Annotated in this window: 57 protein-coding genes and 2 tRNA genes (1 of these 59 running past the window's edge); 12 read left to right on the plus strand and 47 right to left on the minus strand. The window is 31.3% G+C overall.

The genetic code is table 11. The annotated features are described in order from the left end of the window. Position 1: 1 nt before the first annotated feature. From L1276_RS21170 to idi, 7 genes are all read right to left on the minus strand, one after another. Positions 2–75: transfer RNA gene (locus L1276_RS21170), tRNA-Thr, on the minus strand. 103 nt (positions 76–178) lie between these two features. Then, positions 179–252 (minus strand) — tRNA-Thr (locus L1276_RS21175). 78 nt (positions 253–330) lie between these two features. Further along, the gene (locus L1276_RS21180) at positions 331–597 is read right to left on the minus strand and encodes a hypothetical protein (RefSeq protein ID WP_253791356.1); all 267 of its coding nucleotides are present in this window, start codon (positions 595–597) and stop codon (positions 331–333) included. 56 nt (positions 598–653) lie between these two features. Next, entirely contained in the window at positions 654–1622 is a 969-nt protein-coding gene (locus tag L1276_RS21185; protein WP_253791357.1) for a type I phosphomannose isomerase catalytic subunit, read from the minus strand. Between the two features lie 63 nt (positions 1623–1685). Next, entirely contained in the window at positions 1686–2144 is a 459-nt protein-coding gene (locus L1276_RS21190) for a peroxiredoxin (protein WP_253791358.1), read from the minus strand. Positions 2145–2147: 3 nt separating this feature from the next. After that, positions 2148–2558, minus strand: a complete 411-nt coding sequence (locus L1276_RS21195) for a 6-carboxytetrahydropterin synthase (RefSeq protein WP_253791360.1) — start codon at positions 2556–2558, stop codon at positions 2148–2150. A 21-nt stretch (positions 2559–2579) separates the two neighbouring features. Next, complete coding sequence (gene idi, locus L1276_RS21200) at positions 2580–3107, minus strand: isopentenyl-diphosphate Delta-isomerase (RefSeq protein WP_253791362.1); 528 nt, start codon at positions 3105–3107, stop codon at positions 2580–2582. Between the two features lie 294 nt (positions 3108–3401). Between idi and msrB the strand changes: the two genes are divergently transcribed. Both msrB and msrA read left to right on the plus strand, forming a co-directional pair. Beyond that, a complete protein-coding gene (gene msrB, locus L1276_RS21205) occupies positions 3402–3956 on the plus strand; it encodes a peptide-methionine (R)-S-oxide reductase MsrB (protein ID WP_253791364.1) in 555 nt (184 codons plus the stop codon). A gap of 6 nt (positions 3957–3962) precedes the next feature. Next, complete coding sequence (msrA, locus tag L1276_RS21210) at positions 3963–4568, plus strand: peptide-methionine (S)-S-oxide reductase MsrA (protein WP_253791366.1); 606 nt, start codon at positions 3963–3965, stop codon at positions 4566–4568. Between the two features lie 71 nt (positions 4569–4639). Here msrA and L1276_RS21215 read toward each other — a convergent pair whose 3' ends face one another. Then, positions 4640–5077: an META domain-containing protein gene (locus L1276_RS21215; protein ID WP_253791368.1), complete on the minus strand. Its 438-nt coding sequence runs from the start codon at positions 5075–5077 to the stop codon at positions 4640–4642. Positions 5078–5359: 282 nt separating this feature from the next. Here L1276_RS21215 and L1276_RS21220 point away from each other — a divergent pair, with 282 nt between their 5' ends. From L1276_RS21220 to L1276_RS21230, 3 genes are all read left to right on the plus strand, one after another. Further along, positions 5360–6763, plus strand: a complete 1404-nt coding sequence (locus tag L1276_RS21220; protein WP_253791370.1) for an aminopeptidase P N-terminal domain-containing protein — start codon at positions 5360–5362, stop codon at positions 6761–6763. A gap of 145 nt (positions 6764–6908) precedes the next feature. Next, positions 6909–9050, plus strand: coding sequence for an ATP-dependent helicase (locus tag L1276_RS21225; protein ID WP_253791372.1), 2142 nt, complete (start codon positions 6909–6911; stop codon positions 9048–9050). A gap of 75 nt (positions 9051–9125) precedes the next feature. Next, positions 9126–10085 (plus strand): quinone oxidoreductase, encoded by a 960-nt coding sequence (locus L1276_RS21230; protein ID WP_253791374.1) that lies wholly within the window; start codon positions 9126–9128, stop codon positions 10083–10085. A gap of 110 nt (positions 10086–10195) precedes the next feature. On the opposite strand, the gene L1276_RS21235 is transcribed toward L1276_RS21230, so the two are convergent. The 3 genes from L1276_RS21235 to L1276_RS21245 all read right to left on the minus strand — a co-directional run bounded on the left by L1276_RS21235 (position 10196) and on the right by L1276_RS21245 (position 13380). Next, on the minus strand, positions 10196–11284 hold the full coding sequence (locus L1276_RS21235; RefSeq protein ID WP_253791376.1) for a hypothetical protein: 1089 nt from the start codon (positions 11282–11284) through the stop codon (positions 10196–10198). Between the two features lie 74 nt (positions 11285–11358). Then, positions 11359–12918 carry an NAD(P)/FAD-dependent oxidoreductase gene (locus L1276_RS21240; protein ID WP_253791378.1) on the minus strand — a complete coding sequence of 520 codons (1560 nt, stop codon included), beginning with the start codon at positions 12916–12918 and terminating at the stop codon, positions 11359–11361. Positions 12919–12942: 24 nt separating this feature from the next. Next, positions 12943–13380 (minus strand): hypothetical protein, encoded by a 438-nt coding sequence (locus L1276_RS21245; RefSeq protein ID WP_253791380.1) that lies wholly within the window; start codon positions 13378–13380, stop codon positions 12943–12945. 156 nt (positions 13381–13536) lie between these two features. On the opposite strand from L1276_RS21245, the gene L1276_RS21250 reads away from it, so the two are divergent. Further along, entirely contained in the window at positions 13537–13776 is a 240-nt protein-coding gene (locus L1276_RS21250; RefSeq protein ID WP_253791382.1) for a hypothetical protein, read from the plus strand. 69 nt (positions 13777–13845) lie between these two features. Here the strand turns inward: L1276_RS21250 and recQ are convergent, their stop codons facing one another. After that, on the minus strand, positions 13846–16041 hold the full coding sequence (gene recQ / locus L1276_RS21255) for a DNA helicase RecQ (protein WP_253791384.1): 2196 nt from the start codon (positions 16039–16041) through the stop codon (positions 13846–13848). An 88-nt stretch (positions 16042–16129) separates the two neighbouring features. On the opposite strand from recQ, the gene L1276_RS21260 reads away from it, so the two are divergent. The 4 genes from L1276_RS21260 (at position 16130) to lptB (ending at position 19200) form a co-directional block, all read left to right on the plus strand. Further along, the gene (locus L1276_RS21260; RefSeq protein ID WP_253791386.1) at positions 16130–17095 is read left to right on the plus strand and encodes an SIS domain-containing protein; all 966 of its coding nucleotides are present in this window, start codon (positions 16130–16132) and stop codon (positions 17093–17095) included. After that, positions 17095–17910, plus strand: coding sequence for a twin-arginine translocase subunit TatC (gene tatC / locus L1276_RS21265; protein ID WP_253791388.1), 816 nt, complete (start codon positions 17095–17097; stop codon positions 17908–17910). The genes L1276_RS21260 and tatC overlap by 1 nt, the downstream gene beginning before the upstream one ends. Beyond that, complete coding sequence (locus L1276_RS21270) at positions 17903–18253, plus strand: carboxymuconolactone decarboxylase family protein (protein ID WP_253791389.1); 351 nt, start codon at positions 17903–17905, stop codon at positions 18251–18253. Before tatC ends, L1276_RS21270 begins: the two co-directional genes overlap by 8 nt. 206 nt (positions 18254–18459) lie before the next feature. Beyond that, positions 18460–19200, plus strand: coding sequence for an LPS export ABC transporter ATP-binding protein (lptB, locus tag L1276_RS21275; protein WP_253791392.1), 741 nt, complete (start codon positions 18460–18462; stop codon positions 19198–19200). A gap of 151 nt (positions 19201–19351) precedes the next feature. Here the strand turns inward: lptB and L1276_RS21280 are convergent, their stop codons facing one another. After that, a complete protein-coding gene (locus L1276_RS21280) occupies positions 19352–20191 on the minus strand; it encodes a glycoside hydrolase family 25 protein (RefSeq protein ID WP_253791394.1) in 840 nt (279 codons plus the stop codon). A 10-nt stretch (positions 20192–20201) separates the two neighbouring features. Further along, the gene (locus L1276_RS21285) at positions 20202–20918 is read right to left on the minus strand and encodes a phosphatidylcholine/phosphatidylserine synthase (protein WP_253791396.1); all 717 of its coding nucleotides are present in this window, start codon (positions 20916–20918) and stop codon (positions 20202–20204) included. A 325-nt stretch (positions 20919–21243) separates the two neighbouring features. Here L1276_RS21285 and L1276_RS21290 point away from each other — a divergent pair, with 325 nt between their 5' ends. Together L1276_RS21290 and L1276_RS21295 are read left to right on the plus strand one after the other, a co-directional pair. Beyond that, the gene (locus tag L1276_RS21290; RefSeq protein WP_253791722.1) at positions 21244–22227 is read left to right on the plus strand and encodes a PorV/PorQ family protein; all 984 of its coding nucleotides are present in this window, start codon (positions 21244–21246) and stop codon (positions 22225–22227) included. A gap of 39 nt (positions 22228–22266) precedes the next feature. Next, complete coding sequence (locus L1276_RS21295; protein WP_253791397.1) at positions 22267–23406, plus strand: DUF4105 domain-containing protein; 1140 nt, start codon at positions 22267–22269, stop codon at positions 23404–23406. 3 nt (positions 23407–23409) lie between these two features. Here L1276_RS21295 and L1276_RS21300 read toward each other — a convergent pair whose 3' ends face one another. The 33 genes from L1276_RS21300 to L1276_RS21460 form a co-directional block, all read right to left on the minus strand. After that, the gene (locus tag L1276_RS21300; RefSeq protein WP_253791399.1) at positions 23410–24804 is read right to left on the minus strand and encodes a sugar transferase; all 1395 of its coding nucleotides are present in this window, start codon (positions 24802–24804) and stop codon (positions 23410–23412) included. A 57-nt stretch (positions 24805–24861) separates the two neighbouring features. Beyond that, positions 24862–26208 (minus strand): O-antigen ligase, encoded by a 1347-nt coding sequence (locus L1276_RS21305; protein WP_253791401.1) that lies wholly within the window; start codon positions 26206–26208, stop codon positions 24862–24864. Positions 26209–26211: 3 nt separating this feature from the next. After that, positions 26212–27315 (minus strand): glycosyltransferase, encoded by a 1104-nt coding sequence (locus tag L1276_RS21310; protein ID WP_253791403.1) that lies wholly within the window; start codon positions 27313–27315, stop codon positions 26212–26214. Then, positions 27312–28430 (minus strand): glycosyltransferase, encoded by a 1119-nt coding sequence (locus tag L1276_RS21315; protein WP_253791405.1) that lies wholly within the window; start codon positions 28428–28430, stop codon positions 27312–27314. The genes L1276_RS21310 and L1276_RS21315 overlap by 4 nt, the downstream gene beginning before the upstream one ends. 2 nt (positions 28431–28432) lie before the next feature. Then, positions 28433–29413, minus strand: coding sequence for a glycosyltransferase (locus L1276_RS21320; RefSeq protein WP_253791407.1), 981 nt, complete (start codon positions 29411–29413; stop codon positions 28433–28435). 18 nt (positions 29414–29431) lie between these two features. Then, a complete protein-coding gene (locus tag L1276_RS21325; RefSeq protein WP_253791409.1) occupies positions 29432–30448 on the minus strand; it encodes an ATPase in 1017 nt (338 codons plus the stop codon). Then, on the minus strand, positions 30448–31605 hold the full coding sequence (locus tag L1276_RS21330) for a glycosyltransferase family 4 protein (RefSeq protein ID WP_253791411.1): 1158 nt from the start codon (positions 31603–31605) through the stop codon (positions 30448–30450). Before L1276_RS21330 ends, L1276_RS21325 begins: the two co-directional genes overlap by 1 nt. Then, positions 31587–32999, minus strand: coding sequence for a hypothetical protein (locus L1276_RS21335; RefSeq protein WP_253791413.1), 1413 nt, complete (start codon positions 32997–32999; stop codon positions 31587–31589). Before L1276_RS21335 ends, L1276_RS21330 begins: the two co-directional genes overlap by 19 nt. A 9-nt stretch (positions 33000–33008) precedes the next feature. Continuing rightward, positions 33009–33842: a GNAT family N-acetyltransferase gene (locus L1276_RS21340; RefSeq protein ID WP_253791415.1), complete on the minus strand. Its 834-nt coding sequence runs from the start codon at positions 33840–33842 to the stop codon at positions 33009–33011. Positions 33843–33847: 5 nt separating this feature from the next. Beyond that, the gene (locus tag L1276_RS21345) at positions 33848–34756 is read right to left on the minus strand and encodes a polysaccharide deacetylase family protein (RefSeq protein WP_253791417.1); all 909 of its coding nucleotides are present in this window, start codon (positions 34754–34756) and stop codon (positions 33848–33850) included. A 30-nt stretch (positions 34757–34786) separates the two neighbouring features. Further along, entirely contained in the window at positions 34787–35674 is an 888-nt protein-coding gene (locus tag L1276_RS21350) for a hypothetical protein (RefSeq protein ID WP_253791419.1), read from the minus strand. Further along, on the minus strand, positions 35674–37107 hold the full coding sequence (locus L1276_RS21355) for an MBOAT family protein (protein ID WP_253791421.1): 1434 nt from the start codon (positions 37105–37107) through the stop codon (positions 35674–35676). The genes L1276_RS21350 and L1276_RS21355 overlap by 1 nt, the downstream gene beginning before the upstream one ends. Positions 37108–37167: 60 nt before the next feature. Next, positions 37168–38304: a UDP-N-acetylglucosamine 2-epimerase gene (gene neuC, locus L1276_RS21360; RefSeq protein WP_253791423.1), complete on the minus strand. Its 1137-nt coding sequence runs from the start codon at positions 38302–38304 to the stop codon at positions 37168–37170. Further along, the gene (locus L1276_RS21365) at positions 38297–39337 is read right to left on the minus strand and encodes an N-acetylneuraminate synthase family protein (RefSeq protein ID WP_253791425.1); all 1041 of its coding nucleotides are present in this window, start codon (positions 39335–39337) and stop codon (positions 38297–38299) included. The genes neuC and L1276_RS21365 overlap by 8 nt, the downstream gene beginning before the upstream one ends. A 5-nt stretch (positions 39338–39342) precedes the next feature. Then, positions 39343–40437, minus strand: a complete 1095-nt coding sequence (locus L1276_RS21370; protein ID WP_253791427.1) for an acyltransferase — start codon at positions 40435–40437, stop codon at positions 39343–39345. Next, the gene (locus L1276_RS21375) at positions 40424–41095 is read right to left on the minus strand and encodes a cytidylyltransferase domain-containing protein (RefSeq protein WP_253791429.1); all 672 of its coding nucleotides are present in this window, start codon (positions 41093–41095) and stop codon (positions 40424–40426) included. Before L1276_RS21375 ends, L1276_RS21370 begins: the two co-directional genes overlap by 14 nt. Before the next feature lie 55 nt (positions 41096–41150). Then, the gene (locus L1276_RS21380; protein ID WP_253791431.1) at positions 41151–42251 is read right to left on the minus strand and encodes a glycosyltransferase family 4 protein; all 1101 of its coding nucleotides are present in this window, start codon (positions 42249–42251) and stop codon (positions 41151–41153) included. After that, positions 42244–43278 carry a glycosyltransferase family A protein gene (locus tag L1276_RS21385; protein ID WP_253791433.1) on the minus strand — a complete coding sequence of 345 codons (1035 nt, stop codon included), beginning with the start codon at positions 43276–43278 and terminating at the stop codon, positions 42244–42246. Before L1276_RS21385 ends, L1276_RS21380 begins: the two co-directional genes overlap by 8 nt. 1 nt (position 43279) lies before the next feature. Further along, entirely contained in the window at positions 43280–44170 is an 891-nt protein-coding gene (locus L1276_RS21390; protein ID WP_253791435.1) for a glycosyltransferase family A protein, read from the minus strand. Then, positions 44155–44946, minus strand: a complete 792-nt coding sequence (locus tag L1276_RS21395; protein ID WP_253791437.1) for a glycosyltransferase family 2 protein — start codon at positions 44944–44946, stop codon at positions 44155–44157. Before L1276_RS21395 ends, L1276_RS21390 begins: the two co-directional genes overlap by 16 nt. Further along, positions 44943–45782, minus strand: coding sequence for a DUF5672 family protein (locus tag L1276_RS21400; protein ID WP_253791439.1), 840 nt, complete (start codon positions 45780–45782; stop codon positions 44943–44945). The genes L1276_RS21395 and L1276_RS21400 overlap by 4 nt, the downstream gene beginning before the upstream one ends. After that, the gene (locus L1276_RS21405; RefSeq protein ID WP_253791441.1) at positions 45758–46687 is read right to left on the minus strand and encodes a nucleotide-diphospho-sugar transferase; all 930 of its coding nucleotides are present in this window, start codon (positions 46685–46687) and stop codon (positions 45758–45760) included. The genes L1276_RS21400 and L1276_RS21405 overlap by 25 nt, the downstream gene beginning before the upstream one ends. A 7-nt stretch (positions 46688–46694) precedes the next feature. Continuing rightward, a complete protein-coding gene (locus tag L1276_RS21410) occupies positions 46695–47588 on the minus strand; it encodes a glycosyltransferase family 2 protein (RefSeq protein ID WP_253791442.1) in 894 nt (297 codons plus the stop codon). Continuing rightward, a complete protein-coding gene (locus L1276_RS21415) occupies positions 47585–48436 on the minus strand; it encodes a glycosyltransferase family A protein (RefSeq protein WP_253791444.1) in 852 nt (283 codons plus the stop codon). The genes L1276_RS21410 and L1276_RS21415 overlap by 4 nt, the downstream gene beginning before the upstream one ends. Further along, the gene (locus L1276_RS21420) at positions 48433–49464 is read right to left on the minus strand and encodes a glycosyltransferase (RefSeq protein ID WP_256527427.1); all 1032 of its coding nucleotides are present in this window, start codon (positions 49462–49464) and stop codon (positions 48433–48435) included. The genes L1276_RS21415 and L1276_RS21420 overlap by 4 nt, the downstream gene beginning before the upstream one ends. Beyond that, positions 49464–50633: a hypothetical protein gene (locus tag L1276_RS21425; protein ID WP_253791448.1), complete on the minus strand. Its 1170-nt coding sequence runs from the start codon at positions 50631–50633 to the stop codon at positions 49464–49466. The genes L1276_RS21420 and L1276_RS21425 overlap by 1 nt, the downstream gene beginning before the upstream one ends. Beyond that, positions 50626–51753 (minus strand): dTDP-4-amino-4,6-dideoxygalactose transaminase, encoded by a 1128-nt coding sequence (gene rffA / locus L1276_RS21430; RefSeq protein WP_253791449.1) that lies wholly within the window; start codon positions 51751–51753, stop codon positions 50626–50628. Before rffA ends, L1276_RS21425 begins: the two co-directional genes overlap by 8 nt. Further along, positions 51753–52382 (minus strand): acetyltransferase, encoded by a 630-nt coding sequence (locus L1276_RS21435; protein WP_253791451.1) that lies wholly within the window; start codon positions 52380–52382, stop codon positions 51753–51755. The genes rffA and L1276_RS21435 overlap by 1 nt, the downstream gene beginning before the upstream one ends. A gap of 86 nt (positions 52383–52468) precedes the next feature. Beyond that, on the minus strand, positions 52469–53158 hold the full coding sequence (locus tag L1276_RS21440) for a WbqC family protein (RefSeq protein WP_253791454.1): 690 nt from the start codon (positions 53156–53158) through the stop codon (positions 52469–52471). A gap of 1 nt (position 53159) precedes the next feature. Further along, complete coding sequence (locus tag L1276_RS21445) at positions 53160–54434, minus strand: ABC transporter ATP-binding protein (RefSeq protein ID WP_253791456.1); 1275 nt, start codon at positions 54432–54434, stop codon at positions 53160–53162. Positions 54435–54486: 52 nt separating this feature from the next. Continuing rightward, on the minus strand, positions 54487–55353 hold the full coding sequence (locus tag L1276_RS21450) for an ABC transporter permease (RefSeq protein ID WP_253791458.1): 867 nt from the start codon (positions 55351–55353) through the stop codon (positions 54487–54489). A gap of 175 nt (positions 55354–55528) precedes the next feature. Beyond that, the gene (locus L1276_RS21455; protein ID WP_253791460.1) at positions 55529–57496 is read right to left on the minus strand and encodes a nucleoside-diphosphate sugar epimerase/dehydratase; all 1968 of its coding nucleotides are present in this window, start codon (positions 57494–57496) and stop codon (positions 55529–55531) included. A 157-nt stretch (positions 57497–57653) separates the two neighbouring features. Next, positions 57654–57671, minus strand: the 3' portion of a protein-coding gene (locus tag L1276_RS21460; protein ID WP_253791462.1) for a GDP-L-fucose synthase. The gene runs 918 nt beyond the window's last position; 18 of the gene's 936 nt are visible here — the last part of the coding sequence; its start codon lies beyond the right edge, outside the window; its stop codon occupies positions 57654–57656.

The following is a 57671-nucleotide window of genomic DNA, read 5'->3' on the forward strand; positions in this document are numbered from 1 at the left end:
GAGCCGGCGGAGGGACTCGAACCCACGACCTGCTGATTACAAATCAGCTGCTCTAGCCAACTGAGCTACGCTGGCGACTCATTACGGGTGCAAATGTAAAATGAATTTTTGAATTTCCAAAATAAATTTACTGCTTATTTTAATAAAAAACCACCACTAAAAGTGATGGTTTTTGTTGAGCCGGCGGAGGGACTCGAACCCACGACCTGCTGATTACAAATCAGCTGCTCTAGCCAACTGAGCTACGCTGGCGACTCATTACGGGTGCAAATATAAAGCGGATTTTCGTTTTTCCAAAATAAATTTGCACTTTTTTACACTTTTTTTTGCTTACAAAGCGTTGATTTTTTCAATCAATTGATTAGCAGTTTGTTCTAATTCAACATTGATTTGTTTGAAGTGTGATTTTTTATTTTCAACGTTTTTAGCGTTCACTTTTGTAATCAAAGTATCAAATGCAGCGATAGCTTCATCGATTAAAGCATTCGTTTCCGGAGTAGGATTTCCTGTTGTAGACATCTCAAACAAGTAAACTGCCTCAATAATATCTCCTAATACAAAATTGATGTCTTTCTTTAAATTTTTAACGTTTGCCATTTTATTTTAATTTTAATTTGCGTCTGCAAAAGTACATATTATCTTTAGATTACGTGCTATGAAATGTAAATTTCTAAAATTGAAGCTTTTCCATTCAAAACAAATGCATTTATCGCAGCCGGAAGCAAAACAGTATCACCTTTTATGTAAGTGTGTTTAAATCCGTCATATTCGATTTCAAAACTTCCTTCTATACACATATAGACGGTAAATGTTTCTGCAGATTTCGAAACTTCTACTTTATTTTCTAACGGAATAAAGTTTGTTGTAAAATAAGGACAATCCACAACAACATTTGAAGTATTTGCTTTTGAATCGTATTTCTTTTGTGTATCAACTTTATTATAGTTAATGGCATCAAGTGCTAAATCTACATGCAGTTCTCTTTTATTTCCCTGAGCATCTACACGATCAAAATCGTATAAACGATATGTAATATCTGATGTCTGCTGAATTTCGGCAACTACTAATCCTGCTCCAATTGCGTGAACCGTTCCGGTTTCTAAAAAGAAAACATCTCCTGCTTTTGCTTTTACATCATCTAAAATAGAAACTAAAGTATTATCATTTAAATGCTTTACGTATTCTTCTTTACTTGAATTTTCTTTAAAACCTACAATAATTCTAGAATCAGTATCAGCTTGCATTACATACCACATTTCAGTTTTACCAAATGAATTGTGACGTTCTTTTGCCAATTTATCATTTGGATGAACCTGAATCGAAAGATCCTCACGCGCATCTAAATATTTAAAAAGTAACGGAAATTGTTTTCCAAAGCGTTCGTAAACTCTTGTTCCAAGAATTTCGTTTGGTGTTTCATTAATCAAATCCATTAATGAATTTCCTTTTAATTCTCCGTTAGCAACGGTGCTCACATCTCCTTCTACAGTAGACAATTCCCAGCTTTCACCGGTAATTTTAGAAGTGATCGGTTTGTTTAATAATGTTTTTAATTTCTCGCCTCCCCAGATTCTTTCTTTCAGGATTGGTTCAAATTGCAAAGGGTACAAATTTGGTTTCATATTCTAATTTTAAGGGCTAATATCTATATTAATTAAACAACGATCTAATACTATTTTTTAAATCTACAATACTAATTCTTTTATTATCTCCAGCGCTTTCGGAATGTGTTTTGCAGCATTCATACTATCAAAAATATAAATAACTACTCCGTTTCTGTCGATAATAAAAGTTACTCTTCCCGGCAAAAGACCAAACAAATTATTTTTTACACCAAAAAGATGTCTTAATCGTTTGTCTTCATCAGAAAGCAAAATAAAAGGCAGCTGGTGTTTATCGGCAAATTTATGATGTGATTTTACACTATCGGCACTTATTCCAATTACCTCGGCTCCTAAATCTTTAAAATCTTCGTATTGATCCCTAAAACTGCAGGCTTCTGTAGTACAGCCAGGCGTATTATCTTTAGGGTAAAAATAAATCACTAAGGGCTTTCGTCCTAAAACACTTTGGCTTTCAAAAACTTCTCCGTGACTATCCTTGGCAGTAAAATTCGGAACTATATCTCCTATTTTCAATGACATTTATTATTCTCCTTTATAAGTTACAAAATTGCGGTCTGTTTCATAAAGCACGACTTCCAAATCAAAATCGGGCTGAATTCTTTTTCTAATTTTATTCCATATCACAACCGCGATATTTTCGGCAGTTGGATTCAAATCCTGAAATTCCGGAACGTCCAGATTCAGGTTTTTGTGATCAAACGGAATTTCTACTTCTTCCAGTATAATATCCGCTAATACTTTCACATCTAAAACAAAACCAGTTTCCGGGTCAATTTTTCCTGTAACACTTACTGTTAAACCATAATTATGACCATGAAAATTGGGATTATTACATTTTCCAAAAACAGCATTGTTTTTTTCAAATGACCAATCTTTTCTGTGCAGTCGATGTGCAGCATTAAAATGTGCTTTTCTTGATATGGTTACTCTCATTTAGGTTTTGGTTAGCTTTGGTTATAATTTGTGGTCTTCAAGATAATGATCAAATTCATCAAAAATTATCTTAAACCAAACCGTGTAAATTTCGGGCTGTTTTTCAATATCGGCTTTTACATCTTCAATGCTCATCCATTTCCAGTCTTCAACTTCTTCTGGATTTATATTAGGAGCATCATTATAATATCCAATCATAACGTGATCTAATTCATGCTCTGTTAAACCGTTATCAAAAGGCGCTTTATATATAAAATGAAACAACTCTTTCAACTCAGCTTTAAAACCCATTTCTTCAAACAATCGTCGGCTTCCCGCCTGAATGTTTGTTTCACCTTCTCGCTGATGACTGCAGCAAGTGTTTGTCCAGAGTAAAGGCGAATGGTATTTATGATGAGCACGCTGCTGTAACATGATTTCATTTTTACTATTCAAAATAAAAACCGAAAAGGCACGATGCAAAAGTGCTTTTTCGTGTGCTTCTAATTTTGGCATTAAGCCAATTTGTTCATCGTTTTGATTAACTAGTATTACGTTTTCTTCTGTCATAAGGCTTCTTAAGCAAACAAAAATACGAAAAAAGAAATGGCTTAAAAATGCTAATTAAAATTGTCAAAAAGCACAACAGTAAACGTGATTTCTATTTTTCTGATTTACAACACAATAAATTCTGCTAAAAATTAAAAGCTGTTAAAATTAAGACATAAAAACTACATTGCCCTATTTTACGTAACTAATAAAAAGTTAAAACACACTTAAAGAAATCTGAATAATTTGAATCGCCGTAATTTGAACCTAAATCTCGACGTATCTTTGAAATCCAGATAAATACACCCAAAATTTATGAAATCTAAAACTCTAATTTTCAGTCTTTGCTTTTTGGTTCCGCTTTTTATTTTACAAGCCTGCGGACAAAACACAAAAAAACAACCTGCAAAAACGGTTACTATGGAAAATAAAATAAACAAACCCGGAAATCCTTATTATTCTAATACCGACACTACGAAACTAAACGTAAGCAATGCCGAATGGAAAAAGGTTTTACCCGAAGATGTTTATGCCGTAATGCGTGAAGCGGATACAGAAAGACCTTTTACAGGAAAATATTGGAATACTGATGAAAAAGGAACGTATTACTGCGCTTCTTGCGGTAATCTGCTTTTTAAATCAACTGCAAAATTTGCGAGCAGCTGTGGATGGCCGAGTTTCTTTGAACAGGAAAACAAAAAAAGCATTGTTTTTAAAAATGATAATTCAATTGGAATGGAAAGAATTGAAACACTTTGCGGGCGTTGCGGCGGACATTTAGGCCACATATTTGACGATGGTCCGGAACCAACCGGAAAACGTTACTGCATGAATTCGATTGCTCTTGATTTTATTCCGGATAATAAATAATCTAAAATGAAAAATATACTTTTAATATGTCTTTTTGCGCTTTCGCTGAATGGGATTTCGCAAAATAAAAAAGCGAATCTGGAAACTATCACACTCGGTGGAGGATGTTACTGGTGCGTTGAAGCCGTTTATGAAAATCTGGACGGAGTAAAATCTGTTGTTTCTGGTTTTTCAGGAGGAAAAGGTGCTAATCCTTCTTATGAAGAAGTTTGTACAGGAACAACCGGTCATGCCGAAGTAGTTCAAATTACATACGACAAAAATGTAACTGATATTAACGAGATCTTTAAAGTCTTTTTTACCGTTCACGATCCTACAACTCTAAATCGTCAGGGCGCAGATGTTGGAACGCAGTACCGTTCTGTTATTTTCTACAAAAATGCCGAACAGAAAAAAGCAGCCGAAAGTATTATTGCCGAATTAAATAAAGCCAAAGTGTACAACAACCCAATTGTAACCAAAGTTGAACCTCTTAAAGCTTTTTATAAAGCCGAAGATTATCATCAAAACTATTATGCAAACAACAAAAATCAGCCGTATTGCAAAATGGTGATTCAGCCGAAAATAGAAAAATTTGAAAAAGTTTTTAAAGATAAACTCAAAAAGAAATAAGAAACAGAAGAGCATAAAAAAGGGGAAATGAATTAAATCATTTCCCCTTTTATTTTGGACATATTTTAAATTTATTGCTTAGTCACTTTTTTAAATCTCATTACCGGAATATCGCCCTGAATTAAGTTTAGTTTTCCGTCTTTATCAATAGAATAACTCGTAATTAGTTTAATTTGTTTTAAAAACTGCTGTTCTCCACCGCCGTCACAAAACATCATTGTAGCTGGTCCCGCTTCTCCAAAAGTTAATGTTTTGCCGCTTAAAGTATAAGGCGCACTATAACCGTTACAACCATTATTTCCATACACTCTTGTTTCTTTTTGATCAAAAGTAAGTTGTGGTTTTTTATTTGGATACAATCCTTCAAAAGCTATTCTTGGACCAGAAATATATTCTAATTCCCAAGTTGTATCAAATAAATCACCTGCACCTGCAGTGTCTTTTGATGCATTGCATGAAGCAATAAATAAAGTTAAAACCGAAACGATTGCAATTGTATATCTTTTCATAAATATATTTTTAAAGATTAGTATAATTTGTTTTTTGAAAGATTCCTTTCAATATTCATGCCCAGCTGTTAATTTTATAGATATTTTTAAATTTCTTTCTAAAAAAATATTCTCATTTTTTTTAACCCGATTCATTACATGTGGCATTTTTCCGACATCTAATTTACATCATTTTATTCAAACTAATACTAATCAGTAGTTTAAGTTTTTAATTAGGATTGTATTTTTTCGTAATTTGCATCAGATCAAAAAACCAAAATCATCAACAAAAAACCAAAAAAAATGAAGCAGTTTTTAGTATTATTTGTCTTTTTAGCAAGCATCTTTCAAATTCATTCGCAAGAAAACCTTCCAACAGATTACCTCACAAAAGAATTTCACAAAAGCCGCCGCGAAGCTTTTAAAAACTTAATGCCAGCAAATTCTATTGCAGTTTTTTTTTCTTATCCCGAAAGAGTTTTCTCAAAAGACATCAATTACAATTACCACGCAAACCCAGATATGTATTACCTAACCGGCTACAAAGAACCTGATGCTGTTTTACTACTTTTTAAAGAACCGCAGGGAACTGAAAAATATACAGAAGTTCTTTTTGTAAGAGAAAGAAATGTGCAAAAAGAAACCTGGACAGGAAGACGTTTAGGAACCGAAGGCGCAAAGTCTAAATTAGGTTTTACAACTGTTTACAACGGAAAAGACTTTAATAATTTTGAAATTGATTTTAAAAAGTTCGACAAAATAATTTACGATAATATCCCAACAGATATTGAAATCAGCAAAAACATTGATAACCTATATTCTTTATTACAATCTTTTAAAAGGAAAGCCGGAATTGTAAAAGAAAACGAAACTTCGACAGAGTTGTTTACCAACATTACCAATTCACTTCGCGAAATTAAAACTCCCGAAGAAATAGTGTTGATGCGTAAAACGGTAAAATTATCTTGTATTGCTCACAACGAAGTAATGAAAGCGGTTGGCCCTGATATGAGCGAAAACGAAGCCGACGGAATTCACGCGTATGTTCACAGACATTATGGTGCCGAGGGCGAAGGCTATCCGCCAATTGTGGGCGCTGGAGCAAATGGCTGTATTTTACATTACGGAGAAAATAACGCTGTAAAAATTGACAATCAATTGTTGTTAATGGATGTTGGATCAGAATATCACGGTTATTCTGCAGACGTTACCAGAACAGTTCCGGCAAACGGAAAATTTACCGAAGAACAAAAAGCCATCTATCAAATTGTTTATGACGCTCAGGAAGAAGTTTTTAAACTTTGTAAAGAAGGAACACCTATTCAGGATTTAAACCAAAGATCGAGAGAAGTTGTTGCTGCGGGATTAATTAAATTAGGAATTATTACAGATCCTAAAGATTCCCGAATTTATTATCCTCACGGCTGTTCTCATTTTCTTGGTTTAGATGTTCACGACAAAGGAAACTATATGGGAACTTTAAAAGAAAACATGATTCTAACGGTAGAACCAGGAATTTATATTCCAGCAGACAGTAAATGCGATAAAAAATGGTGGAATATCGGCGTTAGAATCGAAGATGATATTTTGATTAAAAAAAATTCCTATGAAAATCTTTCGTCAGATTCTCCTAGAAAATGGCAGGAAATCGAAGTATTGGCCAAACAAAAAAGTACTTTTAATGATATGAAATTCCCTAGGATATAAATTGGAGATTACCTTGATATTAAAACAAAGAAAAAACAAAATGCAGAAATAAAGTTGAAATTCTAAATTGGGCAACAAAGTCTAAAATACCAATTGGAAAAAGAGTTCGATTTTTTCAATCTATTGATTCAATAAAGAAAATATCATGAAAGTAGATTTAAGCGCGTTAAACGACAAACAAAAAGAGGCTGTTATAAGCGAAGAAAAACGTCTTTTAGTTCTTGCAGGCGCCGGCTCGGGTAAGACAAAAACGCTTTTACAAAAACTTATATACCTAATTGAAGAAAAAGATGTTAGTCCGTCTAATATTCTTGCGATTACTTTTACAAAAAATGCAACAAATGAAATGCTTGACAGGTTAATTATTTCAGCCGATCCAAAAGGAGAATATGAAAAGTTATTATATGACAAAACAGTAAGCAAAGAAGATAAAGACCAAGAACGCTACAATAGACAAAAAAAATACAAATGGATAGATAGTTTAACAGTTAAAACATTTCACTCTTTTTGTTACAGCATATTAAGAAACTACGGTGTTAATGAATTTGATAATAAGTTCAGAATTATTGGAGATGAAAAACGAGATGAAGAAGATGAACTCTCAAAACACGTTGCGCCTGAAACCGTTTTTGAAGTTGTACATAAATTACTAATAGAACAATGTGAAAACACAGGATATTTACTTCAACTTAAAAGATATATTCTGGATTACCTTGTAGATAAAATTCACATTAAAAAGAATGACCCAAACTTTCTGTCAAGAGACGGAAAATATTTCACAACTCTTGACGGCACAAGAGTACGTTCAAAATCTGAACAATTTATTGCCGATTGGTTTTACAGGCACAGTATTAAATATGAATATGAACCTTTTCTAAACATAAAAGACTTTGATTTTCACCCGGATTTTTATATTCCGGATGCAAATCTATATATAGAGCATATCAGCGATAAAAGTTACCCTACAAAAAACAAAGAAGAGCAATTTGAAAAAGGCAATTTACTACTTGTAAAAACTTTTGACAGCATGACTTTAGACTCAGCACTCTTTAATCATTGTCTTGATCAAATTGTAAAAAATCGGCTTCCTTCAAATTATCATAAAAATACAACTCTCAATTTCAAAGAAGAATTTAATGGTTATCATGAAAATGTAAAAGATTTTGTGTTGCAAATCATGCGAATAACCGATATGATTAAAGTTGAAAATATTGACATTAATTTGGTTTTAGAAAATGCTCTGAAAGACCAGCATGAAAGAGTTCGTCACTTTTACGAACTAGCAATTCCAATTGTAAAAAAGCACATCGCATACTGCACAGACAAATCATATTTAGACTTTAATGACTTAATTTCTACGAGCGCATCACTTTTTAAAAATTATGAAGACATTGCTAATAAATACAAAACTAAATACGATTACATTCTAGTTGATGAATTTCAGGATGTAAACAATTTACAGGTAGAATTGATTAAATTACTTTTAACAGATAATACACAATTATTCTGTGTAGGCGATGACTGGCAAAGCATATATGGTTTTAGAGGCTCAAATGTAAGTTACATAGTCGATTTTGAAAATCATTTTATAAATGGAAAAACAATCAAACTTAATCTAAATTACCGAAGTACGCAGAATATTGTCGGTGCCAGTAATGAAGTTATTAAACACAATAAATTTAAAGTAGACAAAGATGTCCAGGCCTCAAAAAAATCAGAACATAAAATAGTGGTTTATTCAGGTGGTTCCGAAGAAGAAAATATTCAATTTTGTCTTAACAAAGTAAGAGAAGTTTTGAAAGAGGGGGTCAGCAATGATGAAATACTTTTTTTATACAGAAGAAGTAAAATGTATTCTTCGTATTTCTACAAATTCAAAAATGAAGGTGTTAGAATTCAAGGAAAAACAATTCATGCTTCAAAGGGTCTAGAGGCAAAAGTTGTATTTATAATTGGACTTACAGAAGGCAATGGCGGTTTTCCAGACATATGGCTCGAAGACCGAATTTTTCAAATAATAAAGAAAGCAAATCATGATTTATTACTGGAAGAAGAAAGGAGATTATTTTATGTTGCAATTACAAGAGCCAAGGACAAATTATTTCTAATTACTGAAAAAGGCAATGAATCAAGTTTTTTAAAAGAAATTCCATCAGCATTTACCGTTAGAACAGCCGATGCAATTGGCCAAATAGTAGATAAGGTTATTATTTGCGAGATATGTTTCAGCCAATTAGAAAAACTACACATTTTTTGTCCATATTGCGGTAAAAAACAAACCAATTAACAGCCTTATTTATTAGTCCAAAAGAGACTTGTTTTTTGATTTTTCCCGAACTTTACATTCTTAAATCAATTAAAAATGAAAGCACTTACCTTCTCTACTTTTGGAGATTCAGATGTTTTAGAATATATCGAAATTCCAAATCCGCAATTAAAGGCCGATGAAATTTTAGTTGAGATGAAAGCCATCGGACTAAATTTTGCCGATGTTTACAGACGAAAAGGAAATTATCACCTAAAAGGAAATCCGCCTTTTATCGCAGGTTATGAAGGTGCCGGAATTGTTATTGATGCCAATAATCATCCTGAATATAAAGTTGGCGATCGTGTGGCTTTCGCCGATATTCCTTTTGCAAACGCCGAGTTAGTTTCCGTAAACATAAATCACGTTTTGCCATTACCTGAAAATATTTCGTCTGAAACCGCTGCTTCTGTTTTGCTTCAGGGTTTAACGGCACATTATCTTGCAACAGACAGTCATAAAACTCAAAAAGGAGAAACTGTTTTAATTCACGCCGTTGCCGGCGGAGTTGGGCAAATTCTAACACAAGTCAGTAAACTTTTAGGCGCCGCTGTTATTGGTTTAACCTCATCTCAAGAAAAAGCAAAAGTTGGTTTTGACCAAGGCGCAAATCATGTTTTTCTTTATAATGATGATTGGAAATCACAAATTTTTAAAGTCGCTCCTAATGGCGTTGATGTGGTTTATGACAGTATCGGAAGTACTTTAAAAGAAAGTTTCGAAGTCACAAAAGAATGCGGACAAGTCGTTTTCTTCGGAATGGCGGGTGGCGATCCGGCACCTGTAGATCCAAGAATGCTTATGGATGGTTCTAAAACTTTAACCGGAGGTGATTTATGGAGCTATTTAAATTCTAAAGAAGAACGAATAAAACGTGCCGCACAATTATTTAATTGGATTATCGAGGGAAAAATCAAACTTTCTGAACCAACATCATTTAAATTATCCGAAGGAAAAGTGGCACATGATTTCTTGGAAAGCAGAAAAAGTACTGGAAAAATTATTTTAGTTCCTTAATTGTAGTGATCAGTTTTCAGGCTCAGTTTTCAGCGCAATCTTCTCATCCCTTTGTCAAAGTTTAAACTTTGACAAAGGTTCTATAAAATAATTTGTTGCGATTAATAAAGCTACAATTGATTAATCTCAATCTTTATCAATTCAGACAATTCTAATATCCTCACAACATCATTTTTATTCGCCACAAAAAACAAATAATTATCTCCGTGCGTATCGTAAGTCATTAATTCAAGATTATGTTTTTCTAACGCCGATTGAATATAAGGAAACAAATCATGACTATAAGTTTCTTCCGGATATGCGAAATTAAGATCTTCACCAATCATTTCAGAAATAAAATATTCAGCATCTTCTGGATCAAATTTCCAGTCGCTGTTCCAGGCATCAATACTTTCAAAAAAATCAAAATGACCATCCACAATAGCGTGATATTCATTTGTGTTTTTTTGGTAGTTTTTAAAAAGCTTTTTTGACTGTTTTTTTAGTTCTTTTTCTTCAATATTTCCTCTCGAAACTAAGTTTATAAACTCTTCAAAAGTTTCGAGCTTAACTTCTTCGGCTTCTACTAAATTTTCTTGTGATGGAAGTTCAACCGTTTCCGGAATTTCAATATTTAAATATTGACAGATTCCTTGTAAAACTATTTTTAAGTCTTTAATTCCTATCGTTTGACTTTCATTTTTCGGATTGTTGAAATCTAAAAGTTCACTTTCCAGCAAACCTTTAGTATAATCAAAAAAGTGTGTTCCTGAATATAGAATTTTAAAATCGTTAGTCTCTAAACTATTAGTACAGCAAAAAAAGATAATAAAGTTTTTTATGGAACGCTTAAAGAACTTCTTTTCATCAGAAGTCGGTTCTGAATAAAATTGAATATGTATAAAATCATATTCCAGTCCCTGCTCTATTATTTCCTGAGTAAGCACTCCAATATCCATTTTTTTATAAAGCTCATTTAAAACTTCGTAGGAATTATTGAAACCTGCTTTTTTAATTTCGACCCTGCTTTCTTCATGATCTAATGAACCTGGAAAATAAAACAAATTAACTGACACATTTTCTTTTATGCCTTTTACTTTAAATTCAAGACTTGACTGCTGATTATATAAATAGGAATATATAGGATCAATTACATCAAAAGAAATTATTGATTTTGGATCGTTGTTTCTGTTAAAAAAATTGGAAAAAAAGTTTTTCATTGGGCTTATAATTATTTAAAATAAAGCAATAAATATATTACAAAATTTAATAAACCCAAAGTCCAGTCAACGAATTATTTCAAAGATTCAGCAATCATCAAAGCACATTTTTCACCGTCGATTGCTGCCGAAATAATTCCGCCTGCGTAACCTGCTCCTTCTCCGCAAGGATACAATCCTTTTATTTGCAAATGTTCTAAAGTCATCGAATCTCTAGGAATTCTGACTGGAGAAGAAGTTCTGCTTTCCGGTGCGTGCAAAATCGCTTCATTGGTTAAATAACCACGCATAGATTTTCCAAATTCTTTAAAACCTTCACGTAAAATCTGTGATAAAAATCCTGGAAAAACCTGCCCCATTTCAACCGAAGTGGTTCCTGGAACATAAGAAGTTTTTGGGATATCGGCAGAAACTTTATTTTGCGTAAAATCAATCATTCTTTGTGCCGGAACCTTTTGAGTTTCGCCGGCCAAATGCCATGCTTTCTGCTCAATACTTTTTTGAAATTCCATTCCGGCTAAAGCCCCAAATTTTGCAAAAGGTTTAAAATCTTCTAGTTTTAATTCAATTACAATTCCGGAATTTGCCGTTGCCTGATCACGTTTTGATGGCGACCATCCATTTGTAACCACCTCGCCCGGACTTGTAGCGCAAGGGGCAATAACGCCACCCGGACACATACAGAATGAGTACATTCCACGTCCGTTCACTTGTTTAACAATTGAATATGGTGCTGGCGGCAAATGTTCACCGCGATAATCACAACTGTATTGAATACTATCGATTAATTCCTGCGAATGTTCGGCACGAACTCCTAAAGCAAAAGGTTTTGCTTCTATTAGAATTTTCTTTTTATCCAGTAATTCAAAAATATCACGAGCCGAATGTCCAGTAGCTAAAATTAGTTTATTTGCCAGAATTTTATCTCCATTTTGAGTTACGATTCCTTCAACCTCATTATTCTTTACCAAAATATCTGTAACTCGGGTATCAAATACAACCTGACCACCAAATTCGATGATTTTATTTCGGATATCTTCAATAATTTTTGGGAGTTTATTGGTTCCGATATGCGGATGTGCTTCAACCAAAATATCTTCTGAAGCTCCAAAAGCTACTAAAAGCTCTAAAATTCGGGTTACATCACCGCGTTTTTTAGAACGTGTGTATAATTTTCCATCCGAATAGGTTCCGGCTCCCCCTTCTCCAAAACAATAATTCGAATCTTCGTTGACGATATGTTCTACATTTATTGCTTTTAAATCGCGTCGGCGTCCGCGAACGTCTTTTCCACGTTCGAGAACAATTGGTTTTAAGCCTAATTCAATTAATTGCAAAGCAGCAAAAAGTCCGGCCGGACCCGCGCCAACAACAATCACTTCTTGTGCCGAAGCAACATCTTTATATAAAGGAAGTTCAATTTTAGTTTCCTGAAAAGCTTCTCCTTTTAAATATATAATAACTTTTAAATTGATTTTAATCGCTTTTTGGCGCGCATCAATCGAACGTTTTAAAATTGTAATATGCTGAATTTCGTTTGGAGAAACTTTAATTTGTTTAGACAAATAATCTTTAAGCAACACTTCGTTTGCAGCAGTTTCTGGAGTTACCTGAAGTAAAAGTTCTCTTGGCATTTTGATTGAAAGGTAATAGTATTGTTAAAAGATTATTCTAATCACTAAAAGATATGCAACATATATTAGTATTAAAATTCCAATTGATTTGTAATGTAGTTTTAAATATCTAAACGAATTTTCTAATGCTTCTGAATCATCATCTCTAAAAGCCATTCTAACATTCGAAGAAAATTTATATAGATAATAGAGCGGAAAGAAACAGATCACGACCGTCACTAAAAGAATAGGAAGCAAAAGAGGAAATATGCTCATAATCATATAAAAACCAACTCCTCCACCTGTAGGAACATCATCCAATTTTGGAACATTTATATAGTCATAAAAAAAAGAAAAAATTCCATATACTATTATTGCCATTCCAATCAATGACATTACATAAACCCAATTTCCAGCTGTCTCTAAATGATCTTTCGCAGATTCACTCAACGACAATTCATTTGAATTTGAATTTTCCTCCATTCTTATTCTTTTTATAATTTTCAAAGATTTTTGATTGAATCAAAAATACGATGCAAAAATACTATTTTGAACTGAAATTAACTGTTTAATATTAAATCCATTTTCAAAATAGACTTTGTACCTTTGCCACTCTGAACCTTAGCAGCTATAAAAAAAATGTCTAGAAAAATAAAACTGATTTGGGATTTTCGCGGTCCGGCTTCTGCAAAAACAGCCGAACATCATGAGATTCATTTAAAAGAGTTTATCGCAATTGAAAAATTGCCTTTAAATATTACTGGATTCAAAATCATCAATGATATGCATGCAACCGCTTTTATGGTGGTTGCCGATGAAAATATGATTCAGGTAAGAGATGCTTTGAAACCGCATCGAGGGGAAGTTTATTCGGAGTAAGATGTGAAATGAAAAATGTGAGATGTTTGTATCAAAAATTACATTTCACATCTCACATTTAACTTACAACTAATTAGCTACTTCGCTAATAAACTTAATACGCATTAATCGCAATTCGTCAATATCATAATCGCCGTCGAATTCTTTTAAAGCATCTTCGATTTTATCTGATTCTGATTCCATGAAGTAATCGTGAATTTCTTCCTGCTGGTCATCATCAAGCATATCGTCAATCCAGTATTTGATATTTAATTTGGTTCCAGAATATACGATCTGCTCCATTTCTTTAATTAAAGCATCCATCGTTAAGCCTTTTGCAGATGCGATATCGTTTAATGAAAGTTTTCTATCAATGTTTTGGATAATGTATAATTTATTGGCAGAATTTACTCCGGTAGATTTAACAACTAAATCGTCTGGACGAATAATATCGTTATCTTCAACGTATCTACTTATTAAGGTAACAAACTCACCTCCATATTTTTTAGCTTTTCCTTCACCAACACCATGAATATTATATAGTTCTTGTAATGTTATTGGATATTTTAAAGCCATATCTTCAAGAGAAGGATCCTGAAAAACAACAAACGGAGGAACGCCTAATTTTTTAGCTACTTTTTTACGAAGTTCTCGCAGCATTCCCATTAAAACTTCATCGGCAGTTCCGGTTGATTTTGCTGAGGCTACTATTGCTTCGTCATCGGCTTCGCTGTATTCGTGATCTTCAGACATCATGAAAGAAACCGGGCTTTTAATATAATCTAAACCTTCCTGCGTAATTTTAATAACACCGTATGTTTCAATATCTTTTGATAAATATCCGGTTACCAATACCTGACGCAGTAAAGCCATCCAATATTTCTCATCATGATCTGAACCAGATCCAAAAAAGGTCTGCGTATCTGTTTTGTGTGCTTTAATAACGGCGTTGATTCGACCTATTAAAGTAAACACAATTTCTTTTGACTTGTAAATATGTTTGGTATCGCGAACGATTTCAAGCAGTTTAACAACCTGCTCTTTGGCTTCAATTTTATTTTTCGGATTACGAACATTGTCGTCCATATCTGCGCCTTCTCCAGTTTCGCTGTCAAATTCTTCTCCGAAATAATGAAGTAGAAATTTTCTGCGTGACATTGAGGTTTCGGCGTAAGCCACAACTTCCTGCAAAAGAGCAAATCCAATTTCCTGTTCGGCAACTGGTTTTCCAGACATGAATTTCTCCAGCTTTTCTACATCTTTATAGGAGTAATAAGCTAAACAATGTCCCTCTCCTCCATCACGACCGGCACGACCTGTTTCCTGATAGTAACTTTCGAGTGATTTTGGAATATCATGGTGAATTACAAAACGAACGTCTGGTTTATCAATTCCCATCCCGAAGGCTATAGTTGCTACAACCACATCTACATCTTCCATCAAAAACATATCCTGATGTTTGGCTCTTGTCTTGGCATCTAAACCAGCATGATAAGGAACAGCGCTGATTCCATTTACTTGTAAAACTTCGGCAATCGACTCTACTTTTTTACGGCTTAAGCAGTAAATAATTCCGGATTTGCCTTTATGCTGTTTGATAAATCGAATAATATCCGACTCTATATTTTTTGTTTTTGTACGTACTTCGTAATACAAATTGGGTCTGTTGAATGATGCTTTGAAAGTATTAGCATCAGACATATCCAGGTTTTTCAGAATATCTTCCTGAACTTTTGGAGTTGCAGTAGCCGTAAGTCCGATAATAGGAACTTTACCTAATTGTTTAATAATACTTCTTAGATTTCTATACTCCGGCCTAAAATCATGTCCCCATTCTGAGATACAGTGAGCTTCATCGATTGCAACGAAAGAAATTGGCACACTCTGTAAAAAAGCTACGTATTCTTCTTTTGTTAAAGATTCGGGAGCGACATATAAAAGTTTAGTTAATCCTGAACTAATGTCTTTTTTTACTTGGGCAATTTCTGTTTTGGTAAGCGAGGAATTCAACACATGTGCAATTCCGTTTTCTGATGAAAGGCTTCGAATTGCATCGACCTGATTTTTCATCAAAGCAATCAAAGGAGAAACAACAATGGCTGTTCCGTCCTGAATTAAAGCGGGTAATTGATAACAAAGAGACTTACCGCCGCCCGTAGGCATAATTACGAAAGTATTCGTTTTACCTAAAATACTCGTAATGACTTGCTCTTGCAAGCCTTTAAATTGGCTAAAGCCGAAATACTTCTTTAATTCCTTGTGTATTTCAATTTCGTTTGAATTCATTCTTTATTTAAATGGATATTTTTGTATAAATTTGCAACACATAAAGATACAACTTTCTTTTATACATACAAATTTTAAATATTCTGTTTTGATCTCAAAAGAAAATATACTGGCAATCGCCAAAAAAACCATACTATCTGAAAGTGAAGCAATTACAAAGTTAATTGATTTTCTGGACGAAAATTTCTTCGAAGCTGTCCAGCGTATTTATGAAACTAAAGGCAGATTGATCGTTACTGGAATTGGAAAAAGCGCAATTATTGCTCAAAAAATGGTCGCTACTTTTAACTCAACCGGAACGCCTTCTATGTTCCTGCACGCTGCAGAAGCAATTCACGGAGATTTAGGAATGATTCAAAATGACGACATCATTATCTGTATTTCAAAAAGCGGCAACAGCCCGGAAATTAAAGTTTTAGTTCCTTTATTAAAACGTTTCGGAAATACTTTAATTGCAATTACAGGAAACACTACTTCTTTTTTAGCTAAAGGTTCTGATTTTGTTTTAAATACAACCGTTGACACAGAAGCCTGCCCAATTAATTTAGCACCAACAAACAGTACAACGGCACAACTCGTAATGGGAGATGCTTTAGCGGTTTGTTTAATGGAAATGCGCGATTTTAAACCCGAAGATTTTGCGGTTTATCATCCTGGAGGTGCTTTAGGAAAAAAACTTTTGCTTCGTGTAAAAGACATGATAGAACATTCTTTAAAACCAGCGGTTACTCCGGAAACTTCGATCAAAAAAGCAATTTTTGAAATTTCCGAAAAAAGATTAGGTGTTACAGCAGTAATTGAAGACAATAAAATTATTGGAATTATTACCGATGGAGACATCCGACGAATGCTAAACGACGTAGATACTATTGCAGATTTAACTGCAAGGGATATTATGTCTAAAAATCCCAAAGTAGTTTCATCTGAAACTATGGCGGTTGAAGCTTTAAATATTTTAGAAGATTTTTCTATTACACAGCTTATCGTAGCAGACAACGGCGAGTACAAAGGAGTATTACATTTACATGACATATTAAAAGAAGGAATCGTATAATGGCAAAGAAAAACCTTGGCGAGATGTCATTTTTAGATCATCTTGAAGAATTAAGATGGTTATTAGTTAGAAGTACATTTGCAATATGCATTATGGCATTTGTCACTTATTTTATTAGTGATTATTTATTTGATCAGATTATTTTAGGTCCAACCAGACCTACTTTTTTTACTTATGTCTGGTTTTGTGATTTATCACATCAATTAGGTTTTGCAGATAGTATCTGTATTACTAAACTAAACTTTATCATTCAGAATACTGAAATGGAAGGTCAGGTAAACATCTTTGTATGGATGTGTCTTTTGGCCGGTTTCATTTTAAGTTTCCCTTATATTTTATGGGAATTATGGAAGTTTATCAGTCCGGCTCTTTATGAAAAAGAAAGAAAACATGCTAAGATTTTTATCTTCACATCTTCTCTGCTTTTCTTTTTAGGAGTAATATTTGGTTACTATGTTGTAATACCAATGTCAGTAAACTTCGTAGCTACTTTTTCTATTAGTGATGTTGTTATAAATCAATTTACTTTAGATTCTTATATGGGAATGGTAAAAACGAGTGTTCTGGCAAGCGGATTGTTTTTTGAACTGCCTATTATCATTTATTTCTTAACTAAATTAGGATTAGTAACTCCTGAATTCTTAAGAAAATATTGGAAATATGCTGTTGTAATCATCTTAATTATCGCCGCAATTGTAACGCCGCCAGATGTTGTGAGCCAAACTATTGTAGCAATCCCAATGTTAATTATCTACGAAATCAGCATCTGGATTTCGAAGGTTGTTTATAAAAATAAATTGAAAGAAAATGTCTGAATTAATTCAAGAATTTAACGACTATCGTTCTAAAATGAACGAAAAATTATTAGCTGACAATAACAAAATTGTAAAGCGAATTTTTAATCTTGACACCAATGCTTATGCACCGGGCGCTCTTGATGTAAAAACAAAAGAACTTTTAGGTTTAGTTGCTTCGGCAGTTTTGCGTTGTGACGACTGTGTAAAATACCATTTAGAGACGAGTCATAAAGAAGGTGTATCTAAAGAAGAAATGATGGAAGCAATGGGAATCGCAACTCTTGTTGGAGGAACAATTGTAATTCCGCATTTAAGAAGAGCTTACGAATTCTGGGAAGCTTTAGAAGAAGCGGGGAAATAATTAGAAAATTTGATAATTAGTCAATTAGATAATTTCATACGATATGTTAATTCATTTATTTGATTGATTTATTTTTACTTATTTTGCCCGTCAGAGATTAATTATCTCATTATCAAATTGCCTAATTGGCACATTATTAAAATTAAATCTGAGTTAGTTTTTTCAATTATCTCATTTTCAAATTATCTAATTATCTAATTAAAAAAATGAAGCTAAGAGCCGATAATTTAATCAAAACCTACAAAGGCCGAAGTGTTGTAAAAGGAATTTCTGTTGAAGTAAACCAAGGAGAAATCGTTGGACTTTTGGGACCAAATGGTGCCGGAAAAACAACTTCATTTTACATGATCGTGGGATTGGTAAAACCAAATTCAGGAAACATCTATATTGATGACTTAAATATTACCGATTATCCTATGTACAAACGTGCGCAGCAAGGAATTGGTTATTTGGCACAGGAAGCTTCTGTTTTTAGAAAATTGAGCATTGAAGATAATATTTTAAGTGTTTTACAATTAACGAAACTTTCTAAAGAAGAGCAGATTGCTAAAATGGAAAGCTTGATTGAAGAATTCAGTTTAGAACATATTCGCACTAACCGCGGGGATTTACTTTCCGGAGGTGAGCGTCGTCGTACAGAAATTGCCCGCGCATTAGCAACAGATCCAAAATTTATTTTATTGGATGAGCCTTTCGCCGGAGTTGACCCTGTTGCGGTTGAGGATATCCAAAGAATTGTAGCACAGCTAAAAAATAAAAATATCGGAATTCTTATTACAGATCATAACGTTCAGGAAACTTTAGCGATTACCGATAAAACATACTTAATGTTTGAAGGAGGAATCCTGAAAGCGGGAGTTCCGGAAGAATTGGTAGAAGATGAAATGGTTCGCCGTGTTTATCTTGGACAAAACTTTGAGCTGCGTAAAAAGAAACTTGAATTTTAAGAAAAAGTGTTCAGTGTTCAGGTTTTTAGTGATCAGTTCATAAAACGAAATTAGCGGTCAGTTTTTTAGTATTCAGTTTTGGGCTGACACTAAAAAACTGATTTTTTTTAGAAAAATACTGAGCACTAAAAACCTGAACACTCAGCACTTTTTATTCAACTGTAATAAACTGCAGCTGTTCAATATCGCCATTGTAAATATTAACATCAACACGGTGTTTAATTCCCGGCAGAGAAGCTTTTTCTGTAAACTGCCAAAAGAGCCAGTCATCTTCAATTTTTTCTCTATAGAAATTATAATTGGCAATCCAAAACAAATATTCTCCAAACTCTTCTTTTAAAAAATCGGAATAATATCGTTCTCCGGAATAAATTATCGGACGGACTTGGTAATGTTTTTCAACTTTAGTTAACCAGCGCTTTAAACCTTTTTTTAAACTGTCTAAAGGCTGATTTTTTGGTAATTTTTCAATATCTAAAACAGGAGGCAAATCTCCTTTTTGCAATTTTACGGTTTTGATAAAAAGATTGGCTTGTTCTATTGAATTTTCATTTGGGCGGTAATAATGATAAGCGCCACGCATAATTTTATTTTCCTTTGCGCCTTCCCAATTACGTTTAAATTGTCTGTCAACACGATCATTTCCAGCTGTTGCCCGAATAAAGACAAATTGTACCGGATATTTTTCATCCAGAATTTCAACTTCTTCCCAATCAACTTTCCCCTGAAATTCAGATACATCAATTCCAACAACTTTTCCTTTATGATTTTCAAGAACGCGAATGTTCCTCACATCAGAAAGATGTTTGTCTACCTCATCTTCATCTAAAACCTTATCTGTTTTAAATCCAAGATAATATGCCAATCCTGCACGGTAATGGTAAATTGTTCCAAACAAAAGTACTGTCAACAAAGAAAACACGATAAAACGGAATACTCTGCTGAAAAAAGATCTTTCTTGTTTAGTTTTTCTGGTCGTTCTTCTTGCCATTCGAATACAACTACTTTTTCAAAAAGATATTATTTACGATTGACAGCAATACGTAGAAAATAATAATTAGCGGCACTGCTGTAAAATGAAGCAGTAAAACTAATATAAAGGAAATTATCAAAAAGGTGATCTGTAACGCATTATCTTTAAAATTGAATTTCTTAACTTTTAAAGAAAACAATGGAATTTCTGCATTTAAAATATAAGCACTGCATAAAGTAATTGCTAATAAAACCCAATGGTTGGTTAATATTTCGAAAATCATCAATGATTCTGAAAACTGGATAACCAAAGGAAGGCTTAAAATAAAAAGTGAATTTGCAGGTGTTGGCAGACCAATAAATGAATCCGTTTGACGTGTATCAATATTAAAATTGGCTAATCTGTAGCAAGAACCTAATGTAATTATAAAACCTAAAAAAGGAATATATACCGATGAAATTATATCATTCGGATTTGCACTTTTTAAAAACAAACTATACATCACATATCCCGGAGCAACGCCGCTGGTTACCATATCTGCTAAAGAATCTAACTGAAGACCAAGCGGACTCGAAACCTTAAACAGTCTGGCAAAAAAACCATCAAAAAAATCAAAAAAGATTCCAAGGCAAACCATGTAGAAAGCCATTTCATAATCAGCTTTTGAAATAAAAACTATTGCAACGCAGCCACAAAAAAGATTAATTAAGGTAATTAGATTCGGAATGTGTTTTTTGATATTCATTTTTAGATTTGATAAATTTTGAATGACAAATTTCGCATAAAATATGATGATATTTATACAAATAGTACAAATAGTTTGCACTAGAGCATAAATTATTTGCATCTGGATATTAAGTTTACTGGTTAATCGATCTTAGCATTAAACTTTCGCAATATTTATTAAAATGGAGAAATTAGATGCGTAAAATATTATATTTTTGATGAAAATTAAAAACAGGCCTCAGTCTTCAAAAAAACATCGATTGAAAAAACTTTTTGCGTTTTTATTATTTTGGAGTTTTACTTCACAGTATGCCCAAACCGTTCGAAAATACTCGAATGAGTTTATGAATATTGGTGTTGATGCCGCTGCGTTAGGAATGTCCAGCGCCGTAACTGCTTCTACAAATGATGTGAATGCTGTTTACTGGAATCCTGCTGGTTTAACTCATCTCGAGGATCATCAGCTGTCTTTAATGCACGCAAGCTACTTTGCTAATATTGCTCAATATGATTTTATTGGTTACGCAAGTCCTATTGATGACCGAAGTTCGTGGGGAATTTCTATGATTCGTTTTGGAGTCGATGATATTATGGACACGACTCAATTAATCGACAGTCAGGGAAATATTGATTACAATAGAATTCGTTTATTTTCTACAGCCGATTATGGTTTTACTTTTTCATACGCCAGAAAACTTCCTGTTGAAGGATTTCAATATGGGGTAAATGCAAAAATCATCCGACGAATTATTGGTAAATTTGCCAATTCATGGGGTTTTGGTTTTGATGTTGGGCTGCAATTTGAACATAATGACTGGAAATTCGGATTGATGCTTCGCGATATTACAACAACTTACAATGTCTGGAATATTGACGAGGAAGAATATGAAAAAATATCCAATGCTATTCCGGGAGAAAACAACGAGCTACCTGAAAGCACTGAAATTACATTACCAAAAGCACAATTAGGGGTTTCTAAAAAATTTGAATTTCATAATGATTACAGTCTTATGGCCGCCGGAAATTTGAATATGCGTTTTGAACAGACAAACGACATTATTTCGTCTAAAGTTGTGAGTATTGATCCGGCTCTTGGTTTTGAGTTTGGATATACAGATCTTGTTTTTTTAAGAGCGGGAGCTGGAAATTTTCAGAATGTAATGCAATTGGACAATACTGAAAAATTAAGTTTTCAGCCAAATATTGGCCTTGGATTTAAATACAAAGGCATTCAAATTGATTACGCTTTAACCGATTTAGGAAATCAAAGTGCCGCTTTGTATTCGAATATTTTTTCGATAAAAGTAGATCTTGGCATTTTTAGATAATTATATAACCCCTTTTGAACTTCTTAAAAATTTTAAATTATGAAAAAAGTCCTTTTCAAAAAAACACTTTTTAGTTTACTATTATTTCTAAGTTTTACAATTGGCTTTGGGCAGAATGTGCCTTTATCTAATTATGCTAAAATAAGTGTGATTACCTGCGGATTAGGAAATGAAACTTATTCTTATTTTGGTCATACTGCGATTCGTGTTTCAGATCCAATTAACAATCTTGATGTGGTTTATAATTATGGTGCTTTTGATTTTAGGACTCCAAATTTCGTTGCTAAATTTGCAAAAGGTGATTTACAATATTTCGCAGTCGCACATTCATTTCCAGATTTTATAAATGATTATACTTATGAAAAAAGAAGTGTTTTTGAGCAGGAATTACTTCTTTCGCAGGATTTAAAACAAAAACTTTTTGACCACTTAAATGCTGTTTTATTATCTGAAGAACGTTATTACACTTACAAGTTTATTGACAAAAACTGTACTTCGATGGTCGTTGATGTTATCAATTCGACTTTAGGCGGTAATTTGATTGTAAAAAAAGAAGATACAGACAAAACATATCGTTCTATTTTATTTCCTTATTTTGATGGCCATTTTTATGATCAATTAGGTACAAGCATAATTTTTGGAACCAAAGTTGACCAATTAGGAACCCGAATTTTTCTTCCTTTTGAATTAAAAAATAGTTTAGATGAAACCACTTTCCAGGGCCGCCTTTTAGCAGGAAAAAGTAAAACACTTTTAAGTTTTGAGAAGGAAACACCAACATCTTGGTGGAATAACATTTACACGTATTTATTTATTCTTGGATTTGTAGTTGTCGTACATAATAAAACAGTAGATAAAATCTATCTTTTAATTTTATCTTTAATGGGAGTATTTTTTGTTTCGGTTGGATTTTATTCTTTTCACCAAGAGCTGGCAATGAATTATAACGTGTTGTTATTTAGTCCGTTTTTGTTGATTTTACTTATTTTTTCAATTGCAAAAAACAAAAGATGGACTTATAGATTTGCTGTTCTACATTTAATCTTTCTGATTATTTACAGCATTTTTATAATGAACAAAGCGCACTTTTTAATTATGCTTCCAATGATCATTACGAGTGGTTTTGTTTTAGTTAGAATTGCCATTCGAAACAAAAAACGTATTCCGATAATAATCTAAAACCTATTGTCCGCGGTAAAATAAAACAGTAGTAATCGTTTTAAAAGTGATACTTAAATCAAGAAAAACACTTCGATGTTTGATGTAGTAAAGATCGTATTGTAGTTTAATCAAGCTTTCGTCTATTGATTCTCCGTATGAATAGTTTACCTGCGCCCAGCCTGTAAGTCCAGGTTTTATAACGTGGCGGGTTTCATAAAAAGGCATTACTTTGGCTATTTCTTCCACGAAAAAAGGTCTTTCAGGTCTTGGGCCAATTACAGCCATATCTCCTTTTAAAACGTTGAAAAATTGCGGCAGTTCATCGATTCTGGATTTACGCATGAACTTCCCAAATGGAGTTATTCGTTTATCATTTGCAACGGCAAAAACAGCTCCGTTAACTTCCGAAGCCTCGATCATGGTTCTGAATTTATAAATTTTAAATACAGCTCCGTTTTTTCCTACTCTCTCTTGTGTATAAAATAAACTTCCTTTGTTTGCCAAAAGGTTCCCAAGAAAAATAAAAGGAATGAAAACGAAACAAATCAATAAACCTGTAAAAGAAAATGAGAGCTCTAAAAATCGTATTAAGAATAAATATAATTTATTGTTATTGCTTCGGCTGAACGGGAAAAAACGATAAAAATCACGTTCTATATAATGCACCGGAATACGTTGTGTTTTACTCTCGTAAACCTGAGTATATTCTCTAATAACATTTCCAGATTCCAATAAACTTAATAATTGTTGATATAAATCAGCTGTGATTCCATCTGTTTTTTGGGATGCAATTACAATTTCAGAAACGTTATGTTTGATTACAAATCTCTCCAAATAACTTTTCTTAATTTCTTTTACATAATGAAAATTAGTTTTTGTTTCCGAATTCGAATCTGAATTCACAAAACCAATTATTCTATAATGCGGATCAACATTCTCCAGTCCCGAAACTAATTCTTCTACCTGATCTTTGTCGCATATTAAAATTACATTTTGAGAAAACCGATGTGAAGCAAGAAAAATGGCGTAGAAAAAACGCCACATAAGCATTACAAGTAAGATTGCAAAATAAAATATTACAATTACTAAACGCTGTTTTGGAAGTTCAGGTGATAAAATTGGAGTAAGAAGATAAATCAAAACTGCTGCAGAAACAGAAAGCACAACACTTTTTACTATCTGAAACTGATTACTGGCAATCTGTAGATTATACATCTCGAATATTGTACCGAAAACTAATAAATAACCAACAAATATAAAGGGTCTGTAAATAGTAGTGCTTTCAAATGCAAAATAATGAAACTCGAAAAATAAGTTTAAAAGATACAATATTCCAATGACGAATAGAGCATCAAATACAAAAAGCAAAACTTTTCGTTCTGAAATTTCAAAATGCATTTTTCTGTTTGAACGCATATATTTATGTAGATTTAAGGGCTTAAATTCGAGGCAAATGTATTATAAAAAAACAATTTACCTAATAGAGTTTTCCGTTTTTTCAGGATTTTTTACCTGAACAGAAAGAAGACATAATGCATAAACAAAAGCTGGCGCTGCTATTCGCATTGCCGCGTGATTTATTGTGAGGAGCCAAAAAATAAAAAAGGACAGAAAATATAGGTGCTGTCGATTATTGATGTAAACTATAAACGGAGTAACAACGAGAATTAATAATCCAAGGATTCCAAAGAAACCATGTTCGCTTAACATACGTGAAACTTCGTTATGTGAAGCCACTTCACTTCCATATGATTCTTTTCGAACATCTTTTCCCATTCCAACTCCTACGCCTAAAATTGGATTGTCTAAAAATATTTTAAAATCTGCGTCCATGATCGCTTCACGCCCTCCAAGTTTATCTTTCTTAATCCTTCCTTTCGCATCCTGATTCGCATATCTTTTTTCTATAAGTCCACTGGTTTGCAAAGAACTATAAGTCCAGATTCCAACTGTTACCAGACCTGTTAATACTACTAGAATACTAACCTTAGTTTTACCTTTAGAGTTTGAAAAATAATAAGTCAAGAATAAAACGCACAAAATCATTGCAGCTCCCGTGATTACTCCTCCTCTCGAAAAAGTAACAATCCCTCTATAGCTTATAAAAATCAGCAGTACAGCATTTAAAACAATCAGTCTTTTTGATTTTGAAAATAACACCGATTGTGTAAAAAAAACAAACATTCCTAATCCTAAAATAGTTGATACCTGATTAGGTCCAAAACCTCCCGAAGTTATAAAGTTAGAACTTGTTCCGGTTACAACCTCTTTAATGCTTGGAGTGTACACGAACAAATAAGCTACTGTTGTTACAATTGGCAGTCCCATTGTAAACAATATATTTTGTAAATCAGAAAATATAATTCTACGCTTGAATGTATAAATAGAACAAATAGCCAGACAGAATGGGCCTGACAAATTAAAAAATAATGCCTTTCTGATATCTGTTTCAAAAGAAGCAACTGCATTAGTCATTAAAATTCCAGGAATTAATAAAATTATAAAGAAAGCATATATAAAAGCAGTTTTAGAAAAATTACTATAAATCATACCCAGCAGCATAAAAAAAGCTACTGTGACTTTAATATATTCATTATTAAAATTACCTCCCGTCATTCGTAAAAAAACCTCAACACCAACTAAATATGCCGAAACAAAAAGAACTTCATTGTTTTTATTCTTATTTCTATGTACAACAAAAAGCCCCACAAGAGGGATTATTAATGCATAAATTTTAGATAAAAAAGGCACTACATAGACCACTAGAGCAATGGCTGCATGAATTAACAATAGAAAGCTATATGATAATTTACTTTTCATTTACTATAAAGAATTATCAGCAGCCAAAAAACTAAAAACAGGATTTATCCAAAAAAGATATTCTTTTATAATTGACTCCTGACCGTAATGCAGCTGTATAAATTTACTTAATTCTATTCCCATTTGTATTCTATCTATTTTATTTTCAATTAGTGATTGAAGTGACTCCACTAATTGATTTAAATTACCTGACTCTACAACTAATCCATATTTATCAGATACAATTACTTTTGAAATCTCTCCAACATTCGTCGCAACTACGGGCAGCTTGTGTAATCCATATTCTAGAACTGCCAAAGGAAGGCCTTCTGAAAGTGATGGTAAAACTGCTATATCAAAGTTTTTTAAAACGTCGCCTATATTGTTTACGGCTCCATAAAAAGAGACGTTTTCCTGAAGCTGTAAATATTTTACTTTTTGCTTTAATTGTTTCGAATAGCTGTCTAAAAAGTCCTTCCCAAATAAGTGAAAAGTCCATTCCGGGAATTGATCCCTAATAACATTTGCTGCTTCTATCAACAAATTATGATTTTTTTGAGGACGCAAATTGGCAACACAAACAATTCTTTTTCCTTGAACTCCTTTTAATAAAAGCTTTTCATTGCCGCTAGACAAATCGCTCACAAAATTCGGGAAATATTTAACATTTGAGCACCATAAATATGATTCACTCCAATTCTTTAAGGCTGAATTTACAGAGATAACCCCACTAAAAAAAAATGAACTTACTTTTAAAACTAAATTTTTACGCAAATTTAAATCTTGTGAAATCCCATAATGATCATGCCAGATAATTTTAATTTTAGGATAAGTAATTTTCACCAAAACAGCTGTGAAAAATGAAGAACTATGAGCTTGAATCAAACTTATTTGGTTCTTTTTAAGGTATCTTCTTAATCTTAAAACAGCTTTAAAATCGACTTTTTTATTTTTATTTAAAAACAAATAAGAGACTTCTTTATTGATTTGGTTTAATAGCAATCCTTCTTTTCGCGTTGAAATCAAACCTGAAAATTCAATTTTCTCGCTTAGAACATTCGCATAGTTTACCGCCATACGTTCTGCACCGCCAGGCTCAAGAGAATCTATAATTTGTACAATTCTCATTTAGTCAGCAATTTTTTAATTTCGGTTTCAAAAACATCGGTAGTATAATTACGCGACCATTGTAATGCTAGTTGGCTTTTTTCAAAAAACTTATTTTTATCTGTAAAAGCATTTTCAACTTGCATTAGATCATTCTCTAAATTCATATTAAGTAAGACACCTCTTTTACCATAATCCAGCATAAAAGGAACACATGAAACCTTTGTAGCAATTGGAACACAGCCCCAAAACATTCCTTCTGCAACAGCTTTTGGCCAGCCCTCACTTTTCGATGGCAATATTACAAAATGACTTTCTTGAAATCCTTTTTTTATGACTTCTTTATTTTGATTTCCGTTTAAAAAAATATTTTTATCAAGTTCATTTTCAATTATATATTTTTGCAAAACAGCTCTTTCAATTCCATCTCCATATAAATTCAGCATTACATTATTTCCAGATTGAATTAGTTTTTCCACTAGTTTCAATGCATACATCGGATTTTTTCCTGCAACTAAACTTCCCACAAAAATAAATTTTATAACCTGATCAAAATTTGTCTTTTGAATTAAAACCTTCTCCGCTTCCGAATACGTTGCTGTAAAAAATGATTTAATATTTTTAGACTGATTATCCCATTCTCCATAAACCAAAACCTTCATATTTCGAGTCAGAAAGGTATTATTTAATATCCATTTTTGGAGCCTGTACGTCCATGGTTGTTTGCTTTTAGGATCCCAGTTACCTGCATATTTGGCTGTTTTCTTTTTTTTAGGAAAAAACACTTGAACAATACAAGCCAATAACCCCATATTTCCCGGACATCTTAAATGAATATGATCAGCACTTTTCATAATCCAAAATATCTTCCACATAATATACGGAATTTTGAAAAGACTAATCAAAATGCTTTTTATGGTTAAAAAATTAAAATCAGGAATTTTCGTGAAATCTATTTTTTTATAATCATAAGGACTGTCTATTTCAGCAGGAACTCCTCCGGATAAAGGGGCAACTATTATTACTTCATCAACATATTTTAACCAAATATTCATTTCACGCACATATGGCGCATAACCAAAATATTGTTTTTCTCTCTCTATATGATTGACGTGTGTAATTATTGCAAATTTCATTTCTATTTTTTTTCAATCAATCTTTTTACAACTTTTTCGGGCGCTAAATAATCATCAAAATATTTTTTACTTTGCGTCTCTAACATTTGTTTAAAATCATGATTTCCAATTATTTTATCGATTGCCAAATTTATTTCTTCAGCGTTCCCTGCATAGATCAGATGTTGATTATTTATTAATTCAGCAGGCAGTTTATTGTAATGAGGAGTCGAAATGATTGCTTTTCCTAAAGCCAGAAATTCAGCTAATTTCCAACCATGACATGAAAGTACAGCAGGAGTATTGAATACAAAAGCTCCACTTTTAATTTTTTTAATATAGCTTTCTAATGGTACTTTCTTCGGATATATCAAATGATCATATCCTAAATTATCCCCATTACTTCTTGCTGCAAAGCCTCCCTCAAAATGTATATTGCTATTACTTTTACAGCATTCTATAAACATAGCGCGGTTAGCATTGGTCTCACTTTCTTTTTTCCAGATACTATTTATAAAGAAAACATCAGAACGGGACGACTCACTTGATACATATTCCTCTAATTTCAGCCTTTTAAACTGTCTCCAGTAGTTTATTGCAAATTCTTTTGTGTTTGAAATTTGTTTTCTAAATCTAAAATAATTTAAAGTAAGATGATAAAATGTTGGAAACAGGTTCCAAATTTTAAGCCCAAAACTTGGTCCTATAGGAAGGATCTTTTCCTGATTTCCTGCTTCAATATTATTCAAATTGTAATTTACTTTTCCGTAAACATCACACCAATCCAATGCTTTTAAATCGATTGTCGAGGCATCACCCGAATCGACAATTATCTTCTTTAAATTCCTTCCATCTTCAACTATAAAAGCAAAAGTACCTTGTCGAAAATCTGGAAATTTAGAAACATTAAACTCATAATTCTTATATACTTTTTTGATCCCAAAGATATAATAGCCATCATAAAAAACATTGCAAAGCCCGTAAACATATACTTTTACACTCATTTATTCTAACTTTATTTTTTAGATCAGATCCTTAATATTTTCATTCAACACTATCAATTCTGTATTTTTGTTTTCATCAAAAAGATATTCGCCATAATATGCATTATAATAATCAAGAACATTTTTTGCCATTTCATTTTTTAATTCCTGAGATAATGAAAGTGCTTTGTCGACTATCAATTTAATATCTGAAATGCTTTGATACACTAAACAATTAAAATCATCCTGCAATGATGGATTTAACCAATGCGGATAATTCAAAATTGGAATTACACCAACAGACATAGCTTCTAAAACATTATGACACATAGGCATTGTCATTCCGGGTGCACAAAAAATAAAATCGGCGGCTGTTAAATAATATCTCCATTTTTGATTTGGAATTGCACCAGACTGCCATCGCATTGCCACTAGTTTATCACTGAATTTTTTAGAATCCAGATCCTCCATTAATTCTTTTCCGGAAATTGAAAGTACGCTTTTGTGCTGTATTACTTCCTGATAAATATCCCATCTATTTAGTAATTTGAAATTATCCGGGATTAGAGTTGTATTATAAATTTTTTCTTCAAAATTTCCGCTCAGTATTATTCCAATTTTTTTAGAAGAAAAATCGGTCTGAGTTACCAAATAATTAAAAGGATGCATAATATAAGGCAGAACATTTTTTTGATAATCACTTGTTGTATACACCTTTTTATACTTATAATTCACAACAAAATCTGCACTTTTATGATGGCTGAATGTTTTCAGTTTATTTAATTTTGAAAAGGGTTTAGCAAAATAAATATAATCGAGCTGCTTAAACCATTTTGCTAAAAGTAACATTCGGACAACTGAAAATTGAATCACAATTGGTTCTTTATATACAGCTTTAATTCTAAAAAAAAGGTTTAAATAAGTTCTCACTTTTGTACGATGAGCTACATTTAGGTATACTACTGGCTGATCACCTTCGTAAAAACGAACGTATGAGTAATATTGCTTAAATTCCTCAAGTTTTTTTGAAATCTTTTTTTTAATTATATAAATCATTATTTATCTTGTTGAACTAATAACGATTGAAAAAAATCGATATTTTGTTTCACTATACTGGCTAAACCATATTTTTGAATCACAAATTCTCTCGCTTCTTTCCCCATCATCTTTGCTTTTTCTTTATTAGAAAAATACCACACAATTTTCTCTGCAATACTTTCTGGGTTATATGGGTCACATAATAAACCCGTTTTATAATCTTGTATTGTCTCTGGTCCTGGTCCTAAAAGGGTAAAAACTACTGCTTTTTCCATCGCCATAGCTTCTGGAGCGACAAGTCCCTGAGTTTCCATGTGTGAAGGAAAAACACAAACTGAAGCCTCAGAATATGCCAAAGGTATATTTGTATAAGAAATGCTGCCATGAAAGTGAACATCTATGGCAATTTTTCCAAATTTAGATAACTCTTTTTCTTTAAGCATTTGAATATAAGAGCTTCCGTCAGGATAAAACCAATCGCGTCCATAAATTTCTAGTACTGCATTTGGGAATTTGTTTTTCACCAAAGGAAAAGCTTGTATTAACTGTCTTATTCCTTTTTTTTCGCAGACTGTTCCGGCAAATACGATTTTATTTGACGCTTCATTTTCATTTCGCGGACTAAAAAAATCTGTATTAATCGGGTAACTGATATAGGCTATTGGCTTATTATTATAGCTTAAATATTTTTCTGTATGGTTTTTAACATATTGAGAAACAGCTATAAAGGCATCGCTTTTTTTAAACGACCTTTTTTCCTGAAAGCCTTTCCAACTGTTAATCTTTCTGTTTTCACTTTCAGCAAAAAAATGATGTCCTCCATGCAGTCTAATAACGTATTTAACTCCGCTTATTTTATTTAGAAATGCCAATCCAAGTTCTGAAGATTCAATAATATCAATTGGTTCCTGTTTATGAATTTCTCTAATCTTTTTATTAATTGCTTTGAAATTAAAATACCAGGAAAGTCCTTTTACAGAACTTCGATTTAAACGATAAACAGCAGTGCCATCTCTATTTTCCGTCTCATTTGCAAGAGTGTAGTTCATACCTATTACAGACACTTTTATACCTTTTAGAACTAAAGCTTCTGTGATTGTTTTTACAAAGCTGCCAATACCACCATGTGGAAATCCTTCTTTCGGAAATTCATTTGTTAAGAAACAGATGTGCATAAGCGTTTTATTTCGAGGGCTATATTATAACTACATTCTTGTAATGGATATTGAACAATTTTCTGCATCCAAATCTTTCTATCTTTTCCAACATCATTAGAATTTTCGAGCGTTTTCTTAATTTTATCTCCAATTTCTGATTTATTTGTAATCCATCCAACAGCATCTAATCCTGACAGGCTTTTAAAATGCTGAAACTTATAAACATTGCTTACTTTATAAATAGAATTATCAATAGGGTCATAATTTAAATACAAACAAGGTTTATCATAAACAGCAAAATCATGCGCCATTGTACTTCCAAAATTTATTACTAAATCACTATGTTTTACAGTATTCACTAATAATTGTAAATCATTATACAAAGGATAAATTGTTGTAAAAGATTCTTTATTATTGTTTTCCTGTTTCCAGTCAGGATCTATTGGAAAAATAAAGTCTATATATTTTTCTAAGATCTTATCGAATCTGTCACTTTTATCAACCGGACATCTCCTAAATAAAACCTGAGGTCTTATCTCTTCTGGAATTTTTGCAATCTCATCTCCCATATCTTCTAAATAATTTTTTTCATAAGGAGATGTACTATCATTTGCCGAAAAACATATTGTTTTTTTATTTGGATTTAAACCATATTCTGTAAAAAAATCTTCTTTACTCCTAAATAATTTATTCTGAAAATAAAATTCAAATTGCGGCGTACCAACAACCTCAACATTATCATCCTTAATCTCGGGATATAATAGACATAATTCTGATTTCATTAGCTCTGACCAAACAAAATATCTATTGTAGCGCGAAATTAATCTTGCTTTTGGCACATTGTCCCATGAAAAAATAACCGTAGCTGTTTTAATTTTTCGCTTTTTTGCAACAACTATAACCGGCGCACTAATTGGTGCTCGCTGATGTAGGTTTAAAACAAAATCGGGATTAAAAATATCAAAGTCTTTTTCTATTTTACTAATGACTTTACTTCTGGCAATTTCCTTTTCATAGAGTTCATCAACTTTCAATACAGCCTTATATGAGTTTGAAATTGTAAATCCTAATAGCTCTGAGAGTTCCAGAAGTATTCGTTTTTTCCATCCTTTTCCTTTATTGTTCCAAAAAGCCATTATACTATTGTTTGAAAGGATTTTTTTATTTCTCAATAACCTTGCATAAACATTACTTTCTCTCCACAATCTAGCTTTTGGTGATTCAATAAAAGCTGGAATTTGTTTAATAAATACGATATTGGGCTGAACTAATTTTATTTCTTGAATTGCTTTTTCTGATATTTGATGATAAAGCATTACTTCGCCGCCCTGCTTTTCCAATTCAGTAATAAAACTAGAATACAAATAATTTCGAACCCCTACACCATCTGGTACTATTAGTAGAACTCTCATATTAAGTAATTATAAACTTCCAATTCTACCATGATCAGAAAAGGATCTATGCACAATAAACTCTTTATCTAATGGCACTTCTGAAAGAAATGTAATATCACAAAAATAATTTTGTTCAACAGGATTTAATCTCCATGGAATAACACTTTTATGATCTAAAACCCAGCCATTTTTCTCTAAATCTTTTGTTTTAAGATCATTCCATGAAGTAATATAATCTGCCCAAAGGTATCCTATCTTCCAGGTTTCCTCTTCTAGTAAATTAAGGTTCTCAATATCAACAACCCTTAAACCACCAGTATTCTCCTGACTTACAGCACGTGAACCATCTTTTAGTTTAATTCCCTTAATTGATGGCTGTTGAAAATAATGCGTATCTTTTATAATTAAATCATCTATTGATACTTCGATTTTTTTACACAAGAATTCAAAATTTTCATCTTTAAAATCAGGATTAATCTTCACATATCTAACTAAATCATAATAACGGATCCATCTCATATTTTTGTACAAACCGAGACCTGCCTCATTTGCCGCCGTGGCTGCTAAAGGATAATACTTTCTTGCTAAATTATAAAGTTTACCCAAAACTCCCTTCCCTCTACATTCCTCATCGAGATAAACATTGATTATCCATGCAACACCACCTTGAAAATTTCCCCCAACATGACCAACAATCTTTCCGCTATCATTTAAACAGATAAAAGACTGCCCAAAATTAGGATCTCCATATTGCCATTCCCAAAATTTTTTATTTTGCAACGGATGATTCTCTCTGTAAATTCTAGTAAAAAATTCTTGTAGTTTATCCCAATCGTTTATTGTTGCTTCTCTTGTAATCATATCTGTTAGCTATTTTTTCCTCCTGGTAAATCGTTAGAATCAAATCTATTTAATAAAAGATGATTTTCAATTCCAATGTTGCTTCCTCTGTTTGTTGTAAAACCTAATTTATATCCTGTTTTTTGGGCAATTATAGACACTTCGTCTGTACATGTTTCATCTGTTCCATATGGATAAGAAACTGTGTTTATTTTTGAATTTGTTAGGTTTTCTAAGAATCGCTTACTGTTTTCTAATTCAAATTTAATAGTTTCTGTGTCAGTCAATCCAAGCGGATAGTGACTGTGCGTATGACTACCTAAAAATCCTCTAGCACCTAAATCGCATAAAATCTGATTATTCATATATAAGTTTCCCAAAACTTCCGACTCGTTAAAATAGGTATTGAACAGCTTATTGATGATAGCTTCTTGTTCACGAAAAGTAAGTTTAAAATTTAGTATATATTTTAATTCAGCATTTAAAGCAGTATCATAGCGATACACTTGGTGTGATTTATTTTTTTCTGTTTCAGAAAATTCAATTTTAAAATCTTTTTGAATATTTTTTAAAAATAACTCCGAATCAATTATTGATCTTAGCAAATGTATTTTATGAACTGTACTTACTTTTTTCTCTTCAAAATTTATTGAATTGACAAAGAAAACCGATGGCACTTTAATATCTTCCAGGATAGGAAATGCTAAGTCAAATTGTTCTTTTAATCCATCATCAAAAGTTACTAAGAGATATTTGTTTTTAGAATTTAAAACAGCTTCAACATTATCAATTATCTCATTTGGATGTAAAAATTCACCTTCATTTTGCATTAATAAAAGCTGCTTTTTAAAATTAAAAGGTGTTATACCAAAGATACTCGGATATATTGAATCAAAATTTTCTCGTATGTAATGATAATTTATAACTGTAAGCATAATGTTGTACTTTTCTTTTTAAGAGTATAATTATTTTTTAAGCTTAAAAAAATCATTTAAAATTTTCGCAGTAAAAATTTTAGATCCAGAATCGCTCATGTGTCCGCAGGATGAAAAATATTTATTTTCGATAACTGCATTTTCGTAATTATAAATCTCCGGATAGGCTTTATGCACCTTGTCAAAATAATTCATTCCTACTACATTTTCGCACATTGGTGTCATGACTGCTATAAAATTTATATGATGGGCCTTACAACTATTTTTAATTTCTTCGTAATATTTGTTGCTTTTTAAAGGATTAAGGTTGACAATGTTATTTTTCATATTGCCGCTTTTTTGCTTAACCAACGGATAATACCCAAGATTATCTAATGCATTTGTCTTTTCGTGTTTTGCTATTTTATATATTTCCCTAAACCCAATTTTATTATCAAATTTAATATATCTGTAAAAAGGGATATAATACAATTCATTAAAATTTGACTGTCCTTCAAAATGATTTTTTACGGCCGCTGAATTGTGAATATAGGGCAGAAATTTTGCTGCAACACCTTCAGATTCTTTATCATTTGAGAGATTCAGATCAGCTTCTAAAATAATATTTTTGATTTCATACTTCCGTTCTATCATTAATTTCAACAACAAAGAAGCTTCAAATAAATGCCCGCCGCTCATACCATAATTAAAGGTTTTTAGTCCTTTATCTTCAAACATTTGAGTAACGAAATGGTTGTTGGCACGAGATGATCCTAAAATAACAACATCATATTTTTTAGCTTCAGAATTAAAAACATTCTCAATTTTCCCTCTATTTCTGGACTGCAAAAAAAGATACGTATAAAATGCATCTAATGCAACAGCTGCAAGAAATGTGATCACAAAGATCTTAAGAATATAAAATAAAAACTGTTTCATTAAAATTGAAAATATATAAATTCTTTATAATCTGAAAAAGTTCCAAAGGCCATTATCGCAATAATAGCCAATGCGACTTTTAATGTGCTTCTTTTTCCTGAAAGTGGTTCTATCTTCATTCGGCTGTTCCATTCGATTAGCACAAATAAAGCGATCATAAGCAATAACTCATAACTATACCGTTCATTATCTAAGTATTGAAAACTAAAATCATGATTCGTTACAAGGCGTTTTAAATACAAAAAAGCATCCGTGATTGTTTTTGCTCTAAAAAATACCCATGCAATACAAGTCAATGAAAAAGTGTATAAAATGCGCAGTAATACTTTGGTCGAATCAAAATTAAGTTTTAGCTGAACCGTCTCTATATTGTTCCTGTTGCTGTTTGACAAAAGCAAAGGCAGGAAATAAACTGCATTTATAAATCCCCAGGCAACATAAGTCCAGTTGGCACCATGCCAAAAGCCACTGACTACAAAAATGATAAAGGTATTTCTAATTTTCATCCAGATTCCTCCTTTGCTCCCGCCTAGCGGAATGTATAAATAATCACGAAACCATGAAGAAAGTGAAATATGCCAGCGACGCCAAAACTCTGCAATATCTCTTGAAAAATAAGGGTAATTAAAGTTACGCAAAAGATCTAATCCAAATAATTTTGAAACTCCAAGGGCGATATCTGAATATCCTGAAAAGTCGCCATAAATTTGAAAAGCAAAATACACTGCTCCCAAAATTAACGAAAAGGAGTTCATAGAAGGATGATGATCAAAAATAGCATTTGCATATGGCGCACAAGTATCTGCAATGACTACTTTTTTGACTAAACCCCAAATAATTTGATAAACCCCTTCTTTGGCCGTTTGATAATTAAACTCTCGCTTTACCTTTACCTGTGGCAATAAATGTGTTGCTCTTTCTATTGGTCCAGCGACCAAAAGCGGAAAATAACTAACAAATAAGGAATAGTCTATAAAATTATATTCTGCTTTTATCCTTTTAAAATAAATATCGATTACATAGGAAAGTCCGTGAAAAGTGTAGAAGGAAATACCTACTGGAAGAATAACGTTCAGCAAAATAGGGCTTGCTTTAATTCCCACAGAATTTAATAACTCTGAGAAAGAAGATGCAAAAAAGTTATAATATTTGAACAGCCCTAAAAAACCAAGATTGACCAGAATGCTCAGCCAAAACCAAAACTTTCGGCTTTTCTCAGATTTTCCTTTTTCGATTTGAATTCCGGTATAATAATCCAGAAATGTTGAAAACACAAGCAAAAAAAGAAATCTCCAATCCCAGCAGGAATAAAAATAATAACTCGCAACAATTAATAAAGCATTTTGTGTGCTTTTGTTTTTATTACAAACAAACCAATACAAAAAAAAGACGATTGGCAAAAAAACAGCAAATGCTAGAGAATTAAAAAACATAAATAGTTAGTGTAGTATTATAAAAGAGGATTGTAATTTATAAACAATATCGTGTATTGCTTAGTCCAAATCTCTAAATTGTTTTTGATGATTAAGCTGCCAAATATTCTTTTTCTTTAATGATTTCAAAAATAATTCAGCACTATTCCCTTGTCCAAAATCTTCACCTGAAACTTCAACTTCATGTTTGCTAATTCCTGAAAGAGCTGCTTTAATTCCATTTTCAGAATAATCTGTATTAATAATCGCCGTATGAACTGCTCTATTTTGCTGACGAGTTCCTATATTAATAATTGGAATTCCGTAATAAGGAGCTTCACGAATTCCTGCGCTGCTATTACCAATTATAAACTGGCTGTTTTTTAGCAAGGTCAAAAAATACTCAAAACGCAGTGAGGGAAAAATCCTAAACCTCTTATTTTCTTTTAATCGATTATAGGCATCAATAATAAATTGACTTCCTAAATCATTATTCGGAAAAATAACAATATAATTATGTGTATCGGCAAGCAGACAATTTACAAAAGTCGCCGCATACTCTTTCATAGATTGAAATTCAGTTGTTACCGGATGAAACATTACTACGGCATATTCTTGAAATAGAATTTCATAATATTTTTTGGCAATAGCTAAATCTGGCAGATTTTCTGAAAACATAATATCAATATCAGGAGAACCTATTGTAAATACAGATTCTTTGATTTCGCCCATTTGAAGCAGTCTTTTAGCGGCCTGATTATTAGACACAAAATGAATATGACTTAATTTGCTAACACTATGACGTATTAGTTCATCAACAGTTCCAGAAACTTCGCCTCCTTCAATATGAGCTACTAAAATATTGTTTAATGATCCTACAATAGCGCCGGCAAGTGTTTCTACTCTGTCTCCATGCACTACAATCATATCAGGATTTATAGTTTTGCAATAATTTGACAAACCTTCAATTGTTTTTGCCAAAGTCAAATCCATAGTTGTTTCGTGCGTATGGTTTTCGAAAGTAAAAACGTTTTTAAAATTGCAACGCTCTATTTCTATCAATGTATACCCATAAATTTCTTGCAAATGCATTCCTGTAACGAAAACAAAAGCTTCAAAATCCTGCTGCTCTTCGAGAGTTTGAATAAGGGATTTTATTTTCCCGAAATCTGCACGGGTTCCGGTAAGAAATAATATTTTTCTTGTAGAATTACTCAAAATCAGTAAAATCTAATTGTTCATCATTATCAATATTTCTTGAAGCAGCTTTACCAATTAAATCATTAAAATGCTCTGCTAAAATTTTACCTGTTCCCGGGCGCTTTACCCAGATATTTTCTTTTGATAATATTTCTCCTTTTTTTATTGGTTTGATGGCACAAACCGTAGCAAAAGCAAAATCAATTGTTACTTGCTCTTCCAGAGCAGGTTTTTTGGTTCCGCCTCGCATAAGTGCGATTTCTGCGCTAGATACAATTAATTCTGCACAGGCATTTTCATCCATACTGCAAATAATATCTGGACCTGTTCGCTGCATGTGATCTGTAAAATGTCTTTCTAGAATACTTGCTCCAAGAGCAACTGCTCCTAAACAAGCATTATTATTTAAAGTGTGATCACTTAATCCAAATACTTTATCTGGAAAAGCTTGATGAAGTTCTGCCATTGCACCAAAACGAACTAAATGAATTGGTGTTGGATATAAATTTGTGGTATGCAATAACGCAACGGGTATATTGTGTTTATCAAAAATTGCCGTTGCTTTTTGAACACTTTCAATCGTATTCATTCCTGTACTTAAAATTACAGGTTTTCCAAATGAAGCAATATGTTCTAATAACGGATAATTATTACATTCTCCCGAGCCAATTTTATAAGCTGGTATATCAAATTTATGTAGTCGATTTGCTGCGGCTCTCGAAAAAGGCGTTGAAATAAAAATCATGCCTTTGCTTTCAACATAATTTTTCAATTCTAACTCTTCAGATTCATTTAGCGAGCATCTTTCCATAATTTCATAAATAGAAACATCTGCATTTCCTGGAATCACTTTTTTTGCTGCTCCAGACATTTCATCCTCTACAATATGAGTCTGGTGTTTTACAACCTCAACTCCTGCTCTATAAGCCGCATCAACCATTTCTTTGGCTGTTTTTAAAGAACCTTCATGATTGATTCCGATTTCGGCAATAACTAATGGTGGAAAATCTGTTCCAATTTTACGACCTGCAATTTCTATATATGGATTCATTCTTTTTAAAATTTATATTTTTCCTTTTTTAATATAAAAGGCTTTTCAAAAAACTTATATGATAAATGTGAAACTAAAATTGTTGCTGCAAATGTAAAAATGTAAAGCACAGAATTTGAGAAAAAATTCATTCTTATAAAACAGTTTATAAAAAAAACAATAACTATTTGATGATACATGTACAAACCATAAGAAATTTCACCCATTTTGTAAAAAAATCTGTTTTCTAAAAGTCTTGCGATATTTTTATTGTGAACCAAATTCAATATAATTATTATAAAAAAAACAGCACTTAAGGATGTTTTAAAATAAATTATATAAGAATCAAAAATCTGGCTGATTATTAAAAGAGAGATACTCAAACAAAAAATATAATTATTTGTTATTACATCTATCAATTTGTTTTTATGAAATAAAAAATAAGCTCCCAGTGCTCCAAAAGTAAGAGAATCTAATTGAATTGTTTCAATATAGCCCCGTATTAATTTAATGTACATAATGTGATCCAAAGAAGAATTGTACATAAATATCAACACTAAATTATAAAGTAGAATTATTCCTAAAAAATATCTTTTTAAATGGTTTGTTTTACTGATTAATATAGGCCAAATAAGGTAAAATTGTTCTTCAGTACCTATCGACCATGTTTGCGTAGCAAAAGGAATAAGCTTTATTATGATTAGTACATTTGGCAGAAAAAACACCAGTAAAAGAAGAACTTTAAAAAATTCTGTGCTGCTTGAATATTCAAGTTTTAAGTTTGGAATGTTGAAGATTTCTAAATGTGGAAGGACAAACAGAGAAACTATTACAATCAAGAAATAAAGCGGCCAAATTCTTAAAACCCTTCTAAAATAAAAGAATTTAAGATTAATTTTTTTACGATCTTTTTTTTCCTGCAATAACAAAAAAGTAATTAAAAAACCACTTAAAACAAAAAACAACGATACTCCTAATTTTCCTAAACATTTTATTGTTTGAAAACTATTACTATAATCAAAATAAGATTTATTTAATTCAATATGACTAATTATTACCATCAAAGCAGCAATAAACCTTACTCCATTAAGGTTTGGAAAATAACCACTACTTTTTTCCATTCATCTTATTATATATAATGTCTGCATATTCTAAATCTTCGAGCGTGTCTATATCTATTTGTGCAAAAATATGATTTACTTCAAATGGAAATGCATTTTCTGAAATAATAATATCCTTCATAATTAAAGAAGCTTTTGAAATATAAAGCAATCCATTTTCAAAAAAAAGCGGGTCCAAATCCTGACTTCTCTGCCCTATGGTATAATTAAAAGGCTGGAATTTATTATTGATAATTTTCCCTAATTTTTGATGATTTCTTGAAACAGTAAATAAACTGTCTAAATTATCTTTTTGATACTTCTGGAAAGTTTCTTTTAATAAATTTTGAGGTCTAAATGGATTTGTCGGCTGTAATAAAATAACATTTTCTACATCTGAATCAATTGATTCTAAAGCATGTTTTAAGGCAGAAACTGTTGGCTCTAAATCTCCCGAAATAGAAAGTGGTCTATCTATAACTTTTACACCTAATTGTAATGCAATCTTTTTTATTTCAGCATCGTCAGTTGAAACGTAAATATTTTCTATTATATCACTATTTTCCTTGGCATATAATATTGAATGAACAATTAGCGGGAACTCTCCTAATAATTGAATATTTTTTTTTGGTATTCGTTTCGATCCTCCCCGAGCTGGAATTATAGCTATTGCTTTCATTTAGTTTTCTTTTTCAATCTACACCTATTAAATCTGATCTGTTTTTACAGTTTGATTATGCTAATCTTGATTTCGCTTTTTCAATAATTTCATTCATACCTAAATTCCATGCATCAATTGTATATAAATTTTCCGGAATAAAATCAAACTCTAGCGGGTGCTCTATAAATTCAATAATAGCATTTTCCCATATTTCTACAAAATGCGGGTTTTCTATTAATTTTCCCAATTTTCCATATTGTAATACTTCTGGAACACCACCCAGTGCAGATGCGATACAATAGTTTCCACAATGTAATGCTTCGACGAGACTAAGTCCAAATCCTTCCTGACATAATGTTGGAAATAAATAACAGTCTGAAGCTTGATAATACTTTGAAAGTTCATCATTAGGCAATCTCCCTAAAAACATAACACCGTCTATTTCTTTTCTTGGATTAGAGCCAATAACTAATAGTACTATTTCTTTATGTGAAGCATTAACTCTTTTCCAAGCATCTAAAATTAAATGGAGTCCTTTTTTTGGTCTATCTTGTGAGCACCAAATAAATACTTTTTTATTTCCAAGACCTAATTGATCTTTTAACTTAACTTTTTCTAAACTAGAGACCTTTTTAAATTTTTCAGTATCAATCCCATTTGGTAAAATTGAGAAATAATTTGGCAAGGTATTAATCTGTTTTTTATACTCTACATAACTATCATGTGTAAGCAAAATAATTTCGTCTATAATTTGATAAAAATTCTGCTGTGAATCTTGATAGTTATATGGTGGATAGCCATGGTAAAAAAATTGTATATAGCATTGTTTATCAATCCCCTTTGATAGAAGATACTTTTTAAGTGGTTTAACCATTCCGTAATTATCAACGATCTGGATTATATATTTTTCGTTAGGAGCAATAATTTTATCCAGCGCCTCAAAGTATTCTAGGTTTTTCTTTTTAAAAAATTTTCGTTGAATTGTATGCCAAAAACTAGAAGTAACAAAACTATATTTTACGCCTTCAAATAATTTTCCGGGTTTGGGGCAAACGATATAATCTATTTTATGATCATTATCTAAATAATTTTTATAAAGAGTTGTCCAGCTTCCTATTTTTGCAAAAGGTAATTGTACTTGCGAAAGCAGGATTACTTTTGCAGATTTATTCATTTTTTTGAATATATTTTAAAGCCTCTTCCCTAGAAAGCCCTTTCATTTTAAGGCAAAAGTACCATATTTTTTTCCTTGTGAGAATTTTTGAAAATATTTTATGAAGAAAAACAAATACCGCATACGGCAACTTAATTTCCTGCAAATAAACAGGCTCAATAGGCTGAAATTCATTTAGTTTTATATTCTCTAATGTTTTTTTCATCCATTCCTCTTCAACATTTCCTAAATGATAGGCAAAATTTTCTTCCGTTGAAAGTCTCCACATCCCTTTCTTTACAACAGGATAATCAAGTAATTTTGCTTCACTATCTCCACCTAACATATAATTTGAGCTTTTAATCTCATTATTTTCAAAAACTTCTTTTCTATAAGTTGTCGCAAAATGGCCAGCACCAGCAACTGCTTTAAAATTACCGTTTGATACTGTTAGATATTTTTCGAGATGAATATCATTGTACATGTTTGAGTTTCCTACGCTGGCAGCAAAAGCTTTTAAGGCCATTGGATTTTTTACTTTTGTAAATCGAAGTGATTTTGAAAAAAATAAATTAAACCAAATATTAAAAGTATAATTTTTTAAAGATTTTGAAGATGGTGTTGGACAAACTGCTCCTGTCTTTTTGAATTTTTCAAAAACGTTGTAAGTTTCCTTTTGCCAATTGTTTAAAAAAAGAACATCAGCATCCGTAATGGTAACAAACCTAAAATCATGACCAGAAATACCTTTTAAAATGGCATTCAATTTTCCAATATTTGTAGTATTAATGATTTCATGAATTTTTCCTTCTTTTTGCAGCTCGCTTAAATAATCCATTATCTCGCTGCAACTCCCATTATTAACGATTGTAATATATGTTTTAGCGTGAACAGTTTTAAATAAGGATTCCAGACAATATTCTAAAATTTTAAAACTATCTTTAAAATATTCTTCTTGATTAGGAATGTAAACAGGAACAACAACCTGATGAAAAAATGCATTGGGTTCTTGTATTTTATCTTTGTTAGGATTATAGCCTACTCGCATTTTACCTCTTTATTAAAATAAAAATAAATAATTTAATACTCTTCCATTTCATAAACCAAAAAGAATCTAACTTATTTAAAATAATCAAGCTTTTTAAAAAATTAGTTTTAAACATCTTTATCTGATTATGCACTAATTTTTGAATATATATATGGAATTCGGTTTCAGAAATAATCCCTCTATTTTTATACTCAGTTAAAAAATATTTATTAAAAATATTTAATTTTAAATATTCTTGTCTATTAATTTCTGAATTATTGGAAAAATGGATTCTATATTTTGTAAGTGGTAAATCAACATAATAAAATTTCGTAAAAAAAGATGCTCTATTCCAATATTCTACATCTTCTCCAGCGGCAATCATTTTTTCATTAAAAAAACCAACTTTTTTTATAATTTCTGTTCGACAAAGAGGATAATCACTCACTGTATAATTACCAATCATCTTCATTGATATATTTCCGTGCTTATCTTCTAATTTTCCAGGTCTGCCAACATATTTCTCTAAATCTTTATCATTTTCATCAATTAGTTTACAATAATGATGTGCTAATCCAAATGAAGGGTTACTTTCTAAGACATCTAACAGTATTTCTATTTTATTATATTCCCAAATATCATCATCATCTAAAAATGCAATGTAAGCGCCTTTTGATATTTTTATTCCTTCATTTCTTGGTTTGCATGGACCTCCAGAATTTTCAATTTTTATGTAATTTACGAAACTATATTTAGAACATAAATTTTGATTTTCATCTCCAAAACTCCCATCATCAACTACAATAATATCTAAATTTTTATAGCTTTGATTAAGAACAGATTCGAGAGCTTTTTTTAAATAATTATTCCTATTATATGTTGTAATGATAACAGAGACTAGTGGCTTTTGCATGCATTTTTTATTTTTTTCAAAGCTTTATACATTAGTATAGAAAACTTCCTTTCTTTTAACTTATCGATTTCTTTTTTCAAGAGTATCATGTTTTTATAATCTTCATAATAAATTCCATAATTATTCTTAAAAATCATTTCGTTTTCTTCCATTTGTTTTTTTTCATATGAAATATTGTTACTAATCCCTGACAAATCAAAAAAAGTCAATGGATAGCTAACATGATTAAAAACGAAGTTATTACTTAAAAAGCATCTTATATAAAAATCTCGGTCAGAAACTATTTTATATTGTTCTGAAAATAGTCCAATTTCATTAAAAACTTTTTTTCTAAAAAATGTACTCTGATGCGGTAAAGTACCTTGTAAAAAATATAATGGAGTTAAATAATCCGGGTAATTTTTACGTCTGTCTTCAAATTGGTAATCTCCATAAATGATATCTCCCTTAAAATCGACATGCTTAATAAAATCTTCTAAAGAGGTTAAACTATTAAGAAAGTCACCACTATTTAAAAATAACAGATATTCTCCTTTTGCTATTTTAACACCTTTGTTCATAGCATTATAAATTCCTTTATCAGGTTCTGACACCCAATAATCAATAGTATCATTTTGACTTTTTATATATGGGGCGCTGCCATCTGTTGAACCTCCATCAATAATTATGAATTCGAAATCTTTCCATGTCTGATTAACAACGCTGGCAACTGTTTTTTTTAATCCTTGCAGGTTATTATAGTTAATAGTAATAATTGAAAGTGTCAGATTCGTCATTTTATCTTATTTAGCCAAAAAATTTTATTTTGTTCATAAGGAAAATCATCTCTAAACCAAGCATGGCATCCGAAAGGAATCCTATTTAAATTCTTATATAAGTAAGATGGATGTCTATCCCAAGAAAAAAACAGAGCATCATTTACTGAAGGAATCATAAAGTTTTTATTGTTTTCAAAAGCTTCTACAAAAAAAAAGTCTTCATTTAGGTTATAATTCCTGGCATAATAGGAATAATTATTTTTATACCCAAGCATATTTAATGGCAGAAAAGCCAGTTGTTTAATAAATTGTAACCTATTAATCTTTAAAAACTTCTTCTTTTCTTTAAATAGTTCTGAAAAATATTTTATGGGTTTTTTTGATGATAATATTTTTATGAAACTGTCAATTTTACGCAGTGAAAAACCACCATTTCCTGCTTTCCAAATTTTTCCGCCTAAATAGGGATCACTAACAAATTTTTCAAACCATATACCTCCTATATAATCATACTTTTTTTGGGCCCAATCCAATAGCTCATCTCGAAAAACATAGCAATCAGTATGATAAATAAGCATATACTTATAATTTTTAAAAATCTTATAAAAACTTACATTCAGCATTAACTTATTATATCCTACAATACCTTTAAAATAGGATTCATCTAAATCCGTAAAAAGCTCAATATCTGGAAATTTTGTTTTATAGAAATCTAAATTTAATCCATGTGGATGTATAAAATAAATCGAATAATCAGAAAGAATGCTTATACATTGTTTTACAGATTTTATTTCGAAAACATTTAATTCTTCTTTAAATATGGGTATTACTATGCAAATTTCTTCTTTCCCCATAAAATGATACTTTTGATAAGACTTTTTAGATTGTATTTTTTATTTTCTTTGATTTTGTAAGCTGTTCTTGTTATATACTTATCAGCTATTTTACTGACTTTAGTTTTTCTTGGATGAATAATCTCAGTTATCTCTTTTGTCTCCATACTATCAAAAGGACTTGTCTCAATAGTATGAGTAGCATCTTCTCTAAATCCTATATTGGATATTAAATTTACGTTGGGAACAATCGTAACTCCCTGATTATTCCATACACAAAAATTCCATTGATAATCCCATGTATCAATTTCTTTATTTTTAACTTGTTCAAATATTGAAATCCAATAATCCCTAAAAACAACTCTATTATCAACTTTACTAATTACTTTCTTGTTTTTAAATTCAGTTAGCTTTTTTAACTCAAAATCATATAAGTTCCAAGATCTTTTCCATGTTGCCCATCCCCAAATGTATGCATACTGAGAAAAAAAATAAGAAGCATTTCCTATTTGTTTTCCTCCCTGAAGATTACTTCCTCCAATAGCAAAAACACTTTCATTCTCTTTATATTTATTTAAAAGTTCCTCACAATATTTAAAAAAAGAAAAATGAGGAATACAATCATCTTCCAATATGATTCCTTGTTCAACATTTTCAAAAAACCAAGTTATGGCCCCTGATACTGCAAGTCCGCAGCCCAAATTTTCATCTCTAAATAAGGTTTTTACTTCGCAGTCCCAATCGATATTATTAATAATAATATCCCTGGTTTTTTTACATTTTTCATGCTCTCCATCTATATGCTTACGGGCTCCATCGGCCGCGATATATAGAAATTTTGGTTTTTGTTTTTTTATTTCTTCAAAAACCTTGGAAGCAGTATCGATTCGATTGAATATCAGAAATAGAATAGGGGTTTCAAACATAATTAAATTAAAAAATACTCATAAAAATTCTTCTCACCAATTTAGCAAATGCAATAAATCGAAAGTTTAACAGGTACCGCTGTACTAAAAAAATCCACTCACTAAAAAATAGTTTTCGATACTTTTTTATTGCAATCTCATAGTTCATTAATAGTTCTAAGCGTTGTGTTTTATTAAACAAATGTATATAATCTTTAATGACATCTTTTAAAAAAACTGTATTTGTTTCCTGCTTTAAGAGTATATTTCGCTGTCCAGAAATATTTATTGTAGAAATTCGAAAAAATATTATTGATTCATTTATTGTGTAAATTAATTTGCCATCAGCAAAATCTAAAAAAGCCTTATGATCACTGCACCAAGCTAATGGATAATTTTTAAAACCAAATTTTTGAAAAACTGCTTTTGAAAAAATATATTCTGAAAGTGAAGCTCTTGTAATTCCTTTAAAAATTCTAACCAAAGAATCCCCGGCCGATTCCCACACAGGATGTGTATAAGCATCTGAAATATTCTTTGTTTCTTCTAAAACAACTTTTGTTGCAAATCGTATTACGTTTGATTTCCCGCTAAAATCTTTATAATTTTTATGCCAATTTTCAATAACTGTTTCTTCTAAGTAATCATCATCACCTAAAATCATCAACCACTCTTCTCCATTAGAAAGTTCAATACATCTTTCCCATTGCTGTGTTAAAGAAATGCCTCCAAGGTTTGATTCAAAACGGTGATATACGAAATCAATCTTTTCCTTATATCTTTCAAGCAATATCGCTGGATTTTCTGGACTAGCATCGTCACCAATGTAAACTTTAAATCGTTTATCTGTCTGAAGTGCTAAAGACTTTAAAGTTTCTTCAAAAAAAGTACGTTTGTAATAGGGGATTATTATTCCTATCATACCTGTTTTTTATTTTTATAAATACCAAATACTGAAAAACCAAAAAATCTAGAACAAAAAGCATCAATAACAAATTTTTCACTTTTTAGTTTTTGGTTGTTTTCATTTTTTGCTTTTTCAACATTTTCGAGTAATTTCTGAAAAGAGCCTAATTGCGTAACAAAAAAATCAGCGTGTTTTATGCTTATGTATTCATACAAATAATTTATTTTACTCTCATCCAATTGCTTAAGCATAGAAGTCTCTTTAATTCTATAATAGAAGCCGATTTCATCTAAACATTTCACTTCGCCGCCATTCTTTAAAACAGCAATCCAAAATTCCCAATCTTCCCATCCATATATCATCTTTAGGTCGTAACCTCCAACTGTTTGCCAATCAGACTTTCGAAACATTGCTGAACAGAAAATTAAATTTCTTTGACATAAAAGTAATCGAGAAAATTCCGGCAATTCCCAAATCCCAGAATCATCTCCAAATTTCTCTGCTTTACAATACACAACTTTTATATCATTATTCGCTTCAAAAGATTTTACTGCTAAAGAAATATATTCGGAAGATATTATATCATCTGCATCCAAAGGAAGTATAAAAACACCTTTTGCACATTCGATTCCGTAGTTTCTGGCGCCACTTAGACCACTGTTTATTTTTTCTAAATAAATAAACCTAGAATCTTTTTCGGTCCATTTTTCTGCTATTTCTCTAGTATTATCTGGACTGCCGTCATTGACAATAAGACATTCCCATTCCTGATATACTTGATCCAAAACTGACTTTAAAGCTTCATCTAAATATTGAGCTTGATTATAAGAAGGGACTACAATTGAAACTAATTGTTTTTTCATTTTACCTTGTAATAAAATAGTGATTTAACAAGCAGCTTAAATTCATCGGCAATTCTAAACTTTACCTCTAACTTTGATTTTATTTTGAAATATTGAATATACAATGCTGGTGAAAATCTTTTAGCTTTAAAAAAATATCTTTTCATCAATTTATACTCAAAATCAAAAAAATATTTTTTAAAATTCTGAAAATCAAAAAAATGTCTTGAATTAGCCAAAATCATTTTCCTTCGTAATTCGATAAAAAATTCAATTTCATTGAAGGTATAAGATATGCTTCCTGTCATTATCTTTTTTAACAAATTAATTTCATTATTATCTAAAGTCGAATCTAAACACTTTAAAGCTTGAATTCTTGTTTCTAATGTTAGATCATTTTGCTCTTCAATTCTTTTCTGAGAAACTTGTGCATTATGTATTCTATACTTTAATAACTCCTGCTGCAAATTATGCAGTTTTCCTTTACTCATCAATCTAACCCATAAATCATAATCTTCTGCCGGCTCTTTTGTTTCATCATAGAGGAGTGAAAAATCTATCAAGGTTTGTTTCCGAATCATTACAGAAGGATGTGCTATACAATTTTTTTTCAGTAATGCGAGCCTAATATCTTCATTATTTTCAGGTACTATAATTCTATCTTCTGTTCCTAAAATCGTAAAATTTGATCCGCATAAAACAACATCTGGATTTAACTCTAAAAAAGTAACTTGCTTTTCAAATCGTATCTTTACACTTACATCGTCACCATCCATTCTAGCAATATATTTTCCTTGTGCCAGTTGTATACCCAAATTTAAACTATCTGTCAAACCTTTGTTAATTGTTTTTTCGATCAGCTTTATTCTTTCATCACTATATGTTTTTATTATGTGAATCGTTTTATCAGTAGAAGCATCGTCTATAATCACAAGTTCAAAATCATCAAAAGTTTGACATAGAATACTATCTACTGCTTCTTTAATATATAATTCGCAATTATATACAGGCAGCAATACAGTTATTTTGGGATTCTTATTATTGTACATTATTCCTCTAACAATATTTTCTCGATGATTTCGACATTTTTGAAAATATCACGATTGTCATAAACATCTTGAAATTGCTTTTTTGAAAGCGATTCAGCCACTTCAAAATCATACAAAACCTTTTTACTGGCTTCGACAAATGATAACAAATCTTTATAATGAGGATAAACAACATTTCTATCTAATCTATTTATCTGTTGATTTTCGCCTATAAAAAAATCCCAAAAGAGCTGAGGAGTTCCTGTCAAACAAACTTCTAATCCTGCATAGCCAGCTGGTAAGTTATTATATCCCTGGAACCAAACCATATCTATTTTTTCTTCCAAAATAGTTTTTTTCATATCAATCTGATGTCCTCTAAAATGAATTTTTCCATTTAAATCAAGATTATTAATGTAACGATCATATCCAGCATGCTTTACATCTCCAACTCCAAATATGTGCAATTCTATATTAAAACCCTGATTTAATAAAACCTGATAAGCGTATAAAAAAGGATCTAAAGGTTTATCTTTATGTAATCGGGTGAATATTCCTATTTTCTTTGTTTCATTATTTTCATTAAATTTCCATTTATTATATTCTTTTGTAACGGTTAAGCTCAGATACATCGTTTGATATTTATAATCACTAAAACCTTCAAATTCATATTCTATTTGTTTTAAGCTATCAAAACCGCCTATAAATAGATATCGATTATTCTTTTCAAAATCTCTGTAACTTTCAGATTGAAATCTTGAAGACATAACAAAAATTAAAATTTCTTTAAAATAATCCTTTAGAATAACTGGTGATAAATATTGATATACATATTCTCCCATGAACACTACGTGGTCATAATTATTGAAAAGAACAGTAAGATTTTTGCTGTTTTTTTTCTTTATCTTTTCATTTAAGATCTTCTTCAATAATCTTTTTAATATTTTGGCGCTCAATCTATTTTCAAATTGCGCCGCAATATCTTTATAAAAGAGAATTTTAGAACCTAATCGGAGGTGTTTTTCGTAAAAATAATCAGGCAAATCCTGTCTGGTATTTAAATCTATTAAACTTAGCAGGGTTACTTCAAATTTATTTTTATTTAATGCACAATCTAACTCATACATCTCTCGTTGTGCTCCATTGTGGTAAAAATCAGAAACAACAAATAATATCTTTTTCTTACTCATTCTTAATTATAGTTACTATTAATTCAATATCTGCATTTGACAATTCATAATAAAATGGTAATCGTAATAACCTGTCAGAATAATGATTACTCCATGGCAACTCTTCCCCTTCATACTTGTCTGCATAATATGGGCTTCTATGTAAACTTAGATAATGAAAAACAGCAAGAATTTGATTGTTTTTCAAACGAGAAATACATTCATTTCTTTTTTCTAGAGATTCAAAAACCAAATAAAACATATGTGCATTATTTGTAGCATAATTTGGTATTTGTGGCAATTTAAAACTACTTCTAGTCTCTTTTAAATCATTATAATACTGTTTCCAAATTGCTTTTCTATTTTCCTGTATCTTATCTAGTTGTTCTATTTGCGCCCAAAGAAAAGCTGCAATAACTTCGGATGGTAAAAATGAAGATCCAATATCTACCCAGCCATACTTGTCTACTTCACCTCTAAAAAAAGCAGATCGATTAGTTCCTTTTTCCCATATAATTTCAGCTCGATTGGCAAATTGCATATCATTAATGGCTAACATTCCGCCTTCTCCTGAAATAATATTTTTGGTTTCATGAAATGAAAAAGCTGCTAAATGCCCTATAGATCCTAAAGCTTTTTTTACACCATCTTTTCCTGTATAAAAACTATCTACGGCCTGAGCAGCATCTTCTATAACAAATAAATTATATCGATTGGCTAATTCCATTATAGTATCCATATCACAAGCCATACCTGCATAATGTACAGGAACGATAGCTTTGGTTTTAGCTGTGATTAAAGCTTCTAATTTAGTGGTGTCTATATTTGGATTTTCTTCACTAGAATCAGCAAAAATAATCTTTGCACCTCTTAACACAAATGCATTTGAAGTAGAAACAAAAGTGTATGACGGAATTATAACTTCATCACCCGGCTCGATATTAATTAAAATAGCAGCCATTTCTAGTGCGTCTGTACAAGATGTTGTCAATAAACATTTTCCGAAACCATACTTTTGTTCAAAAAACTGCTGGCACAATTGTGTGTACTTTCCATTTCCTGATATTTTTCCGGAAGCAACTGCGTCCTCAATGTATTGGGTTTCTTTGCCTGTTAAATATGGTTTATTAAAATTTATCATTATCGTATAAATCGTACGGGACTTCCTGCATATAAACCTTTTTTATCTATTGATTTTATGACTAGTGATCCAGCCCCTATTTGGGTTTTAGCTGTAATATTAATATTATCTATTATTGTCGAATTTATTCCTAAAAAACATTGTTCTTCGATTGTTGTAAATCCTGCAATGGCAACTCTTGGCGATAAAAAAGAATGGCTTCCTATAAGGGTATCGTGTGCAATTGCACAGCCAGCATTCAAAACTGTATTTTCTTTAATGACAGCCTGAGCATCAACAATACAACCGGGATAAATTACTGTGCCTCTTTCTATTATTGCGGTTGAATCTACCAAAGCGGTTGAATGTATAATTCTGCCAAAAGGAATTTTTGTTTGAAATTTTTCGAATATTATTTTCTTTTCTGCCAGATGTTTGTATCCAATTCCAATTATCAATTCATCAAATTGTTTCAATTCAAAAGCTTTTTCAACATCTGCTGTTTTGCCTATTACAGGGATATCGTTTACTGTTTTTTCTGTAGAAAAATCATCAAAAAATACCACACTACTATAATGAAGATCAGACAAAGCATAATGCGCCAATTGCTGTCCTAAATCTCCTGACCCAATGATAGCTAATGTTTTCATATTAATATTGGTTTCTCTAATTTTAAAAAAGATAGTATTATATTAGTATTATCAGATAAAATACTATTCCTGTCGCATATACCTGATTAAGCATTTTTTAAAAAATTAACTGCATTTTTACCCTCACAAAAAATCAAATCCAAAACAGACACATAATGCTCAAATGGATCATGTAGCTGCTGATATTCTGGATAGCCTGAATAATCAAAATAGTGGACTTTTATACCAGCTTCATTAAAAACCTTTTCATCCATATAGGACTTAGCGGCCGGGCCTGAATAATAATCTGTTCCATTTAAATTTAAACAGATATCTGCTAATCGTTCTGAACGTTCTTCTTTCAGTTCAAACTCAGAAGAAAACTTAATCTTTGATTCTATTTTTAATATTTCGCAAATAGCAGAAATGAATCTAAAATTTATTTCTGTTAAATAAAGTGATGTGGAATTAAGGTATAATTCTTCAAAAAAATCTTTAAAATCTAAAAAATTTTTAGATTTAGAGTAATTAGCTTTAATACTATTCCAATGATCTACATTCCATTTTTTATCTGAAATTTTGGTTTCATTTATCTTTTGAAAATATTTGCCTTTCACTTCAACTGGAATTGTTAACCATTTATTACCATTAGGTGTTTTAATAATATTTCTGTTTCTCCAATCTCTTTTGGTAAACTGCATATCATCATATATCACAAATTCATCTGATAAAGCTATGGCATCAAAATAACCTTTCCACGGGATATAATTGGATTGGGTAATAACGATTTTTTTCATTTTAAGCTTTATTATTCAGGCTCCATGTCAACGAAGGTCTAATAAAACCATTTACTTTTCCTAAATATCCAGATTCCCTCTTAACATCTTTTACTTCAAAAGTCAACAGCTCTTGATCACTATATAGTTCTTTCATTTCATTTGTATGAAAGTAACAGTAAATTTGATATACATCGTCATTCAAAAAATTTGCTGGAATTCGACAGCTAATATCTGTAATTTCTCCAATCCTGCAATCAAATTTACCTCCTGACCCAAATACGACATCGCCTTTTATAGTTATCAAATCGTATCCTATCGAAATTCGTTCTTTACCTGTTTTATTTACAATTTTCATTCTAAAGTCGACTGCTGATGTCACATCAATAACTTCATTTTTATCAGAAGTTGATGCATTTTCGATGGCGGCATAAAGAATTTTAATATTTTCATTTCCTTTGGCTTTATCAATACTATCAAAATTAATTACCCGCTCAGAAAAGGAGCTGCTTTGTAAATAATCAGATATCACTTTAGTGGGATTGCCATTTCCAAAAATACTTCCATTATTCATACTTATAACTCTAGTACAAAGTGTTTCAATTGCTGCCATATTATGGCTCACAAAAAGAACCGTTCTGCCTTCTCCTTTAGAAATATCCTGCATTTTGCCAATTGCTTTTTTCTGAAATTCAGCATCTCCAACTGCCAAAACCTCATCTATAACTAAAATTTCAGGCTCTAAAAATGCCGCAACTGCAAAGGCCAAACGAACAGTCATTCCAGAACTATATCTTTTTACAGGAGTATCAATATAACGTTCACATCCAGAAAACTCAATAATTTCATCAAGCTTTGAAGATATTTCCTTTTTGGTCATTCCAAGAATAGCTCCATTTAAAAAAATATTTTCACGTCCGGTCATCTCACCATTAAAACCGGTTCCTACCTCAAGTAGTGAAGCAATTCGTCCTCGCGACTTAATAGTTCCGGTAGTTGGAGCCGTAACTTTTGAAAGTATCTTTAAAAGTGTAGATTTTCCCGCACCGTTTTTTCCAATTATACCTAAAACTTCGCCTCTTTGAACTTCAAAATTAATATCCTGAAGAGCCCAAACATAGTCAGAGGTTCCTTTGGTAGAGCGATCATTTGTTTCACCAATTTTTAAATAAGGATTTTCTTTACCGCGAATTTGATGCCACCAACGATTAAAATCGTGACTTAATGTCCCTGTTCCTACCTGTCCTAAACGATATTGTTTAGAAATATTTTCGGCTTTTAAAATAATATCTTTCAATTGATAAATAGATTTGGAATAATGATTGGAGAATTAAAAAGCTGCATGACTATTATACTGTGTCAATAAAACTTTTTTCAGTTTTGTTAAAAATTAAGAGTCCTATGAAAAAGATAACAACAGTTACCAAAACGGTATTTACTAAACCTAGTATAGAAACTTCTCCAACATTTATAAGCATATAACGAGATGTTTCAATGACATATGCCAAAGGATTATATTCTACAATCCATCCGTAAGAAGGCAATTTACTTTTAACTAATTCCATTGGATACATAACTGCTGATAAATACATTAACAATTGTATTCCAAAACCAATTAAATGACTAAAATCACGGTATTTAGTAACCATAGATGAAATCAACATTCCTAAACCTAATCCTAATATCCCCATAATAATAATTAGAAAAGGAAAAAATAAAACGGCAGGATTGATTGATAAGTTGTAGCCTTTGAAATAGTAAAAAATAAAAAATATTACAAAGATCAAAAATTGAATTCCAAACTTTATTAAATTAGACAATACCACTGAAAGCGGTGTTATAATCCTAGGAAAATAAACTTTGCCAAAAATGTTTGCATTTGCTCGAAAGGTATCTGAGGTTCCGCTAAGACATGCAGTGAAATAATTCCAAACCGTAATTCCTGCTAAATTAAATAGAAAAGGCGGAACCGAACCTGTTTTTATTCCAGCTACATTATTAAATATAATAGTAAAAGTTATTGAAGTAAATAATGGTTGAATTAAATACCAGAGCGGTCCTAAAACAGTTTGCTTATAAACTGTTATAACGTCTCTTTTTACAAACAGTAACAATAGATCTCTATACTGCCAAATTTCTTTTAGATTGAGTGAGAGAAACTTATTTTTTGGCTTTATTTCAAATAACCAATCTGTTGACGAATTTATGTTATTCATTAAATATTTAAATAAATGTGTATTGTAATAGTGAGTATTAAAAAATAATACTTAGTCGTTATTTTTTAAAATTAACAAGATTTTTAGCCTCTTTAAAAATCCTAAAAATGCAAAAAAGGCGTTTTATAAAAAAACACCTTTTTCTTTAGTTATAACTTTTACGTCATTTCGAAATTTATTTATCCAAGACTTCAAAAGCAGAATTCATACTTTTAAATTCAGGCACTATTTTTTTCATCTTTGCAACAATATCATCGTTTTCATAAAAATCTGCAATACCAATTAACTCATCAATTTCAACATGCAAATCTTCATACTCATCCTGAATTTCCTGTGCAATCATAATTTTGTTATGATAAGTTGGTAATGTCTTAGAAGTATCATTTAATAATTCTTCATATAATTTTTCTCCGGGCCTTAATCCTACAATTTTTATTTTAATTTCTTTGTCTGGGATAAATCCTGCAAGTTTAATCATCTTTTTTGCCAAATCGATTATTCTGACTGGTTTACCCATATCAAAAATATAGATTTCTCCTCCATTTCCCATCGCTCCAGCTTCTAATACCAATTGGCAAGCTTCTGGAATGGTCATGAAGTAACGAATGATATCCTGATGAGTAATTGTGACTGGTCCACCTTCTGCAATTTGCTTAGTAAACAAAGGTACAACAGACCCATTAGAACCTAAAACATTTCCGAAACGGGTTGTAATAAATTTAGTTACTCCTGGAATATTCTCTTTTTGATTTTTTAAAGATAAAGATTGCACATATTTTTCTGCTATTCTCTTACTAGCTCCCATAACATTGCTAGGGTTAACAGCTTTATCTGTCGATACCATTACAAATTTTTTGACATGGTATTTACAAGATAAATCGGAGAGGTTTTTTGTTCCTTTTATGTTTGTTAAAATAGCCTGTGATGGATTTTCTTCCATCAATGGTACATGTTTATAAGCAGCTGCATGATAAACTACATGCGGGTTGTAATTTTTAAATACTTTTTCTAAAGCCTTTTTACTTTTTACATCTGCAATCACAGCTACAATTTTAGCCGAGGAATTCATACTAAGAGTTTCTAAACACAAATTATGTAATGGTGTTTCAGCATGATCTAGAATAATAACTGTTTTAGGATTAAACCCAAGAACCTGTCTTACTATCTCACTTCCTATAGATCCGGCAGCACCTGTTATAAGGACTGTTTTATCTTTTAATTGTTTGGAAATTGATTTACTATCTAATACAATAGGTTTTCTTTCCAACAAATCTTCAATCTGTATGTTTTTTACTTTTTGGGAGATCTCCTTTTGATTCTCCCAATCTGAAATCAAAGGAACAGTATAAACTCTGTAATTAAATTCAAGACATTGATCAACGATAATTAATTGTTCATCTTTTGTTAAACTTTTATCAGCTATAATAACACCTTCAGCAGCAACAGAACGCATCAATGCCGGCAATTTTTTGCGTAAAATCAAAATTGGCAAATCGAGCATACGCTTAGATGCATTTTGATTATTTTTATCTACAAAACCAACAATCTTAAATCGGGATGGTGTTTCAAATTTCAATGCATTAGCCACAGAAATTGCATTAGCATCTGTTCCATAAATTACAGTTCTGATTAGCTTTGAATTTGTTTTTTCTGAAAAATACATTTCAAAAGTCTGTTTTACAATTACTCGATATAAAAACAAACCGCAAAATGATAATACTAAATTGATGAAAAGTGCAGTATTTAAAAATGCTTTGTGCCCGGTATATAACTCAAAAACTAAATTAAAAAATAAGAAGAACACTAAAACTGACATTTGTGAAAACAAGAGTTTTATCGCATCTATATAAGATGAGTGCCTGATAATTCCCGAATATGTTCTAAATAACCAAAAGAAAAATATATTTACAAAAAGTAAACTGGTTACGTAATAGAATTGATGTGATGTAATTATATACCCCAATGCTGTTCCTTCGAAAAGCATATAAGTAAAAGAAAATGAAAAAATAAGAACCATTACATCAATTGCAACGATAATCCATCGAGGCAAATAACTAAGATTATTAATATTTGCTCTTAAATTCCTTGGGGACAAAGAATTATACAACAAAGATGATATTTTGGTTTGATTATCTGTATCCAATTTGGTTTGGTTTGATTTGATAATTTAGTATGTCTTACAAAAGTAATAATTAAAGATGTTAAAAATTACTTATTAATAAAATTATATTGTTACACGTCTAAAAAAATACATAAATAAATTTTACTTCTAATTTAGATTTGTGAAAAATCTAAATCAATTATTTATCCCAATTAGT

The sequence above is a fragment of the Flavobacterium sp. HSC-32F16 genome (assembly GCF_024171645.1).
GTDB lineage: Bacteria > Bacteroidota > Bacteroidia > Flavobacteriales > Flavobacteriaceae > Flavobacterium.

What these genes read in the sequence shown, in the direction of transcription:
- L1276_RS21400 (WP_253791439.1), bottom strand. Translation starts at nt 45,782, where the DNA reads ATGGGGAAAGAAGAAATTTGCATAGTAATACCCATATTTAAAGAAGAA.
- L1276_RS21235 (WP_253791376.1), bottom strand. Translation starts at nt 11,284, where the DNA reads ATGAAAAACTTTTTTTCCAATTTTTTTAACAGAAACAACGATCCAAAA.
- L1276_RS21440 (WP_253791454.1), bottom strand. Translation starts at nt 53,158, where the DNA reads ATGAAAAAAATCGTTATTACCCAATCCAATTATATCCCGTGGAAAGGT.
- L1276_RS21300 (WP_253791399.1), bottom strand. Translation starts at nt 24,804, where the DNA reads ATGCGTTCAAACAGAAAAATGCATTTTGAAATTTCAGAACGAAAAGTT.
- L1276_RS21230 (WP_253791374.1), top strand. Translation starts at nt 9,126, where the DNA reads ATGAAAGCACTTACCTTCTCTACTTTTGGAGATTCAGATGTTTTAGAA.
- L1276_RS21420 (WP_256527427.1), bottom strand. Translation starts at nt 49,464, where the DNA reads ATGTACAATAATAAGAATCCCAAAATAACTGTATTGCTGCCTGTATAT.
- L1276_RS21340 (WP_253791415.1), bottom strand. Translation starts at nt 33,842, where the DNA reads ATGATTACAAGAGAAGCAACAATAAACGATTGGGATAAACTACAAGAA.
- L1276_RS21215 (WP_253791368.1), bottom strand. Translation starts at nt 5,077, where the DNA reads ATGAAAAGATATACAATTGCAATCGTTTCGGTTTTAACTTTATTTATT.
- L1276_RS21355 (WP_253791421.1), bottom strand. Translation starts at nt 37,107, where the DNA reads ATGTTTTTTAATTCTCTAGCATTTGCTGTTTTTTTGCCAATCGTCTTT.
- lptB (WP_253791392.1), top strand. Translation starts at nt 18,460, where the DNA reads ATGAAGCTAAGAGCCGATAATTTAATCAAAACCTACAAAGGCCGAAGT.
- msrA (WP_253791366.1), top strand. Translation starts at nt 3,963, where the DNA reads ATGAAAAATATACTTTTAATATGTCTTTTTGCGCTTTCGCTGAATGGG.
- L1276_RS21450 (WP_253791458.1), bottom strand. Translation starts at nt 55,353, where the DNA reads ATGAATAACATAAATTCGTCAACAGATTGGTTATTTGAAATAAAGCCA.
- L1276_RS21285 (WP_253791396.1), bottom strand. Translation starts at nt 20,918, where the DNA reads ATGAATATCAAAAAACACATTCCGAATCTAATTACCTTAATTAATCTT.
- L1276_RS21295 (WP_253791397.1), top strand. Translation starts at nt 22,267, where the DNA reads ATGAAAAAAGTCCTTTTCAAAAAAACACTTTTTAGTTTACTATTATTT.
- L1276_RS21350 (WP_253791419.1), bottom strand. Translation starts at nt 35,674, where the DNA reads ATGAAACAGTTTTTATTTTATATTCTTAAGATCTTTGTGATCACATTT.
- rffA (WP_253791449.1), bottom strand. Translation starts at nt 51,753, where the DNA reads ATGATAAATTTTAATAAACCATATTTAACAGGCAAAGAAACCCAATAC.
- L1276_RS21325 (WP_253791409.1), bottom strand. Translation starts at nt 30,448, where the DNA reads ATGATTTATATAATTAAAAAAAAGATTTCAAAAAAACTTGAGGAATTT.
- L1276_RS21410 (WP_253791442.1), bottom strand. Translation starts at nt 47,588, where the DNA reads ATGATAGGAATAATAATCCCCTATTACAAACGTACTTTTTTTGAAGAA.
- L1276_RS21320 (WP_253791407.1), bottom strand. Translation starts at nt 29,413, where the DNA reads ATGAGTGTAAAAGTATATGTTTACGGGCTTTGCAATGTTTTTTATGAT.
- L1276_RS21185 (WP_253791357.1), bottom strand. Translation starts at nt 1,622, where the DNA reads ATGAAACCAAATTTGTACCCTTTGCAATTTGAACCAATCCTGAAAGAA.
- L1276_RS21375 (WP_253791429.1), bottom strand. Translation starts at nt 41,095, where the DNA reads ATGAAAGCAATAGCTATAATTCCAGCTCGGGGAGGATCGAAACGAATA.
- L1276_RS21330 (WP_253791411.1), bottom strand. Translation starts at nt 31,605, where the DNA reads ATGCACATCTGTTTCTTAACAAATGAATTTCCGAAAGAAGGATTTCCA.
- L1276_RS21385 (WP_253791433.1), bottom strand. Translation starts at nt 43,278, where the DNA reads ATGCGAGTAGGCTATAATCCTAACAAAGATAAAATACAAGAACCCAAT.
- L1276_RS21335 (WP_253791413.1), bottom strand. Translation starts at nt 32,999, where the DNA reads ATGAGAGTTCTACTAATAGTACCAGATGGTGTAGGGGTTCGAAATTAT.
- L1276_RS21245 (WP_253791380.1), bottom strand. Translation starts at nt 13,380, where the DNA reads ATGGAGGAAAATTCAAATTCAAATGAATTGTCGTTGAGTGAATCTGCG.
- L1276_RS21370 (WP_253791427.1), bottom strand. Translation starts at nt 40,437, where the DNA reads ATGGAAAAAAGTAGTGGTTATTTTCCAAACCTTAATGGAGTAAGGTTT.
- L1276_RS21280 (WP_253791394.1), bottom strand. Translation starts at nt 20,191, where the DNA reads ATGGCAAGAAGAACGACCAGAAAAACTAAACAAGAAAGATCTTTTTTC.
- L1276_RS21190 (WP_253791358.1), bottom strand. Translation starts at nt 2,144, where the DNA reads ATGTCATTGAAAATAGGAGATATAGTTCCGAATTTTACTGCCAAGGAT.
- L1276_RS21415 (WP_253791444.1), bottom strand. Translation starts at nt 48,436, where the DNA reads ATGAAAAAACAATTAGTTTCAATTGTAGTCCCTTCTTATAATCAAGCT.
- L1276_RS21380 (WP_253791431.1), bottom strand. Translation starts at nt 42,251, where the DNA reads ATGAATAAATCTGCAAAAGTAATCCTGCTTTCGCAAGTACAATTACCT.
- L1276_RS21180 (WP_253791356.1), bottom strand. Translation starts at nt 597, where the DNA reads ATGGCAAACGTTAAAAATTTAAAGAAAGACATCAATTTTGTATTAGGA.
- L1276_RS21250 (WP_253791382.1), top strand. Translation starts at nt 13,537, where the DNA reads ATGTCTAGAAAAATAAAACTGATTTGGGATTTTCGCGGTCCGGCTTCT.
- recQ (WP_253791384.1), bottom strand. Translation starts at nt 16,041, where the DNA reads ATGAATTCAAACGAAATTGAAATACACAAGGAATTAAAGAAGTATTTC.
- L1276_RS21270 (WP_253791389.1), top strand. Translation starts at nt 17,903, where the DNA reads ATGTCTGAATTAATTCAAGAATTTAACGACTATCGTTCTAAAATGAAC.
- L1276_RS21425 (WP_253791448.1), bottom strand. Translation starts at nt 50,633, where the DNA reads ATGAGTAAGAAAAAGATATTATTTGTTGTTTCTGATTTTTACCACAAT.
- L1276_RS21240 (WP_253791378.1), bottom strand. Translation starts at nt 12,918, where the DNA reads ATGCCAAGAGAACTTTTACTTCAGGTAACTCCAGAAACTGCTGCAAAC.
- tatC (WP_253791388.1), top strand. Translation starts at nt 17,095, where the DNA reads ATGGCAAAGAAAAACCTTGGCGAGATGTCATTTTTAGATCATCTTGAA.
- L1276_RS21195 (WP_253791360.1), bottom strand. Translation starts at nt 2,558, where the DNA reads ATGAGAGTAACCATATCAAGAAAAGCACATTTTAATGCTGCACATCGA.
- L1276_RS21310 (WP_253791403.1), bottom strand. Translation starts at nt 27,315, where the DNA reads ATGAGAATTGTACAAATTATAGATTCTCTTGAGCCTGGCGGTGCAGAA.
- L1276_RS21405 (WP_253791441.1), bottom strand. Translation starts at nt 46,687, where the DNA reads ATGTTTGAAACCCCTATTCTATTTCTGATATTCAATCGAATCGATACT.
- idi (WP_253791362.1), bottom strand. Translation starts at nt 3,107, where the DNA reads ATGACAGAAGAAAACGTAATACTAGTTAATCAAAACGATGAACAAATT.
- L1276_RS21435 (WP_253791451.1), bottom strand. Translation starts at nt 52,382, where the DNA reads ATGAAAACATTAGCTATCATTGGGTCAGGAGATTTAGGACAGCAATTG.
- L1276_RS21225 (WP_253791372.1), top strand. Translation starts at nt 6,909, where the DNA reads ATGAAAGTAGATTTAAGCGCGTTAAACGACAAACAAAAAGAGGCTGTT.
- L1276_RS21290 (WP_253791722.1), top strand. Translation starts at nt 21,244, where the DNA reads ATGAATATTGGTGTTGATGCCGCTGCGTTAGGAATGTCCAGCGCCGTA.
- L1276_RS21305 (WP_253791401.1), bottom strand. Translation starts at nt 26,208, where the DNA reads ATGAAAAGTAAATTATCATATAGCTTTCTATTGTTAATTCATGCAGCC.
- L1276_RS21315 (WP_253791405.1), bottom strand. Translation starts at nt 28,430, where the DNA reads ATGAAATTTGCAATAATTACACACGTCAATCATATAGAGAGAGAAAAA.
- msrB (WP_253791364.1), top strand. Translation starts at nt 3,402, where the DNA reads ATGAAATCTAAAACTCTAATTTTCAGTCTTTGCTTTTTGGTTCCGCTT.
- L1276_RS21220 (WP_253791370.1), top strand. Translation starts at nt 5,360, where the DNA reads ATGAAGCAGTTTTTAGTATTATTTGTCTTTTTAGCAAGCATCTTTCAA.
- L1276_RS21365 (WP_253791425.1), bottom strand. Translation starts at nt 39,337, where the DNA reads ATGAATCCATATATAGAAATTGCAGGTCGTAAAATTGGAACAGATTTT.
- L1276_RS21395 (WP_253791437.1), bottom strand. Translation starts at nt 44,946, where the DNA reads ATGACGAATCTGACACTTTCAATTATTACTATTAACTATAATAACCTG.
- L1276_RS21345 (WP_253791417.1), bottom strand. Translation starts at nt 34,756, where the DNA reads ATGCTTACAGTTATAAATTATCATTACATACGAGAAAATTTTGATTCA.
- L1276_RS21390 (WP_253791435.1), bottom strand. Translation starts at nt 44,170, where the DNA reads ATGCAAAAGCCACTAGTCTCTGTTATCATTACAACATATAATAGGAAT.